Source organism: Stenotrophomonas maltophilia group sp. P373, assembly GCF_053295075.1.
Map to the genome: position 1 here is coordinate 4390001 of NZ_CM129994.1, position 57671 is coordinate 4447671.

At 67.6% G+C, this 57671-nt stretch carries 48 protein-coding genes (1 of these 48 cut by a window edge); 22 read left to right on the top strand and 26 right to left on the bottom strand.

Going from position 1 to position 57671, the window contains the following annotated elements; all coding sequences use genetic code 11:
* From ACSYHF_RS20310 to egtB, 4 genes are all read right to left on the bottom strand, one after another.
* Positions 1–770, bottom strand: partial view of a DUF2628 domain-containing protein gene (locus ACSYHF_RS20310; RefSeq protein ID WP_005421320.1) — the 5' portion only. 4 nt of this gene lie to the left of the window's left edge; 770 of the gene's 774 nt are visible here — the first part of the coding sequence; it begins with the start codon at positions 768–770; its stop codon lies off the left edge, out of view.
* A gap of 26 nt (positions 771–796) precedes the next feature.
* Positions 797–2983 carry a lytic murein transglycosylase gene (locus ACSYHF_RS20315; protein WP_262221902.1) on the bottom strand — a complete coding sequence of 729 codons (2187 nt, stop codon included), beginning with the start codon at positions 2981–2983 and terminating at the stop codon, positions 797–799.
* Positions 2984–3066: 83 nt separating this feature from the next.
* On the bottom strand, positions 3067–4041 hold the full coding sequence (gene egtD, locus ACSYHF_RS20320) for an L-histidine N(alpha)-methyltransferase (RefSeq protein ID WP_005421314.1): 975 nt from the start codon (positions 4039–4041) through the stop codon (positions 3067–3069).
* Positions 4038–5309 (bottom strand): ergothioneine biosynthesis protein EgtB, encoded by a 1272-nt coding sequence (gene egtB / locus ACSYHF_RS20325; RefSeq protein WP_262221903.1) that lies wholly within the window; start codon positions 5307–5309, stop codon positions 4038–4040. The genes egtD and egtB overlap by 4 nt, the downstream gene beginning before the upstream one ends.
* A 166-nt stretch (positions 5310–5475) precedes the next feature.
* Between egtB and ACSYHF_RS20330 the strand changes: the two genes are divergently transcribed.
* Positions 5476–6756 carry a GGDEF domain-containing protein gene (locus tag ACSYHF_RS20330; protein WP_262221906.1) on the top strand — a complete coding sequence of 427 codons (1281 nt, stop codon included), beginning with the start codon at positions 5476–5478 and terminating at the stop codon, positions 6754–6756.
* Positions 6757–6759: 3 nt separating this feature from the next.
* Here ACSYHF_RS20330 and ACSYHF_RS20335 read toward each other — a convergent pair whose 3' ends face one another.
* Positions 6760–7152: a YchJ family protein gene (locus tag ACSYHF_RS20335; RefSeq protein WP_053496751.1), complete on the bottom strand. Its 393-nt coding sequence runs from the start codon at positions 7150–7152 to the stop codon at positions 6760–6762.
* Positions 7153–7254: 102 nt separating this feature from the next.
* On the opposite strand from ACSYHF_RS20335, the gene ACSYHF_RS20340 reads away from it, so the two are divergent.
* Complete coding sequence (locus tag ACSYHF_RS20340) at positions 7255–8034, top strand: sulfite exporter TauE/SafE family protein (RefSeq protein WP_053496761.1); 780 nt, start codon at positions 7255–7257, stop codon at positions 8032–8034.
* Positions 8035–8123: 89 nt separating this feature from the next.
* Here ACSYHF_RS20340 and ACSYHF_RS20345 read toward each other — a convergent pair whose 3' ends face one another.
* From ACSYHF_RS20345 to folE, 4 genes are all read right to left on the bottom strand, one after another.
* A complete protein-coding gene (locus tag ACSYHF_RS20345) occupies positions 8124–11504 on the bottom strand; it encodes an ATP-binding protein (RefSeq protein ID WP_053496750.1) in 3381 nt (1126 codons plus the stop codon).
* 16 nt (positions 11505–11520) lie between these two features.
* On the bottom strand, positions 11521–12222 hold the full coding sequence (locus ACSYHF_RS20350) for a DUF4194 domain-containing protein (protein WP_005421303.1): 702 nt from the start codon (positions 12220–12222) through the stop codon (positions 11521–11523).
* Positions 12209–13678, bottom strand: coding sequence for a DUF3375 domain-containing protein (locus ACSYHF_RS20355; RefSeq protein ID WP_447575971.1), 1470 nt, complete (start codon positions 13676–13678; stop codon positions 12209–12211). The genes ACSYHF_RS20350 and ACSYHF_RS20355 overlap by 14 nt, the downstream gene beginning before the upstream one ends.
* 113 nt (positions 13679–13791) lie before the next feature.
* A complete protein-coding gene (gene folE / locus ACSYHF_RS20360; RefSeq protein ID WP_004141296.1) occupies positions 13792–14403 on the bottom strand; it encodes a GTP cyclohydrolase I FolE in 612 nt (203 codons plus the stop codon).
* A 586-nt stretch (positions 14404–14989) separates the two neighbouring features.
* On the opposite strand from folE, the gene ACSYHF_RS20365 reads away from it, so the two are divergent.
* The 6 genes from ACSYHF_RS20365 (at position 14990) to ACSYHF_RS20390 (ending at position 20680) form a co-directional block, all read left to right on the top strand.
* Positions 14990–15445, top strand: coding sequence for a MarR family winged helix-turn-helix transcriptional regulator (locus ACSYHF_RS20365; protein WP_005421298.1), 456 nt, complete (start codon positions 14990–14992; stop codon positions 15443–15445).
* 109 nt (positions 15446–15554) lie between these two features.
* The gene (locus tag ACSYHF_RS20370; RefSeq protein ID WP_025875651.1) at positions 15555–15764 is read left to right on the top strand and encodes a DUF1656 domain-containing protein; all 210 of its coding nucleotides are present in this window, start codon (positions 15555–15557) and stop codon (positions 15762–15764) included.
* Positions 15761–16678, top strand: coding sequence for an efflux RND transporter periplasmic adaptor subunit (locus ACSYHF_RS20375; protein WP_005421294.1), 918 nt, complete (start codon positions 15761–15763; stop codon positions 16676–16678). Before ACSYHF_RS20370 ends, ACSYHF_RS20375 begins: the two co-directional genes overlap by 4 nt.
* Entirely contained in the window at positions 16675–18144 is a 1470-nt protein-coding gene (locus ACSYHF_RS20380) for an efflux transporter outer membrane subunit (RefSeq protein WP_447575972.1), read from the top strand. The genes ACSYHF_RS20375 and ACSYHF_RS20380 overlap by 4 nt, the downstream gene beginning before the upstream one ends.
* Before the next feature lie 3 nt (positions 18145–18147).
* Positions 18148–20187: an FUSC family protein gene (locus ACSYHF_RS20385; protein ID WP_065197173.1), complete on the top strand. Its 2040-nt coding sequence runs from the start codon at positions 18148–18150 to the stop codon at positions 20185–20187.
* A gap of 94 nt (positions 20188–20281) precedes the next feature.
* Entirely contained in the window at positions 20282–20680 is a 399-nt protein-coding gene (locus tag ACSYHF_RS20390) for a hypothetical protein (RefSeq protein ID WP_134956183.1), read from the top strand.
* A 332-nt stretch (positions 20681–21012) separates the two neighbouring features.
* Here the strand turns inward: ACSYHF_RS20390 and ACSYHF_RS20395 are convergent, their stop codons facing one another.
* The 4 genes from ACSYHF_RS20395 to recC form a co-directional block, all read right to left on the bottom strand.
* Entirely contained in the window at positions 21013–21540 is a 528-nt protein-coding gene (locus ACSYHF_RS20395) for a hypothetical protein (RefSeq protein WP_111099174.1), read from the bottom strand.
* A gap of 130 nt (positions 21541–21670) precedes the next feature.
* Entirely contained in the window at positions 21671–23551 is a 1881-nt protein-coding gene (recD, locus tag ACSYHF_RS20400) for an exodeoxyribonuclease V subunit alpha (RefSeq protein WP_447575973.1), read from the bottom strand.
* Entirely contained in the window at positions 23548–27228 is a 3681-nt protein-coding gene (gene recB / locus ACSYHF_RS20405) for an exodeoxyribonuclease V subunit beta (protein ID WP_447575974.1), read from the bottom strand. Before recB ends, recD begins: the two co-directional genes overlap by 4 nt.
* Positions 27225–30572: an exodeoxyribonuclease V subunit gamma gene (gene recC, locus ACSYHF_RS20410; protein ID WP_447575975.1), complete on the bottom strand. Its 3348-nt coding sequence runs from the start codon at positions 30570–30572 to the stop codon at positions 27225–27227. The genes recB and recC overlap by 4 nt, the downstream gene beginning before the upstream one ends.
* A 189-nt stretch (positions 30573–30761) precedes the next feature.
* Here recC and ACSYHF_RS20415 point away from each other — a divergent pair, with 189 nt between their 5' ends.
* The 6 genes from ACSYHF_RS20415 to ACSYHF_RS20440 are packed head-to-tail and all read left to right on the top strand — an operon-like array spanning position 30762 to position 34858.
* Positions 30762–31550, top strand: a complete 789-nt coding sequence (locus ACSYHF_RS20415; protein WP_069138232.1) for an ABC transporter ATP-binding protein — start codon at positions 30762–30764, stop codon at positions 31548–31550.
* Complete coding sequence (locus ACSYHF_RS20420) at positions 31550–32299, top strand: MlaE family lipid ABC transporter permease subunit (protein ID WP_005414955.1); 750 nt, start codon at positions 31550–31552, stop codon at positions 32297–32299. Before ACSYHF_RS20415 ends, ACSYHF_RS20420 begins: the two co-directional genes overlap by 1 nt.
* Before the next feature lie 59 nt (positions 32300–32358).
* Positions 32359–32883, top strand: a complete 525-nt coding sequence (gene mlaD, locus ACSYHF_RS20425; RefSeq protein ID WP_425520275.1) for an outer membrane lipid asymmetry maintenance protein MlaD — start codon at positions 32359–32361, stop codon at positions 32881–32883.
* On the top strand, positions 32880–33542 hold the full coding sequence (locus ACSYHF_RS20430) for an MlaC/ttg2D family ABC transporter substrate-binding protein (RefSeq protein WP_005421255.1): 663 nt from the start codon (positions 32880–32882) through the stop codon (positions 33540–33542). The genes mlaD and ACSYHF_RS20430 overlap by 4 nt, the downstream gene beginning before the upstream one ends.
* Positions 33532–33843 (top strand): STAS domain-containing protein, encoded by a 312-nt coding sequence (locus ACSYHF_RS20435; protein ID WP_005421254.1) that lies wholly within the window; start codon positions 33532–33534, stop codon positions 33841–33843. Before ACSYHF_RS20430 ends, ACSYHF_RS20435 begins: the two co-directional genes overlap by 11 nt.
* Before the next feature lies 1 nt (position 33844).
* Complete coding sequence (locus ACSYHF_RS20440; RefSeq protein WP_005421252.1) at positions 33845–34858, top strand: MlaA family lipoprotein; 1014 nt, start codon at positions 33845–33847, stop codon at positions 34856–34858.
* Between the two features lie 85 nt (positions 34859–34943).
* On the opposite strand, the gene ACSYHF_RS20445 is transcribed toward ACSYHF_RS20440, so the two are convergent.
* The 3 genes from ACSYHF_RS20445 to rmuC form a co-directional block, all read right to left on the bottom strand.
* Entirely contained in the window at positions 34944–35489 is a 546-nt protein-coding gene (locus tag ACSYHF_RS20445) for a glutathione peroxidase (RefSeq protein ID WP_053496738.1), read from the bottom strand.
* 92 nt (positions 35490–35581) lie between these two features.
* On the bottom strand, positions 35582–35965 hold the full coding sequence (locus ACSYHF_RS20450) for a hypothetical protein (protein WP_005421248.1): 384 nt from the start codon (positions 35963–35965) through the stop codon (positions 35582–35584).
* A gap of 61 nt (positions 35966–36026) precedes the next feature.
* Positions 36027–37595 carry a DNA recombination protein RmuC gene (gene rmuC / locus ACSYHF_RS20455; protein WP_005421245.1) on the bottom strand — a complete coding sequence of 523 codons (1569 nt, stop codon included), beginning with the start codon at positions 37593–37595 and terminating at the stop codon, positions 36027–36029.
* 55 nt (positions 37596–37650) lie between these two features.
* Here rmuC and ACSYHF_RS20460 point away from each other — a divergent pair, with 55 nt between their 5' ends.
* Complete coding sequence (locus ACSYHF_RS20460; RefSeq protein WP_005421243.1) at positions 37651–38256, top strand: glutathione S-transferase family protein; 606 nt, start codon at positions 37651–37653, stop codon at positions 38254–38256.
* A 70-nt stretch (positions 38257–38326) separates the two neighbouring features.
* On the opposite strand, the gene ACSYHF_RS20465 is transcribed toward ACSYHF_RS20460, so the two are convergent.
* Positions 38327–39334 (bottom strand): zinc-binding alcohol dehydrogenase family protein, encoded by a 1008-nt coding sequence (locus ACSYHF_RS20465; protein WP_005421241.1) that lies wholly within the window; start codon positions 39332–39334, stop codon positions 38327–38329.
* A 91-nt stretch (positions 39335–39425) separates the two neighbouring features.
* Here ACSYHF_RS20465 and ACSYHF_RS20470 point away from each other — a divergent pair, with 91 nt between their 5' ends.
* The 4 genes from ACSYHF_RS20470 (at position 39426) to ACSYHF_RS20485 (ending at position 43049) form a co-directional block, all read left to right on the top strand.
* Positions 39426–40397 (top strand): LysR family transcriptional regulator, encoded by a 972-nt coding sequence (locus ACSYHF_RS20470; protein ID WP_447575976.1) that lies wholly within the window; start codon positions 39426–39428, stop codon positions 40395–40397.
* A 14-nt stretch (positions 40398–40411) separates the two neighbouring features.
* Positions 40412–41041: a leucine efflux protein LeuE gene (gene leuE, locus ACSYHF_RS20475; RefSeq protein WP_005421238.1), complete on the top strand. Its 630-nt coding sequence runs from the start codon at positions 40412–40414 to the stop codon at positions 41039–41041.
* The gene (locus ACSYHF_RS20480) at positions 41038–41457 is read left to right on the top strand and encodes a hypothetical protein (protein WP_005421236.1); all 420 of its coding nucleotides are present in this window, start codon (positions 41038–41040) and stop codon (positions 41455–41457) included. The genes leuE and ACSYHF_RS20480 overlap by 4 nt, the downstream gene beginning before the upstream one ends.
* Positions 41458–41621: 164 nt before the next feature.
* Positions 41622–43049 carry an amino acid permease gene (locus ACSYHF_RS20485; protein WP_005421234.1) on the top strand — a complete coding sequence of 476 codons (1428 nt, stop codon included), beginning with the start codon at positions 41622–41624 and terminating at the stop codon, positions 43047–43049.
* A gap of 93 nt (positions 43050–43142) precedes the next feature.
* Here ACSYHF_RS20485 and ACSYHF_RS20490 read toward each other — a convergent pair whose 3' ends face one another.
* Both ACSYHF_RS20490 and ACSYHF_RS20495 read right to left on the bottom strand, forming a co-directional pair.
* Positions 43143–44384 (bottom strand): dipeptidase, encoded by a 1242-nt coding sequence (locus ACSYHF_RS20490; RefSeq protein ID WP_005421232.1) that lies wholly within the window; start codon positions 44382–44384, stop codon positions 43143–43145.
* 138 nt (positions 44385–44522) lie between these two features.
* Positions 44523–45692: a class I SAM-dependent rRNA methyltransferase gene (locus tag ACSYHF_RS20495; RefSeq protein WP_005421231.1), complete on the bottom strand. Its 1170-nt coding sequence runs from the start codon at positions 45690–45692 to the stop codon at positions 44523–44525.
* 302 nt (positions 45693–45994) lie between these two features.
* Between ACSYHF_RS20495 and ACSYHF_RS20500 the strand changes: the two genes are divergently transcribed.
* On the top strand, positions 45995–46957 hold the full coding sequence (locus ACSYHF_RS20500; protein WP_005421228.1) for a TerC family protein: 963 nt from the start codon (positions 45995–45997) through the stop codon (positions 46955–46957).
* 106 nt (positions 46958–47063) lie between these two features.
* Positions 47064–47834, top strand: a complete 771-nt coding sequence (locus ACSYHF_RS20505; RefSeq protein WP_005421226.1) for a rhomboid family intramembrane serine protease — start codon at positions 47064–47066, stop codon at positions 47832–47834.
* Positions 47835–47987: 153 nt separating this feature from the next.
* On the opposite strand, the gene ACSYHF_RS20510 is transcribed toward ACSYHF_RS20505, so the two are convergent.
* A complete protein-coding gene (locus tag ACSYHF_RS20510) occupies positions 47988–49094 on the bottom strand; it encodes a glycerophosphodiester phosphodiesterase (protein WP_032954742.1) in 1107 nt (368 codons plus the stop codon).
* A 204-nt stretch (positions 49095–49298) separates the two neighbouring features.
* On the opposite strand from ACSYHF_RS20510, the gene ACSYHF_RS20515 reads away from it, so the two are divergent.
* Complete coding sequence (locus tag ACSYHF_RS20515) at positions 49299–50381, top strand: beta family protein (RefSeq protein ID WP_005421222.1); 1083 nt, start codon at positions 49299–49301, stop codon at positions 50379–50381.
* Here ACSYHF_RS20515 and ACSYHF_RS20520 read toward each other — a convergent pair.
* The 6 genes from ACSYHF_RS20520 to rpmH form a co-directional block, all read right to left on the bottom strand.
* Entirely contained in the window at positions 50329–50916 is a 588-nt protein-coding gene (locus ACSYHF_RS20520; protein WP_080104375.1) for a sce7726 family protein, read from the bottom strand. The two genes, ACSYHF_RS20515 and ACSYHF_RS20520, sit on opposite strands and share 53 nt — an antisense overlap.
* Positions 50917–51020: 104 nt before the next feature.
* The gene (gene mnmE, locus ACSYHF_RS20525; RefSeq protein WP_005421218.1) at positions 51021–52370 is read right to left on the bottom strand and encodes a tRNA uridine-5-carboxymethylaminomethyl(34) synthesis GTPase MnmE; all 1350 of its coding nucleotides are present in this window, start codon (positions 52368–52370) and stop codon (positions 51021–51023) included.
* A 3-nt stretch (positions 52371–52373) separates the two neighbouring features.
* Positions 52374–55043, bottom strand: coding sequence for a polysaccharide deacetylase family protein (locus ACSYHF_RS20530; protein ID WP_005421216.1), 2670 nt, complete (start codon positions 55041–55043; stop codon positions 52374–52376).
* Between the two features lie 115 nt (positions 55044–55158).
* The gene (yidC, locus tag ACSYHF_RS20535) at positions 55159–56874 is read right to left on the bottom strand and encodes a membrane protein insertase YidC (protein ID WP_005421214.1); all 1716 of its coding nucleotides are present in this window, start codon (positions 56872–56874) and stop codon (positions 55159–55161) included.
* On the bottom strand, positions 56874–57368 hold the full coding sequence (gene rnpA / locus ACSYHF_RS20540; RefSeq protein ID WP_072168770.1) for a ribonuclease P protein component: 495 nt from the start codon (positions 57366–57368) through the stop codon (positions 56874–56876). The genes yidC and rnpA overlap by 1 nt, the downstream gene beginning before the upstream one ends.
* A gap of 5 nt (positions 57369–57373) precedes the next feature.
* Positions 57374–57514: a 50S ribosomal protein L34 gene (gene rpmH / locus ACSYHF_RS20545; RefSeq protein ID WP_005411729.1), complete on the bottom strand. Its 141-nt coding sequence runs from the start codon at positions 57512–57514 to the stop codon at positions 57374–57376.
* Positions 57515–57671 lie beyond the last annotated feature (157 nt).

Genomic DNA, 57671 nt, shown 5'->3' on the forward strand with positions numbered 1-57671 from the left:
CCCGCCACTGCGGCGCCGACGGTGCTCAACACTACCGAGATGACGATGGCGACGAGTGTGGCGACCACGCTGGTGCCGCCGCGTGCGGTCAGTTCGCTGCGCAGCCGTGCGTCATCGCCGCCGCTGACGGCACGGGCCTGGGCGATCAGGCGCTGGCAGTGTGCCAGGTACCAGGTGTTGCCAAAGGTGCCGGTGGTGACGCTGAGCGCGATGGTGATGACCAGCGACACGCCTTCGGGCACATCCAGCAAGGTTTCCACCACGCTGATCAGCAGTAGCAGGCCGACCCACATTGCCGCCAGGCGGTACATCCTGCGGTACATCATCCAGATCGGGCCGAGCAGGAAGGCCGGCCAGTGCCAAGTGCCACTGGCCGTGGCAATGCCCTGATCCAGCCGCCAGCGCTGGCGATAGATCGGGAAGTTGCCGCCGACCACGCTGGCGTACAAGGCCATCTCGCCCTCCAGCCCCGCGGCGGCAGCGGTATCCGGTGCAGCGGCGGGCACTCGATACGGATCGGACGGATCGCCGACACTTGGCGCAACGACCTCAACCGGTGGGGCTGTGTCGATATCCGGAGCCGGCGCCATCTCGATGGGCGTTGAATCCTGTTCCAGCTCCGCCAAGGGGCGCCACGAGGGCATGCCTTCGCGCCACAGCAGCGTGCGTGCCGTCACCGTGCCGTCCTGCTGCAGGCGACGCAGGGCGGCCAGGTCCACCGGTCCTTCGCTCTGCCTGCTGTTGGCGTACCACCACTGTGCTTCCTGCATGAAAACGTCCTTGCTGCGTTGATTCGTTACCGGGTGACCGGTGTCCACGGTGCCGCTGACAATGTCTGAGACAGCACATGGCTGCCACCCGGCGGCAGGGTCACCACGTCGGGCCCGGCGTTGGCCGCTTCCAGGCAGACGTAGTCGCGCCAGCCCTCACCCACATCTGCCATCTTCGCTGCAGCCTCGGCACCGGGATTCCACGCCACCAGCGAGCGACTTCCTTCCGTACGGATGTCGATGCGGCGTTTCAGCACCGGATCGCGCAGGACATAGTGACCCTTGGCCTGCGTGTAGATGCGATCGCTGCGCCCGGGATCACGGGGATCGCGCAACGTCCAGGCGCCCTGCTGCCGACGCGGCGTCGCATAGTTCTCGAACTTGTCCAGATAGTCCAGCCCGTCCACGCCGTCCACCTCCACCGCGCTGGCATCACCCACGCGGAAATAGTTGTGCAGCGCCTGGGTGATGCTGGCATGGGAACTGCCGACGTTCTCGGTGATCAGTCGCTGGGTCAACTGGCGGCCTACGCGCACAGTCATCCGCAGCCGCAGGTCCAGGCTCTGCAGCACCGGGGGTGCCAGCGTGAGCTCGATGCTGCCGTCGTCCAGGCGACGGGCCTGTTGCAGTTCCCACGGCACGGTACGCACGAAACCGTGGGCGGGCACGTCGTTGCCCTGGCCCTGGCGGCCGAAGTACGGCCAGCAGACGGGGCTGCCTCCGCGGATCGGCGTGGGCAGTTCGGCGCGCCGGGGGGACAGCCACATCAGATCCGGCTGGCCCTTGGGCACGAAGGAAAGCAGCTGGCCGCCAAACACACTGACGGCCGCGCTGGCGTCGGCGGTTTCCACCAGCCAGGCATCGAGCCCTTGGTACTGCCCGCTGCGTACACCCTGGATCTGCTGCACGTGGGATCGACTCCGTATGGCCGGCGATTGCACGGCACTGTAGTTGCTGGGAAGCATGAAACGCGTGGGCACCGGCGCAGTGCGCGGCGTGTTCTGCAGAGTGCGAAGGATACGCTGTCCCGCGCGCCCATCTGCGTTGGCCCAGCCCAGGCGCTGCTGCTCGGCCTGGATCGCGCGGCGCGTGGCGGTACCGATCATGCCGTCGGCAGCACCGATGTCGTGGCCGCGGGCCAGCAGCAGGGTCTGCAGCTGGCGGCGCTCATCGCGGCCCAGGCCTGGATCGTCGGTCGGCCAGGCGGTAGCCAACCCGGTGCCGCCACGCAGCTGGTCAGCAAGCGTCGCGATCGCCAGCGCATAGCTTTCGGCAGCGTTGTAGCTGTAGATCGCGTCGTAGTTGCGGAACACCAGCAGCGCCGGGCCGTTGTTGCCGGCCGGCAGCAGCAGGGCCGCGCGCGCATCCGCCGGCAGGTTGGCCGGAGCCAACGCGCTGCCATCCAGCGCGGTCACGCCCTGCGCGCGCCAGTCGGCCAGGGCGCGACGCTGGGTGCGGCCGGCCTGGCTGGCGTTGAAGCCGGCGGGCACACGCACCTCCATGCCCCATGGTTCGCCACTGCGCCAACCGGCACGCTTGAGATAGTTGGCGGTGGAGGCCAGTGCATCGGGAATGCTGCCGACCAGATCGCGGCGGCCATCGCCATCACCGTCCACGGCGATGCGTGCATAGGTGCTGGGCATGAACTGGGTGTGCCCGAAGGCACCGGCCCAGGAGCCGGTGAGCCCCTGTGCCTGCAGGTCGCCGCGGTCGATCAGCGTGAGCAGCGCCAGCAGCTCACCGCGGAAGAAAGGTTGGCGGCGGCCGGCGCACGACAGCGTGGCCAATGACTGCAGCAGCGGGCGCTTGCCGAACACGCGGCCGTAGTCGCTCTCCACGCCCCAGACCGCGACGATGGTGGCCGGATCGACGCCATACTGGGCCGACACACGATCGAGCAGGTCGCGGTGCTGCTGCAGCAGGACGCGACCATCAGCGACGCGCTGGCGATCAACCAGCGCGGCCAGATAGTCCCAGATCGGCGTGGTGAATTCGGGCTGTGCATCGAGCAGGCCGAGCACGCTGGGGTCCGGGGTGAGCCCGGCGGTGATCTCGTTGAAGCGGTCGGCGCCGATGCCCTGGGTCGCGGCGGTGGCCTGCAGGCCCGCCAAGCAGCGGCTGAACGCCGGATCGGTGCTGGCGGCCGAAGCCGCAGGCAGCGTCGGGGTCGACGCAAGGGCGGCCGCCAGGCCGAGCGTGGTCAGAACAGGCATGGCGTCCTCCGTGTTGCCGTTGCACGGCCATCTTAGGGGTAGCGATGCCGCCGAACCTGAAGGGGCACCGGCTGGCCACCACCTCAGGCGCGGCGCAGCAAGCGCAGGCCATAGGCGGGGCTCTCGGCATCCCATCGCTGCGCCACCTGCAGGCCCGCCTGCCGCAACAGCGCGTCGAAGCTGTCATCGGTGTACTTGTGGCTGTACTCGACGCGGATGGGTTCACCGGCGGCGAAGTGGAAAATGCGGCCATCCAGGTGGACGTCCTGTGCCCGCTGGCTGACCAGATCGGTCTCGATGCGCAACCGCGCAGAGCTGTAGCGTGCACGATGACGGAAGCCATCGAGATCGAAGTCGCTGCCGATCTCGCGGTTCAGGCGGGCCAGCAGGTTGAGGGTGAATGCGGCGGTGACGCCCTGCGCATCGTTGTAGGCCGCCTCGATCAACGCCGGGTCCTTGTGCAGGTCGATGCCGACCAGGGCCAGGCCATCACGCCCCATGGTCTGGCGCATCGCGCGCAGCAGCGCGACCGCGTCCTCGCCTTCAAAGTTGCCCAGCGTGGAACCCGGGAAGAACAGCAGCCGTCGCGCGGGTTCGCGTTCGGGCATGGGTACGGCGACGGGACGGGTAAAGTCGGCACAGACCGGCAGCATCTCCACCTCGGGCAGCGCCGGGGCCAGATGGTCGATGCTGGACAGCAGCGCGGCACGCGAGATTTCAATCGGCGTGTAGGCCACCGGGTCGTGCAGGGCGGCCAGCAGCAACGCGGTCTTGCGGCCACTGCCGCTGCCCAGCTCCACCACGTGCAGGTGCGGCCCGACGCTTCGGGCGATGTCCGGCAGTACCCGTGAAAGCAGGGCCAGCTCGGTACGCGTGGGGTAGTACTCGGGAGTATGCGTGATCTGCTCGAACAGGCGCGAGCCGCGTGCATCGTAGAAGTACTTGGACGGCAGCTGGCGGGGCGTGCGCAACAGCCCGGCCACCACGTCGGCAAGGATCTGCTGGCGGCCGGGAGTGAGATCGGTCAGCGCCTGCAGCGCGTCCTGCACCGTACTCATGCGAGATCCCTGGCCAGGCGCAGCCCGGAGAACTGCCAACGCGCCGGGGGCATGAAGAAGTTGCGGTAGCTGGCACGCACGTGGCCACGCGGCGTGGCGCAGCTGCCACCGCGCAGCACCCATTGCCCGCACATGAACTTGCCGTTGTATTCACCGAGGTTGCCGGCGAAAGGGCGAAAGCCCGGATAGGCGCCATACGCGCTGTGGGTCCATTCCCATACATCGCCGAACAGCTGCCGCAGCCCACTGCCCTGCCCCGCCCGAGGGTGCAGCTGATCGTCGTCGGCAAAATGGCCACGCAGGGGCTGCGACGCAGCGGCGGCTTCCCACTCGAACTCGCTGGGCAGGCGCGCACCCGCCCAGCGGGCGCAGGCATCGGCCTCGTAATAGCTGAGGTGGCAGACCGGCGCATGCGGGTCCAGTTCTCGCCAACCGCCGAGGGTGTACTCGCGCTGCAGGGCATCGTCCCAGTACAGCGGGTGCTGCCAGCCCTCGGCTTCGCGCAACGCCCAGCCTTCGCTGAGCCACCAGCGCGGCTCGCGGTAGCCGCCAGCCTCGATGAAGGCGAGGTACTCGCCATTGCTGACGGGACGCTCTGCCAGTGCGTGTGCAGCCAGCAGCACGCGGTGCGGCGGCGATTCGTTGTCGTAGGCGAAGGCGGTGTGCTGCGGCCAGGCTGCGGCGCCAATGGTAATGATGCGTTCGGGTGATTCGATCCAGCCCTGCGCACTGGCAGCGCTGGTGGCAGGCTGCAGGTCCTCACGGTAGGCCGGCTGCAACGGATTGCACCAGAACGCATGCTTGATGTCGGTCAACAGCAGTTCCTGGTGCTGCTGTTCGTGCTGCAGGCCCAACTGCAGGTGCTGCAGCGCCTGCTCATCAAGGTCGCCTGCCGCCAGTCGCGATTGCACCTGTGCATCGACCTGCTGGCGGTAGTCGTGCACCTGCTGCAGCGAGGGCCGCGACAACAGACCGCGTTGCGGCCGCGCGTGCGCCGGACCGATGCTTTTGTAGTAGCTGTTGAAAAGATAGTCCCAGGCTGGATCATGCGCCGGCGCGCTGGCGAATCCTGCCAGCACGAAGCGTTCGAAGAACCAGGTGGTATGGGCCAGGTGCCACTTGCTGGGACTGGCGTCGGCCATGCTCTGCAGCATGGCGTCCTCTGCACTGAGCGGTGCGGCCAACTGCAGGCTGCGGGCACGCACATGTGCGAAGTGGTGGGCGAGGTCGTGCTGCGGGGCAGCGACGGCGGTGGGTACGCTGTCCATGCCTACAGCATCGGCGCAGTGCGGTGAGTGCGACGTCATGGCGGCACACTGCCCCATTCACATGGTTGCGGGCGTACCTTTTCAAAAAGCGCGTGTTCAAGAAGCGGGTGAGGACGCCGCTAACGGCAGTGTTGCGGCCGCATCGTCACCGCACTGGACTTCCTGCGTGCCCCTGCATCCACTCCGCCAGCCTGCGCATTACCTGTTCGTGCTGCCCGCCGTGCTGGTCGTCCTGGTGCTGTGGATGGCACTGGGCACCGAGGATGTGGCCAGCCCGGCCCAACGCATCCTGCCCTGGCTGCTGGCCTGCCTCGGCGCGGGCCTGGCCCTGCTCTACCACCAGATACGCACGTTGTGCCTGCTGCTGGTCGTGGCGGTGGTGTTCGCCCTGCTGCACCGGGACGTCGGGGGCTACCTGCGCAGCGGCCATGTCGACGCCTGGACTCCGTTGCGCTTCCACGCAATCTCGGCCTGGGTGCCGCTGCTGTTTGCCGGGCTGGCAGTGTGGCCGGAACGCGGACGCCGACGCCAGGACCTGCTGCTGCGCAGCGTGGTCTGCGGCGCGGCCCTGGTGATCTTCCTGCTGCTTGCGGCACAACAGCCGCAGGGCATGCACGATCTGCTGTCGAGCCGTCACTGGGCCTGGATTCCCGCCGACTGGAATGCGCTGGCGCAGCTGCCGGCGCTGCTGTTCCTGCTGGCGAGCGCAGCGCTGGGCTGGCAGGCGTGGCGGCATCCGCGGCCACTGCACACGGCGATGCTGCTGGCCCTGCTGTGCCTGTGGTGGATGCTGCCGCGGATCTTCCTGCAGCCGGTACTACTGCCGGCGCTGAGCAGCGCCGCCCTGCTGCTGATGCTGGGCGCGATGCTGCAGGAATCCTTCCACATGGCCTTCCGCGATGAGCTGACCGGCCTGCCCGGGCGACGGGCGTTCAACGAGACCCTGCAGCGGGCGCGCGGCACCTACAGCATCGCGATGGTGGACGTGGACCACTTCAAGTCATTCAACGACACCCACGGCCACGATACCGGCGATGACGTGCTGCGCCTGGTGGGGTCGCGGCTGGCGCGTGTCGGCGACGGTGGCCGAGCGTTCCGCTATGGCGGCGAGGAATTCGCGGTGGTGTTCCTGGACCGCCCGGCGACGGCCTGCATCGAGGCCGTCGAAGCACTGCGGCAGAGCATCGAGGACACCCGCATGCAGCTGCGCGACCGCAGTACCCGCAGCCGTGACGACGAAGCCGGCCGTCAGCAGCGCGGACGCGGCGGCACCGGCCAGGTGGTGCAGGTGACGGTCAGTATCGGGCTGGCCGACAGCCGCGTGGATCCGCGACCGACGGCAGTGCTCAAGGCCGCCGACCAGGCGCTGTACATGGCCAAGGACGGAGGTCGCAACCAGGTCCGCGCGCACGGCGGCCAGCGCCTGCTGGCTGCATCCAGTGCGTAGGGCTCAGACCGCGTCGAGGTAATACCAGCGGCCGTCGATGCGCCGGAATCGGCTGTGCTCGGTCATTCTCACCGCGCTGCCGCCGCCGATGCGGTAGCGCGCGGTGAAGCGCACTTCAGCACTGTCTGCGCCGGTGACCGCGTGGTCGTGCACGGTCAGGCCCAGCCAATGGGTGCGCTGGCCTGGCGCATCGTCCAGCGACAACTCGGCCGGACGCGTATCCGGATGCCAGGTGTGGCGCAGGTAGTCGGCCAGGCCCCGCACATACGCGCTGTAGCGCGAACGCATCAGGTGCTCGGCATCGGGCGCGGCTTCACCGGCATGAAAACGACCACAGCAGGCGGCATAGTCGGCGGGAAGGCCACAGGGGCAGGGCTCAGCGGGTTTTCGGCTCATGCCGGCATTGTCGCCGGGTTGCGGGGATTGATCCACGCGCGGCGGGAGTCACCTGGAGCAGGACAGGCGTATGCTGTCGCGCCCCCACCTTGATTGATCGCCGTGCTGGATCTGGTTCCCCCTGAGTTGTGGTGGCTGGTGGTGATCGCCTTCATCGCCGGTCTTGTGGATGCCGCCGTGGGTGGCGGTGGCCTGGTGCAGCTGCCCGGCCTGTTCACGGTGCTGCCGCAGCAGACGCCGGCGATGCTGTTTGGTACCAACAAGTTCAGTTCGATGTTCGGTACCGGTGCGGCTGCCTGGCGCTATGCGCGCAATGTGCGCTTCCCGTGGAAACCGGTACTGTTCGCGGCCGGCACGGCCTTCATCTTCTCCTTCGCCGGGGCCACTGCGGTAAGCCTGCTGCCCAAGGACGCGGTGCGCCCACTGGTGCTGGTGCTGCTGATCGCGATGCTGGCCTACACGCTGTGGAAGAAGGACTTCGGCGCGTTGCACCGGCCCCAGGAGATCGGCCGCCGTGAACTGGTGATCGCGCTGGCGATCGGTGCGGCGATCGGCTTCTACGACGGCTTCTTCGGGCCGGGCACCGGCAGCTTCCTGATCTTCCTGTTCGTGCGCTTCTTCGGCCTGGATTTCCTGCGCGCCTCGGCGGCGTCGAAGGTGGTGAACCTGGCGACCAACGTGGCGGCTATCTCGTTCTTCGTGCCGACCGGCAACATCCTGTGGTTGTTTGCGCTGCCGATGGCCACAGCCAACATCATCGGCTCGGTGGTGGGCACGCGCCTGGCGCTGAAGGGCGGCACGCCGTTCATCCGCAAGCTGTTCGTGGGGCTGGTGGTGGTGCTGATCGCGCGGATGGCGTGGGATACGTTCCGCGGTTCGTGAATGCGGTTGCCGGCCAGCGGCCGGCACTACCGAACCCCGCCCATGGGTAGTGCCGGCCGCTGGCCGGCATTCCCCTTCAATCGGCCGGGTCAGGCCTCGGCTTCTTCCGGTTCGTTGGCCTGCTGGCGGCTGCGCTCGGGCAGCTTCAGGCGCTTGCCCTCTTCGTCGTACTCGATCAGCAGCACGCCGGAGTCGTGGCGGCCGCTGATTTCGACGAAGCAGGCGCCGCCGATGAACGGTTCCAGCGTCATCACCGACTTCAGCGGGGTGGCAACCACCATCTGGAAGCCGAAGTTGTCGAAGATGTTCATTGCCAGTGCGGTGAACTCGTTGTCGGCCTTGTCGAAGGCCTCGTCGAGCACGACCGCGGCGTAGCTGGGCAGCTGGCTGTCGGCGCCGCCGAGCTGGTAGCGCAGCGCAGCCGCCAGGCAGGTAGTGGCCAGCTTCTGGCGCTGGCCACCGGACTTGCCGGCGCCGCTGCGGTAGATCTCGACCTGCTGGCGCGTTTCCGCATCCAGCTCGACGCCGATGAACTCCACGTGCATGCGCACGTCCAGCACCAGCTCGCGCCAGCGCTTGTCCTCGCCTTCCTGCGAGCCGAGGCGGTTGACCAGCTGGCGCAGCACGGTGAACTGCGACTCGGCCAGCTCGCGCTGCTCGGTCTGCTGCTGCGACAGCACCTCGCGCAGCTGCAGGTGGAACTCAGCGACCTCCGGCAGGCGGCGATCGCTCAGTTCGATAGTCAGCAGCGTGCCACGGTTGAACGGCACCTGCTCCAGGCTGGCGTTCACCTCGTCCAGGCGCTGGCCGATCGACTTGCGGGCCTCTGCGCTGTGGCGCTGCAGGGCCAGCAGGTTGTTCTTGCTCTGGTTCTGCAGCAGGTCGAAGAAGCGCTCTTCGTGCTGTGGCAGGCCGTCGCGTTCCAGCCGTTCGAGGCGTGCGAGGAAGTCCTCGGCCGAGGCCACCGACACGGTGAAGTCGCCCGACTCCTCCGGCCACTGCTGGATGAAGCGACGGAAGCAGCCGATCAGCTGGTTCTCGATGCGGTTGAGGTCCTGCTGCGAGGACGACAACTGCTCGTTCAGCGCGTTGCTGACCTGGCGCATGTGCGCTTCGAGCGTTTCCAGGCTGAGCGGCCCCTGTTCCTGCAGGCGCTCGGCGAGGCCGGCTTCCTGCTCCTGGGCCAGGCTCGGCAGCACCAGTGCGCGGCTCTGCTGGCGTGCGCGGTCAAGGCGATCACGTTCCTTGACCAGCTGGCCGCGCTCGACGCGGACGTCTTCATAGGTGCGGCGGGACTGCTCGATGTCGGCGCGCACGGCGTCGATCTGCTTGGCCAGCTTGGCGAGATCGGCGTTGCCTTCGCGCAGGTCGCGCAGGGTGGCTTCGATATCGCTCAGGCGCTGCTGCGGAGCGGCGATGTCGATCTCGTTCCAGCTGATGCTGACCAGCTCGTGGCAGGCCAGGCGGCGTTCGTTGTCGCGGTCACGCTGCCCGCGCAGGCGCGCGATGTCGGTCTCGCAGCTGGCGATGCGCTTGGCCAGTTCCTGTGCTTCGCGCTCGAAGGCGCCCACCTTGTCGTGGTTGTTGAAGCCGAGGATCCAGCGACGGCGGTCGCCCACCGCACTGCGGTCGTCCTTCTCGAAACGGTCGCCGGGATGCTTGACCTGGCCTTCGCGGGTGATGCCGCGGTCGACGTTGCGCAGCTGCTTGGCATCCACGCATTCGTAGTCGAAGCGCTTGCCCAGCTCGCGGCGCAGCCAGCTTTCGAATACATGCTCGCGCAGTTCAAGCTTGTGCAGCAGCGACTTCGCCGACGGCTCACGGGCGAATGCATCATCGTTGCGGCGCACGCGGTAGTAGGTGAAGCGCATGCCAAGGTGGGTACGGTTCACCCATTCGGCGACGTCGTTGTAATGCTTGTCGTCGACCAGCAGCGACAGCGCGAAGCCACCCAGCACGCGCTCGATGGCACCCTGCCAGCCCTGCTCTTCCGAGCGGACCTGGATCAGTTCGCCGACGAAGGGCAGTGCCGCCTCGGCGATGCCGGTTTCCTCGGCCAGGCGCGCGCGCAGCTTCTGCATCGGCGCCGGGATGTTGGAGGGCGTGCGCTGCATCGCTTCAAGTTCGGCACGGACCTCGCCGAAGCGGCGCTCGTCATCGCGCTTGCCGCCCAGGCGGTCACTGATCGCGTCGTCCAGTGCCGAGGAGGCACGCTGGCGGTCCTGCAGCTCGTTCTGTGCGCGCTCGACCAGTTCGGCGAAGCCATGGGCGTCGTCCGGCAGTTCGGCCCCCAGCTGCTGCGCCGCCTGGCGTGCCTGCTCGCGCTTGGCCTGACGGCGGTCGCGCTCAGCTTCGGCACGACCCTGCTCGCGTTCCAGTTCCTCGATGCGCTCACCGCCCTGCTGGCGGCGCTGCAGCTCCAGTTCGGCCAGGCGCTCGGTGTGATTGTCCAGTGCGGCACGGCGCTGGGCTTCTTCGCCAAGCAGGCCGCGGTCACGCACGTCCATCTCGCGCAGGCGCGCCTCGATCAGCGCCTGGCGCCGGCTTTCGCGGAAGCTGTCAACACCGAGCTTCAGCGCTTCGTCGTCGCCACGACGGCGGTGCATTTCCTTCAGATCGTTGTAGTAGGCGCGCGCCGGCAACAGGGTTTCCACCTGACGGCGGGCAGTGACCACCGCCTGGTGCGCGCCATCAAGCTCGGCGAAGTCGCTGACCAGGCGCTCGGCGGCGTCGAAGGTCTTCGGCGTGTCGAGCATGAAGTCGCGCAGGAAGACGTTGAGGTCGCCCAGGTTCTTCGCCGACTGCGTCTTGTGCAGCAGGCGCAGCGCCATCTCGTTGTCGATGCCGAGCAGGTCGCGGAAACGCTCGGCGTAGCCGGAGAACGTGTCGAAGTGGTGCAGGTCGGGCAGCTTCTGCTTCAGCTTGCGCAGGTCCAGGTCGAAGCCGCCGAGGTCCTTGGCGATGTCGAACGGGCGCTCGGCGATCATGTAGTGCTTGCGCACATCGCCGGCCGAGGTGCCGTTGCCGGAGATCCACAGCAGGCGCACCAGGCTGACCACGCGGCCATCGCCGGCGCGGTATTCCAGCACCAGCGCGGTCCAGGTCGCGCCCTTGCGCAGGTACTGGGTGGCGATTTCGCCGGTGCCGCTGTCCTGCTGGTCGGCCCACGCGCCGCGCACGTACGACACCAGGTTGCGGTCGCGGCCACTGCGCTCGGCTTCACGTGCAGCGGCGTTGAAGTCGACGATGGCCGGTGGCGTCAGCAGCGCGGACATGGCATCGAGCAGGGTCGACTTGCCCGAGCCGGAGCGGCCGACGAACAGGAAGCCGCGCTCGGCGATCGGTACTTCGGTCAGGCCGTTGAAGGTGCCCCAGTTGTGCACCTGCAGGCGGCGCATGCGGAACTGCTGCAGGCGCGGGTCCGGCAGGCCTTCGTTGAACAGGGCGGGAGTGTGCTTGGAGATAGCCATGCGATGGTCGGGTCTCTCAGGCCTCGGCGGCCGGGGTTTCACGCAGCTGGCGGTAGACCGCCGAAAGCTGGGACACGTCTTCGGCGGAGAACAGCAGCTTCAGCGCCGGCGAGACTTCGTGGCGGTCTTCCTGGCCGCTGAGGCGGGTCAGGATGTGGTTGTCCTTCATCTTCTGCACCGCCGATGCGACGCGACGGTTGAAGCCGGCGCGGTCGGTGGACAGGTTCTTTTCGTAGATGGCCAGCGCTTCGGCCATCTCGGCGTCGGCGACCACCGCGCGGTTGCCGCGCGCATCGGCCTCGGCCAGCTGCTGGCGCAGGTACAGCAGCAGCACCGAGTCGATGAAGGTCAGCGGCGAGGTGCGCAGCAGCACCGGCGCATCGACGTCTTCGGTATCGGCCTGGCGGGTGAACGCCACGCCACTGTCGCGGTCGAGCACCAGTTCCAGGAACAGGTCGGCCAGCGACGAGCGGATGGCCGCCTCGCTGCGGATCAGCGCCGGCCACAGCTTGGCGTGGCGCAGCTGGTCGATGCTGGGGCCGATCAGCAGCTGGCACAGCGCACGGCGCGCATCCAGCGGCAGGCGCCCGGTATCGCCGAGGTAGTACACGTCGTTGCCACGGCGGGGCTGCGCCACGGCCGCCACCGGCTCGGCCTCGTAGGCGTCTTCCGCCACGTCGGCCTGCGGTGCGTCGATGGGATCTTCATGCCAGCTCATGGCGTCTCTCCTGGGTGAACCAAACCAGCGGGATGCGGGCGCGACGGATCTGGCCGTCGCCACCACGCCATTGCGCAAGCTCCTGCTCGCCGGCGATCACGTTGCCGAAGCGCGTGCCCAGCGACAGGTAGCCGATGACGCTGCCAAGACCCTGCGGCGCTTCGCGCTGCGAAAGGGCCTGGGCGATGCTGAGCCGCGGCTGCGCATCGAGCAGATCGTGCAGGTCGCGGCGCAGGGTACGGAAGTCGATTTCGGACGAAGCGACCAGATCGCCAACGCTTTCCAGGCTGATCGCGGCTGCGTCGTTGTATTCGACGTTGCCATCGACCTGGGCGCTGCGCGGATCGTGCAGTTTCCATTGCGACCACGAGCGCAGGCGGCTGGTGGTCAGCTGCAGGTCGCGGCCGATGCCGCGTTGTGCGGGGAACTCGTCGCGCAGAGCGAGCGCTTCGGACTGCGCCTGCTTGAGCAGCTGGTTGAGGCGACGCTGTTCCAGATAGCCACGGCTCTGCACGAAGCCGCGCAGGCTGCGCGCGAAGTTCTGCAGCACATCGTGCACCTGGCCACCGCGCTCGAGCATGGTGCTGGTGAAGCCGCGCAGGAAGTTGCGTTCGTTGCGGTCCAGGCGGCGGGCGAAGCCACGCGCCAGCACCGCTTCCAGCGCGGCATCGAGCTGGGCGCTCTGCTCGGCGTCGTTGAGCAGGCGCCAGAAGGCCTGGAAGCTACGCCCGGCATCACTTTCGCCAATCACGTCCACGCCTTCGAACAGCTGCGACAGCACATCGCCGCGCTCGCCCTCGTCGTCGATGATGCGTTCGCGGAACTCGCGGTTGAGCTGCTCGAAGTCGTCGCGCACGCGGCGGAAGTCCTCGGTCAGCTCGTCGGCCAGGCCGATGATCTGGCGCGCACGTTCCAGCGCGCGCTTGCCGTCCAGCGCGATCACACGGCCGGCGCCGACACGGGCGATCTCGGCGTCGATCCGGTCGCGCTCGTCGCGCAGCGCCGACAGGCGGGCGTCCGGATCGGATTCGGTCTGCGCGGCCAGCTGCGAGAGCTGTTCGATGACCAGCGCCAGCCGGCTCTCGGTGGCGGCCACACGGGCCTGCTCGAGGCCGTCGGCAAAGCGGATCGCCTGAAGCGCCGCGGTCGACAGCTCGTACTGCTCCTGGTCGGCGCCCTCGGGCAGGCGGCGTTCCAGCCAGCCCTGGGCCAGCCAGTGTGCGATATAGGCCTGCGCGGTACGCGGCAGCTCGCGCGACAGTTCGTCGCCGTTGAGCTGATCCAGCGCACGCTGCAGGCGCTCGTTGATCACCGACGACGGCAGCGTGCGCTCGCCGTCCATCAGCAGCCCCTGCAGCAGGCCGATGATTTCCGGGGCGTGGTCGGCAGCAAGCAGCTTCCACTGGGGCTGTTCGCGCAGATGGCGGTAACGGGAGATGCGTTCGCGGTGCTTCATGCAGCGAAAGGAGTCATGAGGGCTGGCGGGGGACGAGCAGCCGCCCGCGGCGGCCGCGTGGGCAGCCGTGGGCATGCCGGCCCGCAGAGGCCGGCGGAGTGCGGTCAAGCGGCTCAGCGCTTGCCGCCCACTTCGATGAAGCGCAGGAACTCGGCGCGGGTACGCGCGTCGTCGCGGAAGCTGCCCAGCATCTTGGAGGTGACCATGCTGACGCCGCGCTTGTGGATGCCGCGCGTGGTCATGCATTCATGGGCGCCCTCGACGACCACGCCGACGCCGATCGGCTGCAGCACATCCTGGATGCACTGGGCGATCTGCGCGGTCATCTTCTCCTGTACCTGGAAACGGCGGGCGTAGGCTTCGACGACGCGGGCCAGCTTGCTGATGCCCACCACCTTGCCGGCCGGCAGGTAGCCGACATGCACGCGGCCGATGATCGGCGCCATGTGGTGTTCGCAGTGGCTTTCGTACTCGATGTCGCGCAGGACGATGAGTTCGTCATAGCCTGCCACTTCCTCGAAGGTGCGCTCCATGTAGGCGCGCGGGTCATCGCGGTAACCGCTGAACCAGTCGCCATAGGCTTCGGCGACACGGCGGGGGGTATCCAGCAGGCCTTCGCGGGACGGGTCCTCACCGGCCCAGCGCAGCAGGGTGCGCACGGCATCCTCGGCCTGGTCCTGGGTCACGTCGCCCTGCGGGGCGGCCTTTTCGTTGTTCTTGCTCATTGCGTACAGCGTCCCGAACGGGGGGCGAGCATCGTACCCGACCGGGGGGTGGGTCGTCCTGTAGGGACGGTTCATCGGGGGTGACGCGCGGCGCCGGACTGCTACCGGTTTGGAGCGGGAAGGGCGGCAGGGCAGGACACGCCGTAAACCCGTCCCTGGGGGCTCGGTCGGCGCATCCATGCGCCTCACGGTCCTGCCCTGCCGCCCTTCCCGCTCCCTGACGGTTTCCTGCGGGCGCGGCCGGACCGCCCGAAAGCGGGGTCAAAAGCGGGGGTTCATGGCTTCGGAAGCGGTGTGCCGCCCTGGTGGGTGCGGACCTTGGTCCGCACTGCTTTTGCCCTTAGAGCCAACCCACCGCGCTCGCGGGATGTGGGGTGGGTGGCGGAGGGCCGGGCGGGACAGGGCCGTGAGGCGCATGGATGCGCCGATCGAGCTTACATGGACGTACTTGCAGCGTGCCCTGCCCCGTCCGGCCCTCCGCCACCCCAACCGATAGCCAGCAGGCGCAACGCTTTCCTCAACACACCCACCCATTCAGAAAAACCTATTGATAGGAATGAAATTAGTAGTATCCTATCTATCTCTTATGGACCGACCCCTCGACGAGCGCACCGTGCTGCAGATGCAGCTCAGCTCCGGCCTGCTTTATGCAGGGCGGCAGTGGCAGCGCCTGGCCGACAGCCGGCTCGGCAGCTATGGCATCTCCACCGCCTGCACCATGCCGTTGCTGATGATCGGCCGCTCCGGCGGTGGCATCCGCCAGGTGGCGCTGGCCCAGCAGCTGGGCATGGAGGGTCCTTCCCTGGTACGCCTGCTGGACAAGCTGTGTGCCAGTGGCCTGGTCCGCCGCGAGAGCGACGCCAGCGACCGCCGCGCCAATCTGTTGTGGCTGACCGACGAGGGCCATGCGCTGGTCAGCGAACTGGAAGATCAGTTGATCGGCCTGCGCCAGGACGTGTTCGGCGAGCTTTCCATGGATGAACTGCACGCCGTGCTGAAGGCATGGCGCCTGCTGGCCGAGGCCGCCGACCGCATCACGTAAGAGCGCTGCCCCCGAACACCGCCGCTGCCGTGCACACGCCAGCGGCTTTTGCCCGTTGCTGTTGTTTCGTTGTCCCTCCCCTCCCCCACCTCGTCCCCGCCCCCTACCGATGCCCGGTGAATTCAGTCTCCACGGAGTGTTCGTCCCGACCCTGCTTGGGTTGATGGTGTTGGCCTATCTGGTCAACAGCGGCCTGCACGCGCTGCTGCAGCGTGCCGGCGCCTACCGCCATGTATGGCACCCGGCGCTGTTCAACCTGGCGCTGTACGGGATCGTGCTTGGCCTGCTGTTCCACCTCCTGCGTTGGATGCAATCGTGAACAAGATCGTGAAGAAGACCCTGCCGGTGCTGCTCACCAGCGCAGCCGTGATCGTCGCCCTGCTGGTGCTGCGCCAGCTGTGGGTCTACTACATGGATGAACCCTGGACCCGCGACGCCCACGTCGGCGCCGACGTGGTGCAGGTGGCGCCGGACGTGTCCGGGCTGGTGGAAACGGTGAACGTGGCCGACAACCAGTCGGTGAAGAAGGGCGACCTGCTGTTCGTCGTCGATCGCGCCCGCTACCGCATCGCGCTGGAGCAGGCCAAGGCCAGCCTGGCCGAGCGCCAGGCCTCGGTGGCACAGCTGCGCCGCGAGATCGGCCGCGACCGCAGCCTGCAGGACCTGGTCGCCGCCGAGGACGCCGAGGTGCGCCGCGCCAAGCTGCAGGCCGCACAGGCGGCGCTGGCCACCGCACAGGCTGCGGTCGACCTGGCCGAGCTCAACCTCGGCCGCACCGAGGTGCGCGCCTCAGCCGATGGCCGGGTCAGTGACCGCACGATGCGCGTGGGCGATTACGTGGTGGCCGGCAAGCCGGTGCTGGCGCTGCTGGATACCGGCTCGTTCCGCATCGATGGCTATTTCGAGGAGACCCGGCTGCGCGGCGTGGCGCCGGGGCAGCGCGTGGACATCCGCCTGATGGGCGAATCGGCACCGCTGCACGGCCATGTCGAGAGCATCGCCGCCGGTATCGAGGACCGCTACCGCAGCAACGGCAGCACCCTGCTGCCGAACGTGACCCCGGCCTTCGACTGGGTGCGGCTGGCGCAGCGCATCCCGGTGCGCATCGCCATCGACGAAGTGCCCAAGGGCGTGGAACTGATCGCCGGGCGCACCGCCACGGTGACCGTGGACACCGGCCACCATCCGCACAACGGCAAGGCCGGCACTTCGCCGACACAGGCGGGCCTGTGAACGCCGCCCTGCCCCGTCTCGGCCTGATCGTCGCACTGGCCAGCCTGGCCGCGTGCAAAACCGTCGGCCCGGACTATGCACTGCCGGAAGGCTCGGCGTTCAAGCGCCCGCAGGCCAATGCGGCCTTCATCGATACGCAGAACCCGCAGATTGCCGCCAACCAGGCGCTGCCCGACCGCTGGTGGTCGCTGTACAACGACCCGGTGCTGGACGGGCTGATCACCCAGGCACTGCGTGACAACGTGGAACTGAAGGCCGCCGATGCGCACCTGCGCCGCGCTGCCGCCGTGTACGAACAGGCGCTGGACGCGGGCGGCTTCGAGTACGAGGCCGAGGCCGGCGTCAGCCGCGCGCAGTTGTCGGCCGAATCGTTCCTGCAGGAGCACGAGCTGCCGGTGATCAACCTGGCCGATGGCAAGTTCGCGGTCAGCTACCAGTTCGACCTGTTCGGCAAGCTCAAGCGCGGCGCCGAAGCGGCGCGAGCCGACGAACAGTCGGTTGCCGCAGCACGTGACCTGGCCCAGGTCAGCGTGGTCGCGCAGGTGGCCGACAGCTACCTGGAGATCTGCCACGCCAACCACGAGCTGCACGTGGCCGAGCATTCGCTGCAGCTGCAGCAGCGCAGCCGCACCGTTACCGAGCGCCTGATCGCCGCCGGCCGCGGCACACCGCCGGAACTGGCCCGGGCCAATGCGCAGGTGGCGCTGCTGGAGGCGGCACTGCCGCCGCTGCGCGCTCAGCGTTCGGCCGCGGCCTATTCGCTGGCCGCACTGCTGGGCCAGACCCCGGGCCAGCTGCCGGCCGGGGTGATCGACTGCGCGCACGCGCCCGGCCTGGCGCAGCCGCTGCCGGTCGGTGATGGCCGTGCGCTGCTGCAGCGCCGCCCGGACGTGCGCCAGGCCGAACGCAAGCTGGCCTCGGCCACGGCGCGGATTGGCGTGGCCACCGCCGAGCTGTATCCGGACATCCGTCTGGGTGCCTCGCTCGGTGCCGCCGGCCTGCTGGAAGACTTCGGCACGCCGATGACCCAGCAGTGGTCGATCGGCCCGCTGATCTCGTGGACACTGCCCTCTTCGGGCACGCATGCCCGCATCCACGCCGCCGAAGCCGGTGCCGACGCGGCCCTGGCCGAGTTCGACCACACCGTGCTGCAGGCACTGCGCGAGACCCAGACCGCGCTGGACCGCTATGCGCAGGACCTGCGCCGGCTGCAATCGCTGCGCGTGGCGCAGGAGCAGGCCGCGCTGGCCGCCGAGCAGAACCGCCGGCTGTACCAGGGTGGCCGCACGCCGTACCTGTCCAGCCTGGATGCCGACCGCAGCCTGGCCAGCAGCGATGCCACCCTGGCCGCTGCCGAAGCACAGGTCTCGCGCGACCAGATCCACCTGTTCCTGGTGCTGGGTGGCGGCTGGCAGGCATCGGTTGCCCCGGCTGCACCGTCCACCGCACAGGCCACGGCGAAGTAAGCCATGAACGCGCTGACCGATCGCCAGGCCTGGCTGTTCTCGATCAAGACCTACCTGGCCGCGGTGGCCGCGCTGTACATCGCCATGGCCGGCAACCTGTCGCGCCCATACTGGGCGATGGGCACGGTGTACATCGTCAGCCAGCCGCTGCTGGGCCCGACCCGCGCCAAGGGCGTGTACCGCATTGTCGGCACCCTGGTGGCCGGGCTGGCCACGCTGCTGGTACTGCCGGCGCTGGTGGAAACCCCGCTGGTGCTGAGTGCGGCGATGTCGATCTGGCTGGCCGGTTGCCTGTTCATGGCCCTGCTCAATCGCGGCCCTCGCGGCTACGCGTTCCTGCTGGCCGGCTACACCACCGCCTTCATCGGCTTCCCGGCGGTAACTTCGCCGGAGACCATCTTCGACACCGTGGTGGCGCGCAGCGAGGAGATCATCCTCGGCACGGTGGTGGCCGTGCTGTTCGCCTCGCTGTTGTTCCCGGCCTCGGTGCGGCCGATGCTGCGCGCCCGGATCGGCAACTGGATGGAGGACGCTGCGCAGTGGTGCCGGCAGATCCTTGAGCGTGGCCGCGCGCATGCGCCGCGCAACCGGCTGGCTGCCGACCTGGTGCAGTTCGAGGCACTGATCGAGTTCCTGCGCCGCGACGATCCACGCCATGCCGGGTCTGCGGTGTCGATGGAGCGGCTGCGCGAGCGCATGCTGTTGCTGTTGCCGGTGTTGTCGTCGATCGCCGATCGCCTGAGCGCGCTGCGCAGCGATGGGCAGGCCCTGCCGGATGGGCTGCCGGCGCTGGTCGACGACATCCGCGAGTGGCTGGATGGCCCGACCAACGCCAGCGAGTACGCGCGGCTGCGCGCGCGCATCAGCGCGCTGAAGCCGCAGGTGGACCGCGACCTGCAGCACCTGCAGCTGGCCAGCCTGCTGCTGCGCCTGGAAGAACTGGTGGACCTGTGGCAGGACTGCCGCACCCTGCAGCACGCGATCGACCAGGGCACGGCGCCGTTGGATCGCGCGCACTACCGCATCCGCACCGAACGCGTGGCCGCCGACAAGCACGTCGACTACGGCATGGCGCTGTTCTCCGCGCTCAGTGCCGGCGTAGCGCTGATGAGCTACTGCGTGCTGTGGATCGCGCTGGGCTGGGAAGGCGGCGGCAACGGCGCGATGATGGCGGCGGTGACGGCCGCATTTTTCGCCGCACAGGACGATCCGGCCCCCAGCATGGTGCAGTTCCTGGTGTGGGCGATGGTCGCCTCGGTGGTGGCGGGCGTGTACCTGTTCGGCGTGTTCCCAGCCGTGCACGACTTCGGCCTGCTGGCGCTTGTGCTGGCGGTGGCCTTCCTGCCGCTGGGACTGCTGCTTCATCATCCCAAGAGTGCGCTGTTCGCGCTGCCGCTGACAGTCAATCTGGCTGCGTTGCTGAGCCTTCAGAACACCTACAGCGCCAACATCCAGACCTTCCTCAATTCGTCGATCGCGATGTTCATCGGCATTGGCTTTGCAGTGGTGATGACCCGCCTGTTCCGTTCGGTAGGTGCCGAGTGGACCGCGCGCCGGCTGGTGCGGCAGGGCTGGACCACGCTGGCCGAAGCCGCCGAAGGACGTGGCCAGCAGGATCGGCAGCGCTTTGCCGCACGCATGCTCGACCTGCTGGGCCTGCTCGCACCGCGCCTGGCAGCGACGCCGGAGGGCAGCGACATTGCCTCGGTGGACATGCTCAACGAGGCGCGCATCGGCCTGAACATCCTGCAGCTGCGTCGTGCACGGCTGGAACTGCCCGAGCGCAGCCGCGAAGCCGTCGAGCACATCCTGGAAGAGATCGCTGGGCACTACCGGCGGCAGATCGCGGCGCGCAAGCCGATTGCTGCAGACCAGGCGCTGCGCGAGCGGCTGGATACCTCGCTGGGCCGAGTTGGCAGCGTGGCGGCGTGCAAGGCCCGCGACGAGGCGCTGATGGGCCTGGTCGGCCTGCGCTTCGCGCTGTTCCCGGAGGCCAAGGCGTTGGCGCCGGGCCTGGCCATGGACACGGCGACGCAGCCGTAGCGCGCTACCCTGTGCGTCCACAGACCCCGTTGCCGGGGTCGGATCCTTCGCCGCGGGCGAAGGCTCTGACCCCTGCTCTGCACAGGAAGCTCCAATGAGTTACGACATGATGGTGTTCGAGGCCAGCACCGCCCCACGCGAGGCGGCAGCCTTCATCGCCTGGTTCGAAAAGCAGACGCAGTGGAACGAGCGCCACGAGTACGACGACCCGGCCGTCAGCAGCCCGGCGCTGCAAGCGTGGTTTACGGAGATGGCGCAGGAATTCCCGCCGTTGAACGGACCACTGAGCAACGACGATGACGACCGCGCCGAGGTGACCGAGTACAGCATCGGCCGGCAGGTGATCTACGGCGCGTTCGCCTACTCGGTGGCCGAGCGCGCGCACGGGCGGGTGCAGGATCTGGCCGAGAAGCACGGCGTGGGCTTCTTCGACGTGAGTGCGGATGAAGCGGCGATCGTGTATCCGGATGGGCTGGTGCTGATCGCGGAATGAAGGCGGCGGCGGGGCTGCGCCCTGCACCTGCCTAATCAACTTCAACGGCAACGTCAAAGGCTGGCATTCCGTGGGATGGCGGGGTAGGTCCGGTTGAGGGGGACGCCGTAAACCCATCCATGGGGGCTTGGTCGCGGCATCCATGCCGCTCACACCCCCTCAACCGGACCCACCCCGCCTTCGACAGATCTCCGCAATCTGTCTGGATGGCATGGCCTGCTCTTGGTAGGTGTCGACCTTGGTCGACACGTAGAACCACGCCATGCGTGGATGAACGCCGAAATGATCGAAGTACGCTGTTGTAGAGTCGAGCCATGCTCGACTGATATTGGCTAGCGATTCAGGAACAGATCAACCGCTTCATCAGCCTCGTAAGCAGTTATCTGCCCAAGCATCCGCGCGACCCCCGTGTTCTCATGGGCCAGGGCAAGCGCTGTCAGCAACGCTGAACTCATACTCTTGTCATGTTTATCGAGGATTACGCTTGCGGCGAAGCATGCAAGGTTCTGGAGCGCTTCTGAGTACTGAGGCTCCACGGATTCAGGAATTGAGATTCCAGCCTCCCTCCGCTCGACTTCGATCTTGACCGGCAGCCCAACAAAGTCAAACATCAAGAGCTCTGGCTGCTGCAGAAGCACGTCAACAATATGCGGCACCGCTGCAAACGAAGCGCTGTAGACATCCCCTTGATGGCACAAGCTGCTCCACAATTCCTCCCAGGTGTCTTCAATCGAATCGTCTTCCGATCTTTCACCCTTCGGAATACTCAGATTGGCGAGCAGCTCCGGAATGTCATCCGCTGCACCGTATGCGTGCTGCAGTTCGGCCCAGCGTGGGTCATCCAGGGCAATAAGCGCCATGTGCTGGTTCCTGTGTCGTGGGGTAGCAACGCAGGATAGGTAGCGCCGGCGGCGTCATCAAAGGGCAAATGCGACATCGGGGCGATGGGGTCAGAGCCCGTTCCCGATGGGAACGGGATCCGACCCCGATTCAGAACAAGGTGCCCTGCACCGTGGGCTGTTCGACACGCGTTGGTGCTTCAACCACGTCTTCCGCACCCAACCGCCAGGCCAGGCCGCCCAACCGGCTGGCGTGGCGCTTCAGTGCGGCCTGCAGCACGTCGGCGCTGCTGGCCACATGCAGTACCTGGCGGGCGCGGGTCAGGCCGGTGTAGACCAGTTCGCGTGACAGCACGCGGCTGTCCTGGCGTGGCAGCTGCAGCCACACTTCATCGAACTCCGAGCCCTGTGCCTTGTGCACGGTCATCGCAAAGGCGCTTTCGTGCGCGGGCAGTGCGGCCGGGTGGAAGGCGCGTGGCTGCTCGACGGTGTCGCCGGGGAACCAGGCCACGATCGCGCCGCTGTCGTCGCGCAGGCAGATACCGATGTCGCCGTTGAACAGGCGGTGCCGGTAGCTGTTCTCGGTGACCAGCAGAAGGCGGCCCTGGAAGTAGCCAGGGGTGTTGCCTGCCAGCAGCTGTTCGATACGGCTGTTGAGCCCGCGCGCGCCCTGCGGGCCTTCGCGCAATGCGGTCAGCACGCGCAGGCGCCCGGCCTGCTGCAGGGCACTTACCGGATCAGCGGCCTCGGCCAGCGCGCGCCAGTGGCCGAGCAGATGCTCGCGTTGGCCACGCAATGGATCGGCTTCGCCTTCGTGGAAATGCACGCCCGCCAGAGACCCGCCGCGCAGCAGCTGCAATGCAGTGCGGCTGTCACCTTCACGCACGGCATGCGCCAGCGGTGCCAGGTCCAGCGCATCACTCTGCCGGTAGCCGCGTTGCAGCTGCACGCGACGGCCGGCGAAGGCGCGTGGTGCGGCCTGCGGCTGCAAGGTGGCCGGTGCCAGCAGGCCATGCAGCGCCAGCGCATCGTCGGCGCGGGTGCCGATGCCATCGCCGCTGGCGCGCAGGATCGCGCTGAGCACATCACCGGCTTCGACCGACGGCAACTGATCGGGGTCGCCGAGCAGGATCAGGCGGGTGCCGCTGGCAACTGCATCGACCAGCTTGGCCATCATCGGCAGATCGATCATCGAGGCTTCGTCGACCACCACCACGTCCACCGCCAGCGGATTGTCGGTGTGGTGGCGGAAGCGTGGTGAGTCGGGAATCACGCCGAGCAGTCGATGCAGGGTGGTGCCGCTGCTGGGCAGTGCCGCGCACAGCGTCGGATCCAGTCCCTGTTCCTGCAGGCGTTGCACGGCCATGCGCAGGCTCTCGGCCATCCGCTCGGCGGCGCGACCGGTGGGCGCGGCCAGCGCCACCTCGGGCAGCGGCTGGCCGGCGTGCCGGGCCTGCGCGGCCAGCAGCAGCAAGAGGCGTGCGATGGTGGTGGTCTTGCCTGTGCCGGGGCCGCCGGTGACCAGCGCCAGCGGATGGCGCAGCGTCACGCCGGCTGCGCGTGCCTGGTGATCTTCGCCGTGCGATGCGTGCGGGAACAGCTGCGCGAACAATGGCGCCAACGCTGCCATGTCCGGCGCCGGCAGCGGATGCCGGCCGATGCGCTGCAGACCGGTGGCCAACTGGCGCTCGTACTCGCGGTAGCGGCGCAGGTACAGCAGCCCGTTCTCCAGCACCAAGGGGGCATCCCCGGCGATGGCGTCAGCCTGCTCCGGTGTGGCCACCCATGGCGATGCCCGCAGCTGCGCCAGCCAGGCCTGCGCGGCGGGCCACTCGGGCACGCCTTCCAGCAACCGCTGCGGTTGTGCCGGATCGAACGCGGCGTGGCCCTGGGACACCGCCAGCGAAGCCAGCGCCGCCGCCAGTGCCACACTGTCGGGCGTGTCGTCGCGCAGCCGCTGCAGGCTGGTCGCCAATGCGTGGTCGAGGGTACGCAGCAGGCCCTTCTGATGAAGTTCCTTCAGCAGGCTCATGCGCTGGCTCCACGGGCACGCGCGGCGAGCTGGGCCTGGGCCTGCTCGCCGCCGGCGAACAGCGCGTCGAGTGCATCCACCAGCGCGAACGGGAAACGATCCACGTGCACGCCGTTGCCCTTGCCATCCAGGCCGCGGCAGAACAGGTAACGGATGCCGCCCATGTCGCGCTCGTAGTCGTAGGCGGCGCCCAAGCGGAAGCGCAGCCAGCGATGCAGGGCCACGGTGTAGATCAGCGCCTGCAGATCGTATTCGCTGTGGCGCATGGCAATGGCCAGCAGGTCCGGGCTGTAGCCGGGCAGGCGGTTGGACTTGTAGTCGAGCACGTACCACCGGCCATCACGCACGTAGGTCAGGTCGATCATGCCGGTCATCAGCCCCTCCAGGCGGCGGCGCTGGCCGAAGCCGCGGCGGCCACTGGAAACACCATGCGCATGCAGCACCTGCAGCAGCGCCGGCACGGTGGTCGCCTCGATGGCGAAATGGAAGTCGATTTCGGCGCGGCGCTCGCCTTCACCGAGGCTGTGCAGCGCACCGCCTTCGGGCAGCGGTACGGTCAGCGTGTGGCCCACCAGCGGCACCAGCACCGCCACGCCATCGTCCAGATCGACGTCGGCATAGCCCTCATCGTGCAGCGCCTTGCGCAGCACCTCGGCCTGGCCCTCGGGAGCTTCCCGGCCTGGTTGCCAGTCAGCCCATGCGGCGAAGTCGACGTTTTCCATTGCCTCGTGCAGCACGTTGCCGAAGCGGCTGCCCATGAAACGCGGGTCGAGCGGCGCGCTGTCCTCGGCCTCCGCGGCGGCTTCCGGCAGTGCCGGTTCCAGCGGCAGCTCCGGGCCGGTGGGTTCGTCGGCTGCCGGCGCCGGCAGCGCGGTGGCAGCGGCTTCGATGTCACTGCCCGCGCCGGCATCGGCGTGGGCCAGCTGGGTGAAGCTGTACACCCACCAGTCGTGCGGAACGCGCCGGGTCAGTGCACGCACCGCCGGAAGATCCCCTTCCACTTCGGCCGCCAGCTGCGGCAGCGCAGCCGGTACCTCACTGTCATCGATGCGCACATCGGCATGCGCGCGCAGCGCCTGCAGGTCACCCAGCAGCGGTGCCAGCCGCGTCCTGCCGAGCCCGGCCAGATCACCCACGGCGATCCACAGCGCGTGCTCGGCGCGGGTCAGGCCGACATACAGCAAGCGCGCATCCTCGGCGCGCTGCTCGCGCTCGCGCTGCGCAGTGGCCGCTTCCCAGGCCTCGTCCTTGCCCAGCTTCCAATGCAGCTGGCGCTGGCCGCCCACATGCACCGTGCAGTGCGAGGCGGTGTTGGGCGCACAGCCGTCGATGCCCACGAAGGGCAGGAACACCAGCGGGTACTCCAGGCCCTTGCTCTTGTGCAGGGTGATGATCTGCACGCGGCGCGCATCCGATTCCAGGCGCAGCAACTGCTGCTCGTCATCCTGGTCGGCGCTGGCCATCTGGCCCTGCAGCCAGTCCAGCAGGCCGTGCATGCCCAGCGCCTGCGCCGAGGCTTCCTGCAGCAGTTCGCCCAGCTGCAGGTAGTTGGTCAGGCGGCGCTCGCCATCGATCAGCGCCAGCAGGCGTTCGCCCTGTGCGGCGCAGACGTCGGCGATCACCGCGAACGGGCCGCCGCGCTGCCAGCGCTCGCGCCAATGCAGCAGCTGCGCCTGGAACCCGCGTTGCAGGTCGCCCTCGCGCTCCATCGCCGCGATCGCACTGGCGCGCTGGCCGAGCAGTACCGTGGCCAGCGCTGCGCGCAGGCGACCTTCGTCAGCCGGCTGCAGCAGCGCCAGCAGCAGTGCACGCAGATCACGCGCTTCGCTGGTGGCGAACAGGCTCTGCTTGCCCGCTGCCACGGCAGGAATGCCGACCGCGGCCAGCGTGCGCTGCACCAGCGTGGCCTCGCGATGCGAGCGCACCAGCACCGCGATGTCACCCGGCTGTACCGGGCGCCCACGCAGAACAGCACTGCCTGCACGTGCCGCGACCAGGATCTGGTGGATCGCCGCCACACAGGCCTGGGTCGCTGCTCCGCGCGAGGCATCGGCACTCATCGCCTTGTCACCGCCACTGCGCAGCACGCGCAGGGTGAGTGCCGGGGCGGCATGGCCATCGCGCTGGTAGTCCGCATCGCTGCGCACGCCACCGGGCCGCACCGGCTCGAACTGGATGCCACGCTCGAGGAAGGCGTCTTCGCCACCGTTGTCGTACAGCGCCTGCAGCGCGCGCAGCACGGCCGGTCGCGAGCGGAAGTTCTGGTCAAGCACCGGCGCCTGTTGCGCTACCCGCTTGGCCTTCAGGTAAGTGTGGATATCACCGCCGCGGAAACCGTAGATCGCCTGCTTGGGATCGCCGATCAGGAACAGCGCCGGTGCCAGGCCGAGCTCGCGCACCTCCGGTGAATCGCCGAACACGGTGTGGAAAATGCCCCACTGACGGTCGTCGGTATCCTGGAACTCATCGACCAGCGCGATGCGGTACTGCGCGCGCAGCTGCTTGATCAGTGCCAGCCGCTGCGGGCCTTCCAGGGCCAGTGCCACGCCATCGATCAGATCGTCGTAGGTCTGCACCCGGCGGGTGCGCTTCAGCGCCTGCAGGCGCTGTCTGGCTTCGTCGCGAAGCACGTGCAGGAAGTTCAACGCGGTGGCACGCAGCCAGGCATCGCGTTCGGCCAGAAGCGCGACATAGCGGGCCAACGGCGCCTGCAATGGCGACGATGGCGTGCGCTCGGCGAATTTCTTGTTGGTCTTGGCTGCCAGCGCCTCCGGCAGCAGTGCCGGCAGGCGCTCGCTGGTCAGCAGCTCGCGCGCGTCGGCGCGCTCGGCCCAGCCCAGCAGTTGCCGGCCCAGCGGGTGCAGCCAGCCCAGCTTGTAGGACACGCCGTTGATCCATTTGTTGTCGACCGCATCGCAGAGGTCGATGAAGAACTGCTCGCCATGCTCGCGCACGCTTGCGGACAGCTCTTCGGCAACACTCTGCAGGGCGGCCTGCGGATCGGGCAGCGCCACCGCCTGTGGCAACGGGTGCAGCGGCGGCGCGGCCAGCAGCGCGCGCAGATCGGCGGCCAGCGCGTCCGGGGTGGACCACAGCCAGGTCAGCGGTTCCAGCGTGGCCGGGTCATTGGCATGTACCCGCCACAGGTCGGCCGCGAGCGCTTCCAGCAACTCACGGTCGCTGGCCAGCAGCTCCGGTGGATCGAACGTGTGGCCGCTTTCCAGCGCGTGCTCGCGCAGCACGCGGGTGCAGAAGCCGTGGATGGTGAAGATGGACGCGAGGTCGATCTCATCGGCGGCGACCTGCAGGCGGCGCTTCAGTGCGGCGGCGCGCTCGGTACCTCCCTGCAGATGCCGCAGCAGCACCTCGCGGGTCAGCCGCACGTCCGGCGCTTCGCCTTCGACCGGTTCCAGATCGACCAGTCGCGCCGCCAGCGCCAGGCGCTCGCGGATGCGCTTGCGCAGTTCCTGGGTAGCCGCATCGGTGAAGGTCACCGCCAGGATCTGTCCGATGCGCAGGCCCTGTTCCACCACCAGGCGGGTAAACAGCGTAGCCAGGGTGAAGGTCTTGCCGGTACCGGCACTGGCTTCGATCAGGCGGATGCCATCCAGCGGCAGGACCAGATAGGGATCGACCGCCATGCACTGGGCTAGCTCATCGATGAAGGCGGGGCTCATGCGCTGCCCTCCTGGCGCGTTTCGGCGCCGAGGGTGCGGCCTTCGCGCACCGCGCTGAAGACCACCTGGCTGTTGCGCAGCAGGTCGGCATAGCTGGCATCGGAGGCGAACGGGTCGGCACCCCGCAGCAGCAGCTGCCAGGCGTCGCTGCTGGATTCACCCCAGCTGCGGTCGCTGCCATGCCACTGCTTCCAGCCCTCGCTGCGCTGTTTCTCTGCCGGCGCGTTGTACAGCACCCAGCCGGTATACGGGGCAAAGCGCAGCGGCTCACGCAGGCCGCGCTGGCGCAACTGCAGCAGCGCGCGCAGCGCCGCGCGTGCAGCAGGCGCGCTCAGTGCCGGCAGTACATGCGGGCCGGGACCGGCGTCGCCGCCATCGTGGAACTGCACAAGGGGCAGTGCGTCGCCGGCGGCGTTGGCCAGCAGCCAGTCCAGGCCCTGGCGGATCACTGCATTGCCATTGAGCGTGCCGGCGCGCAGCCGCACCAGGCCTTCGGGATGCCGATCGGCCACGCGGCCGTGCAGGCGCACGCCATCGATGTCCACTTCGTAGCGACGGCTTTCCAATGGTTTGCCCTGCATCCAGCCCAGCAGCGCACTGGCATACGGACGCGTCTTCAGCTGCTCCACCTCGAACTGGCGCTGGCCCAATGGACCGGACGGCAACAGGCCACGCGCGCGCAGCCGCGGGTACAACGGCTCGGTATCACCGCTGAGCGTGGCGCGCACCACCGCCGCCTGCACGCTGCGCTTTTCCGGGCCGCGCGATGACAGCACCAGCGGTTCCAGGTCATCAACTTCCCCGGCATCGTCGGTCAGGCGCAGACCCAGCGACTGTGCGAGGAACTGCCCGGCCGGGTCGCACAGGAAGCGGCGCAGGGTGTCGAGCGCGAGCTCGTCTTCCACGGCATCGTCGGGCGGCGGCGGCAGCGGGGCATCGAACCACGGCTGCAGGCCACCACGCTGGCCGGTGAGGCGGCCGGCAGCGGGATGCCATTGCCGCCGATAGCTGAAGCGGCGTGGATCACCCTCTCCGAACGCCGCCGGTGAGAACGGCTGCAGTGCATGGCGCACGGTAAAGTCGCGGACCGCCGCAGGCGGATCGAGGTGATACGCGGCGGCGGCATCGATCAGTTCACTGACCAGCACCGACGGCTCACGCACGCTGCCATCGCGTGGATCGGCGCCGAGGTAGCTGAGGTAGAACACCTCCTGCGCGGCGGCGAACAGCTGCAGGAACAGGAAGCGGTCGTCTTCGCGGGTGGAGCGATCGCCCGGGCGGCGGCGTGGCGTGTCCAGCTCGGCGGTGAGCTGGTTGAGACCGGCAGCTGGGTCGCGACGCGGGAAATCGCCATCGTTGAGACCGAGCACGCAGATCACCCGGAACGGCAGCAGGCGCATCGGCACCATGCGGCCGAAACTGATGCCACCGGTCAGCAGCGGCGCGCGCGTATCGGCCTCGCCCAGTACACCGGCGAAGTGCGAACGCACCACCTCAGGCGGCACGCCGTCTTCGAAACCGGCCTTGGCGGCATCGTCGGCGAACTGGTTCAGCAGCTTGCGCAGCCGCTCCAGGGCGCGCTGGCTGTTGGGTGAACTGGGCGCAGTCGGCAGCAGCGCGTCCAGCAGCGACAGCAGCCGTTGCCGCCACTGCGCCGGGGTCAGCAGCTCGCCGAGGCGACGCTGGTAGACCGCCAGCACGCGCAGCAGCCGCAGCAGCCGGTCCAGTGCTTCCAGCGCGCCGCCTTCCAGTTCGATCCACGGCGCCACGCCGGCCAGGTCCGCCTCGCTGCCGGTGGCGTGACCGAGCACCAGGCGGTCCAATGCGAACTGCCAGGTGTAGGCGTCGTCGGCCGGCGCCTGGTGCTGGTTGCGGTGCTTCGCATCCAGGCCCCAGCGTGCGCCGGCCTGCTGCAGCCAGCCGTGCAGGCGATCGAAGTCCACCGCCTCCAGTCCGGCCGCTTCGGCCAGCGGCGCGCTGGCCAGCAGGTCCAGCACTTCGTTCAGGCCGAAACGCGAGACCGGCAGGCCCAGCAGGTGCACGAACACATCGGCCAGCGGCTCGCCCGCGAGCGGACTGCTGTCGGCCAGCGCGTAGGGAATGTGCTCGTCCTCCCCCCCGCGGCCGCCGAACACCGCCTCCAGGTACGGCACATAGGGATCGATGTCCGGCGCCAGCACCGCAATCTCGCGCGCCTGCAGCGGCGGGTCGAAGCGCGGGTCCTGCAGCAGGCTGCGCAGCTGGTCGTGCAGCACCTGAAGCTCGCGCAGCCGGGTGTGGCAGGCATGCACCTGCAGGCTGGGGTCGTCGCTGCGCAGCCCATCGCGCAGCTCGCCCGAGGGCAACGCGCGGCGATGGAAAAGATCGCGCTGCAGGCGATGCAGCAGGCTGTCGGACAGGCCGCCTTCGTCAAGGGTCGGCCGGGTGTCTTCTTCCGGATCCGAATACGCGGCAATCTCGCCGGCCGGGTGCACCACCTCGTAGCTGCCCAGCACCGCCATGAAGTCGCGGCCTGCCGCACCCCAGGCCTCCAGCAGGCGGTTCTCACCGGCCGCTTCACCGAAGGGATCGGGCGCGCCGCTGCGCAGGCGCTCGGCCAGCGTCTGCAGGTCACCCCAGTACGACTGCACCGGAGTGGGCATATAGAAGTGCAGCTCGCCCACCCGCGCCTGGGTGGCCATCACCCGCAGCACGTCGGGCGAGATGTTGAGCGTCGCGAACGCGGACATCCGCGGTGGCAGGCCCTGCGGCAGCGGCTGGCCGGCGCCCTCGAAGCGATCCAGGTACGCCTGGATGCGGCGCGCGCGGTAGTCGCGGCCATGGGCGATGGTGCGCCAGAGGATCGCCTGCGGGTCGGCCGGGTCGGCGCCGGCCTCCCAGCGCAGCAACCAGTCGCGGCGCCAGGCCTGGTACTTCTCGAACACCGACGCCAGCTCACCGGCCAGTGCCCACGGCTTCAGGGCGTCGCCGCCGGCAAGATAGGACTGCAGCGCGCGCATCGGTGGCTGCGCCAGCAGCGCCGGGTCGCGCAATGCCTGGTAGAGCTTCCAGTGCAGGCCCGCGGCGTCCAGGTCGTCGCGTTCGCCCGGCACATTGGCATTGAGTGCACGGGCAACGAATTCGCCCGGGGTCAGGAACTCGAGGTTGGCGGCCACGCCATATTCGGCAGCGAGTGTCGCTTGCAGCCAACGCCGCATCGCCACCTGCGGGATCAGCACCACCTCCGGCGCGAGCAACGGCTGGCCCGGAACCGGCACACGCACGTTGCGCGCCAGCAGCGCAGCCAGCACGTCCAGGGAGTTGGAATGGTAGAGGCGGAAATCGCTGCCCGGGTCACTCATCATGCACAGTGTGCAGCACGGCAGGCAGTATTCAATGGCCCGCCCATCGCCGGTACGGATTGTTCCGCGCTGCCGGCCGATTGTCCCGGCCTGGCAAGGGTCATGCCGTGCCACAATACTGGACCGTCCAGTCTGCTTATGTTCAGCCGATGGGCCCGATCCTTCGATGTCTAAAAAACGTTAATGGTGCCCATGTCGGCCTCCACCTCCAGTCTGGTGCAGTTATCCAACGTCCGCATCGACCGGAGCGGGCGCACGATCCTGCGTGACGTGTCGCTGCAGGTGCCCAAGGGCAGCATCACGGCCGTGCTGGGCCCGTCCGGCAGTGGCAAGTCGACCCTGCTGGCGGCACTGACCGGCGAACTGCGTCCGGTCGCCGGCGAGGTCACCCTGTTCGGCAGGCCGATTCCGCATGACAGCGGCGCGCTGCTGGAGATGCGCAAGAGCGTGGGTGTGCTGCTGCAGGGCAACGGCCTGCTGACCGATCTGACCGTCGCCGAAAACGTCGCGCTGCCACTGCGCACGCATACCCGCCTGCCGACCGCCGTGCTGCGCCGCCTGGTGGAAATGAAGCTGCATGCCGTGGGTCTGCTGGCCGCTGCCGATGCCTGGCCGCGCGAACTGTCAGGTGGCATGGCGCGCCGGGTCGCGCTGGCCCGCGCGCTGGCACTGGATCCGCCACTGATGATCTACGACGAGCCGCTGACCGGGTTGGACCCGATCGCCTCCGGCGTGATCATGAGCCTGATCCAGCGCCTCAACCACAGCCTGGGCCTGACCAGCATCATTGTCAGCCACCACGTGCACGAGACCCTGCCGATCTGCGACCAGGTGATCGCCATCGCCAATGGCGGCATCGTGTTCCAGGGCACGCCCGAGGCGCTGCAGTCCAGTCAGGACCCGCTGCTTCGGCAGTTCCTGCACGGCCAGCCCGATGGCCCCATTCCGTTCGATGCCGCGCCGCGCGCGAGGGTCGCCTGATGCCGTTCGTCCAAGCCACCCGCTCGCTGGGTCGCGCCGGCCTGTTCTCGCTGACCGTGCTGCGTGGTTCGCTGCCGACCCGTGATTTCCTGGCCGAGCTGACCCGCGAGATCTACAAGATCGGCGCACGCTCGCTGCCGATCATCGCCGTCGGTGGTGCCTTCGTCGGCCTGGTGCTGACCCTGCAGGGCTACCGCACGCTGACCACCTTCGGTGCGGCCGACGCGCTGTCGACCCTGCTCGGCCTGTCGCTGTACCGGGAACTGGCGCCGGTGCTGACCGCGCTGTTGTTCATCGGCCGCGCCGGCAGCTCGATCGCCGCCGAACTGGGCCTGATGCGCGCCACCGACCAGATCAAGGCACTGGAGCTGATGGCGATCGACCCGGTGGCCAAGGCCGTCGCGCCGCGCTTCTGGGCGGCGGTGCTGACCGTGCCGCTGCTGACCGGCATCTTCTGCTCGCTGGCGATCAGCGCCAGCTACTTCGAAGCGGTGCATGTGCTGGGCCTGGACAATGGCGTGTTCTGGTCGGCACTGCGCAACAGCGTCGATTTCTGGGACGACTTCGGCGTGGCGATGCTGAAGTCGGCGATCTTCGGCGGCACCGCAGCGCTGGTCGCCGCCTATGTTGGTTTCCACGCCGAGCCGACCATCGAGGGCACCTCGGTGGCGACCACCCGTGCGGTGGTCAATGCCTCGCTGCTGGTGCTGATGTTCAACTTCGTGCTGTCGGCAATGTTGTTCACCTAACCCCTCCACCGGCGGTGCGCATGCGCGCGCGGCCACCACGACTCGATCAGGTAATCCACATGGCCATCCGCGGTCCCAGACTCGAATTCTCTGTCGGCGCATTCCTGCTGCTGGCCCTGGCCTCGCTGATGGTGCTGGCCGTGGCCTCGACCAACCAGCGCTGGAGCTGGGGCAGCCAGGGCTACGAGCTGAAGGCGCGCTTCTCCCAGGTCGGCCAGCTGCGCAGGCAGGCGCCGGTGAAGATCGGCGGCGTCACCGTCGGCCAGGTCGCCTCCATCGACCTGGATCCGGTGAAGTTCGAATCCATCGTGACCCTGCGCATGGACAGCAAGGTCAAGGACCTGCCGGCGGACACCTCGGCGGGCATCTTCACCAGTGGTTTGCTCGGCGAGAGCTATATCGGTCTGCAGCCGGGCGGTGACCCGGACGTGCTGAAGGCCGGTGACGAGATCGTCTTCACCCAGCCGGCGGTGGACCTGATCCAGCTGGTCGGCAAGTACATGTTCAGTGGCGGCGCCGGTGGCGGCGCTGCCCAGAAGCCCAACGATGGCGCGCAGGCGCCTGCAACGGAACCGCAACCATGAAAATGAAACTGATTCCCGCCCTGCTCGCCTCGGCGCTGCTGATGGCCACCCCGTTCCTCGCCCAGGCCCAGGCGGCCGCCCCCGCCGCTGCCGCAGCGCAGGGCCAGGCCGGCAAGGTGGTGATCGATGCCAGCACGCGCATTCTCACCACGCTGCAGCAGCGCCGCAGCGAGTTCAGCAGCAACCCGGCCAGCCTGCGCAGCTACATCGACAGCGAACTGAACCGCACCTTTGACCGCGACTATGCGGCACGCCTGGTGCTGGGCCCGCACGCCCGCGGCGCCTCCGACGCCGACATCAAGCTGTTCGCCGATGCGATGGCCGACAGCCTGATGCAGCGCTACGGTTCGACCCTGCTCAACATCCAGGGCAAACCGAGCTTCCGCCTGAAGGGTGAAAGCCCGCTGCCGGGCAACCGTGGCGTGCGCGTCAGCACCGAACTGGTGCGCGCCGGCAACGAACCGACCCCGGTCGAGTACTGGATGCGCAACGTGAACGGCCAGTGGAAGATCTTCGACGTCAACATCGAAGGCATTTCCTACGTGCAGACCTTCCGCAACCAGTTCGATACGCCCTTGCGCCAGAAGGGCATCAAGCAGGTGGCCAGCGAGCTGCACAGCGGCAGCCTGCAGGCCGGGCCGGCGGGCAATGGCAAGTAACGCACTGGCGCTGCTGGAAGGCGACACCCTGCGCCTGCGCGGGGTGCTCGACCGTGCCGCGGTGATTGCACTGTGGCCGCAACTGCAGGCCCTGCCAGCCCAGCTGGCGCGGCTGGAGCTGGGCGAGGTCGAGCGCGTGGACAGCGCCGGCCTGGCCCTGCTGGCCGAACTGGCCGCCCGGGCACGCAAGGCGGGCCATGCGCTGGCCATTTCCGGCGCGCCGGCCGGCTTCAACGAGCTGAGCGCAGCCTACCGGCTGTCGCCCGACCTGGACTTCAACGCTACTTCTGCTGCGAGCTGACATGAACGTCGTACGCACTTTCCCCCTGATCCTCCTGGCCACCGCCCTGACCGCCTGTGCCGGCAAGCCCGCGCGCAGCGACGCACCGGTCGCCAGCACCGTGGTCGCGCCCGGCCCTGCTGCCGAAGCGACGGCCGCAACGGCCGATACCGGGGTGGTCGGTACTGCTCCGGTCGCTCCCGTGGCCAACCCGGCAACGCCTGCCGCTGCGGTGCCGACAACTGCGCCGCAGGGCGCAGAGGCCAGCCCACCAAAGACCGCAGCATCCACCGCCGCCAGCGACGATGATTTCGACGCCCTGTATGGTGGCACCGGCAACACCGGCAATGCCGCGGCTTACGATCCGTGGGAACCGTTCAACCGCAAGGTCCACAAGTTCAACAATGCGGTCGACCGCGGTGTGGCCCGCCCGCTGGCCACCGCCTATACCCACGTGGTGCCACGTTTCGCGCGTACCGGCGTCAGCAACTTCTTCAGCAACCTGCGTGCGCCGGTGACCATCACCAACCAGCTGCTGCAGGGCCGCGGTGCCGATGCGTGGGACAGCCTCGGCCGCTTCCTGATGAACAGCACGCTGGGCATCGGTGGCCTGTTCGATCCGGCCAGCAAGGCGATGGTGCCGCGTCGCAATGAAGATTTCGGCCAGACCCTGGGAGCCTGGGGCTGGCGTCGTTCGCGCTACGTGGAACTGCCGTTCTTCGGCCCGCGTACCGTGCGCGATGTGTTCGGCCTGGCCGGTGACATCCCGTTGTCGCCGATCCGCCGCATCGAGGAAGACAAGGTCCGCATCGGCCTGCAGGGCCTGCAGCTGGTCGACACCCGCGCACAGCTGCTGGCGATCGATGATCTGCGCGACACCGCCGTGGACGAGTACTCGCTGGTGCGCGATGCGTGGATGCAGCGCCGCAACTACCAGATCGAGAACGACCTGCGCAGCAAGCGCGACCGCGGCCATGATGATGCCAATTCGCCGATCCCGGTCGATGCCATGCCGATGCCGAACTGGAGCAACTGATCGCTGCAGCCCGTGCATGAAAAAACCCCGCCTCGGCGGGGTTTTTCTTTTCCGGTAGGTGCCAACCTCGGTTGGCACGCTTTCCTCAGGCCGCCAGCGCGGCCTCGATGGCATCACGCAGGCGCACGTCATCGGCCGCCACGTCCGGGGCAAAGCGTGCAACCACCTTGCCATCACGGCCGACCAGGAACTTCTCGAAGTTCCACAGCACCGCCGGTGCCGGATGGATCGGGATCTCCTTGCTGGCCAGGCGCTCGCGCAGCGGGCCTTCGCCGATCGACTGCGGCTGCGCGGCGGTCAGCTGCCGGTACAGCGGGTGGGTGTCCTCGCCAGCCACGCTGATCTTGGAGAACATCGGGAAACTGACGTCGTAGGTAAGCTGGCAGAACTGCTGGATCTCGGCCTCGCTGCCCGGCTCCTGGCCGAGGAAGTTGTTGGCGGGGAAGCCCAGCACTTCCAGGCCCTGCGCGTGCTTTTCCGCATACAGCGCCTGCAGGCCTTCGTACTGCGGGGTCAGGCCGCACTTGGAGGCGACGTTGACCAGCAGCAGCACCTTGCCCTGGTAGTCGGCAAGCGAGGACGGCTGGCCGTCGATGGTGGTGAGGGGAATGTCCTGGATCGGGGTGCTCACGCGGGGCTCCGGCTACGGCGGGAATGGCCCACCAGCATAGCGCCGCGCGCGCTGTTGTAGAGCCGAGCATGGGCTCGGCTCTACAGGCATCCTCAATCCACGCAGATCGTACCCTGCGCCTTGCCGTCATCGATGCGCTGGCGGCAACCGAAGTTCTGGCTGGCATCACGCTGGCAGGTACCGGACGCCACATCACCGGCCATTGCCTCGCCTGCGGCCAGGCACTGGCCCGTGCAGTCGCTTTTGCGGCTGCAGGCCTTGCCGGCGTCGGCATAGGGAATCACGCATTGCTCGCGCTGCAGCCGGCCGAGCCGCAGCAGGGTGCCACCGGCGGCCTGGCAGTCGACGTCGCGTGCTTCGCGGTAGGCCTCGACGGCTTCGGGCGTGGGGGCGGCCGCATCAGCGATCGGCGGCGCGCTGCTGCATGCGGCCAGCAACGCAGCCAGGACAAGAACGGCACAGGAGCGCAAGCGCATGTCGATACCCGCCACGGACACAGGGCGCCCAGCATAGCCAGGCACAGGTGCACGGGACGTGTCAGCCCGCATTGGCATCCTCGTCGTCCTCCGATGCGCCCAGCTGCTGCATCGGGTCGGGCGTCAACTCCGGCGGCAGCGCGCGCTTGGCCTTGCTGCCCAGCTCCGCAAGCCGGCGGGCGCGGCTGATGGCCGACTGCGGCGAGTCGATCAGGCGATTGCGCGCATCGGCGTAGACCTTGGCGGCGTCGTCCAGCTTGCTGCCCACAGCGTTGAAGTCCTTCAGGAACCCGGTCAATGCGTCCAGCACCAGACCGCCGGCCTCACTGATCTTCAGCGCCTGCTTCTGCACCTTGTCGCGGGTCCACAGGCGCTCGGCGACGCGCAGCAGCGCCATCAGGGTGTTGGGCGAGGCGAACACCACGCGGTTGTCGAACGCGAATGCCTGCAGGCTGCCATCGGCGCCCAGAGCGGCCGACAAGGCACCCTCGATGGGAACAAAGGCAATGGTGATGTCCAGCGTCTCGCTGCCCAGTGCCTTGGGATAGTTCTTCTCGCCCAGGTCCTTCACGTGCTGGCGCAGCGCAACCGCGTGCCGGCGCAGCGCATCCTCTGACTGCTCCGGGGTGGCGGCATTCATCGCCTCCTGCCAGGCGATCAGGTTCACCTTGCTGTCGATCACCACGCTGCGTTCGTCGGGGAACCGCACCACTACGTCCGGTCGCAGGCGCGCACCTTCGTCATCCACGGCATGCTTCTGCCGCTGGTAGTGCACGCCCTCTTCCAGGCCCGATCCGCGCAGTACGTTGTCGAGCATCAGCTCGCCCCAGTCACCGCGGACCTTGGCATTGCCCTTCAGCGCATTGGTCAGCGCCGATGCCTGCGCGGCCATGTCCTGGTTGAGCGTCTTCAATTCACCCACCGCACCCAGCAGGCTGGCGCGCTGGCGCGCCTCCTCACCGTACAGGGTATCGACGCGGGTACGGAAATCACCCAGCTTGTCGGCGAACGGCTTGAGCAGCCCCTCGATATCCGCGCGCGACTGCACCGTCGCCTGTCGCACGTTCTTCTCGAACTGCTGTCCGCGTTCGTCGAACACCTTGCCCGCCAGTTCGGCGAAGGCACCGGACAGCTTTTCCTTGGCGGTATCGAGATAGCTGCGCAGTTCGGCGCTGGCCCGTTCGGAGTGCTGCAGATTGGCCACCGCGCGGGCATGTTCGCCGTGCAACTGCTGGTAGCGCTGGTGCGCCTGCTGCAGCTCGCTGCTGATATCGGCAAGGGCAGCGCGTGCCTGCGCCAAGGCCGCTTCGCGTTCGGCCAGTTGTGCTTCGCGACTGGCCGACAGCGCCGCTTCGCGCTCCACCCGGGCGGTCAGGGTGGTGACCGCCTGTGCGTGCTGCTGGCTGCGGGCCCGCTCGTTTTCCAGTTCCGCGCCCAGCGCGTCGAGGCGGCCGCGCAGCTGGCCGGCATCGACCAGCGCGAGGCGATGCTGTTCGCGTTCGCTGTCCAGCTGCCGCTGCAGATCATCGGACGCTGCGTTGCCAGGGGTGCGACGCCACAGCAGCAACAGCGCGACCAGCGTCGCCAGCAGCAGGACCACCGCGAGGATCATGAGGACTTCGATATTCATGCGATCAGTTTAGCCCCGCTGCGCTAGGCTGGGTCGGTCTACCCCGGAGGCCCCCATGCTCGCTCTGTACGGAAAGCCCACCTCCATCAACGTGCGCAAGGTGCTGTGGCTGTGCGCCGGCCTCGACCTGCCACTCCAACACGAGCCAGAACCACCGGCGGACCTGCTGGCCACGTTGAATCCCAACCGGCAGGTGCCGGTCCTGCGCGATGGCGACTTCGTGCTGTGGGAATCCAACAGCATCTGCCGCTACCTGGCCGTACGTGCTGGCCGTGATGACCTGCTGCCCGGTACGGCGCAGGGCCGCGCCCGGGTCGAGCAGTGGATGGACTGGCAGGCCAGCGACCTCAACAGCGCCTGGCGGCACGTGTTCATGGCGCGCGTGCGCCGGCATCCGGACTACCCGGACGATGCCCGCGCCGAGGCCAGCCTGGCGCAGTGGAACCACTTGATGGGCGTACTCGACACACAGTTGGCCGGTGGCCACTGCCACGTGACGGGCAACGCCTTCACTCTGGCCGACATCGTGCTCGGGCTGTCGGCCCAGCGCTGGCGCAGCACACCTGGCAACAAGCCCGTGCTGCCACACCTCTCGGCGTGGTTCGAACGGCTGCGCGAGCAGCCCGGTTTCGCCACCCACGTCGACAACGGCGTGGCCTGAGGCAGGGGTCAGATCCCTTTCCCTGGGGGGAAAGGGATCTGACCCCAAGGGCGCGCGGGAACCACCGGTGTTACCAGCCTTCCAGCACGATCTTGCCCTTGGCACGCTGGCTTTCCAGCAGCGCGTGGGCGCGCCGCAGGTTGGCCGCGTCGATGCGCCCGAAGTGCTCGCCCAGGGTGGTGTGCAGCACGCCCGTGTCGATCAGCTCGGCCACACGGTTCAACAGGTCATGCTGGCGCTGCATGTCCGCAGTGCGGTACAGCGGCCGGGTGAACATCGACTCCCAGTGCAGTGACAACGCCTTGCGCTTGAGCGCCATCACGTCCACCTGGCCAGGATCATCGATCAGCCCCAGTTGGCCCTGCGGTGCCAGCAGTTCCACGATCTGCGCGTAGTACTGGTCGGAGTGGGTCAGGCTGGCGACATGCTGCACCTCGCTGATGCCGAGCCGCGCCAGTCCCTCGGCCAGCGGCAGGCTGTGGTCGATCACGTGGTGTGCCCCCATTGCGTACGCCCAGTCCTGGGTATCCGGGCGCGAGGCGGTGCCGATCACGGTCAGCTTGGTCAGCTTCCGTGCCAGCTGCACCAGGATCGAACCGACACCACCGGCAGCACCGATCACCAGCAGGGTCTGGCCTTCGCCACCACCCTCCGGGATGCGCAGGCGGTCGAACAGCAGCTCCCAGGCGGTGATTGCAGTCAGTGGCAGCGCCGCGGCGGCGGCATCGTCGAGACTGGCCGGCTTGCGGCCTACGCTGCGCTCATCCACCAGCTGGTACTGCGCATTGCTGCCCGGGCGGTCGATGACGCCGGCGTAGTAGACCGCGTCGCCGGGCTGGAACAGAGTCACCTCGCTGCCCACCGCGTCGACGATGCCGACCGCATCCCAGCCCAGCACGCGCGGGCCATCGGTGGCCACGCCGCGGCGGACCTTGGTGTCGACCGGGTTCACCGCCACCGCGCGTACCGCCACGCGCAGGTCACGCGGGCCGGGCTGCGGCAGTTCCAGTTCAATGTCGATCAGGGCCTGGGCATCATCGATCGGCAGGCCGGCTTGGGTGTAGGCAATGGCGCGCATGGCAGCGGTCCAGTGGGGAAGGAGGCGACAGGTTGCGCCGCGCGCGGTCCCTCGGAAAGGCGCAGAATCGGGCAGCACTTTCACTCTGGCGATGAAGATGATCCGCTTCGACGATCTGCAGCTGTTCGTCCGTACTGCCGCACTGGGCAGCTTCTCGCAGGCGGCCCGCGAAGCCGACCTGCTGCCGGGGCAGGTTGCTGCGGCGGTGGCGCGGCTGGAACGCGAGCTGGACCTGCGACTGTTCGTGCGCACCACGCGCAGCCTGCGCCTGACCGGCGAGGGGGCGCTGTACCTGCCGTATGCGCAGGAGGTGCTGGCCACCCTGCGCGAGGGCCAGGCGCGCGTGCAGGGCGAAGACGCCGAACTGCACGGCACCCTGCAGCTGTCGGCGCCGTCGGACTTCGGTCGAAATCTGCTGCTGCCCTGGCTGAGCGCTTTTCGCGCCGCGCACCCCCGGCTGCGCCTGCACCTGCGCCTGTCCGACGAAGTGGCCGACGTGTTCCGCGACCCGGTCGACGTGGCCATCCGCATCGGCCACTTCGACGACGCCAACTACGTGGCCCTGCCCCTGCTGGAAGGCAATCGGCGCGTACTCGCGGCGTCGCCGGACTATCTGCAGCGGCGCGGCACGCCCACGCGCCTGGAAGATCTGCGCGAGCATGATTGCCTGGTCTACGAGCTCAGTGGCCGCGCCTATGATCGCTGGTCGTTCGTGGTCGACGGGCGCCGCAGCGTGATTCCGGTGCGCGGCCCGCTGGTCTGCGATGACGCCGATGTGGTGCGGCGCTGGGCGGTGGCCGGCGAAGGCATCACCTACAAATCCTGGCTGGACCTGCGCGAGGATGTGCTCGCAGGGCGCCTGCAGCTGCTGCTCGACGGCATCGGCAGCCACATACCGTTGCAGCTGGTCTGCCCGCACCGCAAGCAGTTCTCGCCGGCGGTGCGGCAGCTGCATGCGCAGCTGCGCCAGCACCTGCAACCTCTGCTGTCTGGCATGCCCGAAGATCCTGCCGGCCCCCTGTCGCCAGTCCCGGCGCTGGCCGAAAATGGCGGCCCCCCGTAAGAGAGAACACCGCCATGCCGTGGATGGGCATCCAGGACCTGTGGACGTTTCTGGTCGCCGTGCTGGTGTTTCTCGCCCTGCCCGGTCCCGGTACCTTCACCCTGCTGACCGCCACCGGCCGTGGCGGTGTGCGCGGCGGCTACACCGCACTGGCCGGCCTGCTGGTCGGCGACCAGATCCTGATGTGGCTGGCGCTGGCCGGCGTGGCCGCGTTGCTCAAGGCCAACCCGCTGGTGTTCCACGCCGTGCAGTACCTGGGTGCGGGCTACCTGGTGTGGGTCGGCATCGGCCTGCTGCGCACACCGAAGCACGAGGGCGGTGATGCCGGCCCGATCCGCATGCAGCCGGGCCGCTACTTCCAGCAGGCGATCCTGGTCAGCCTGCTCAACCCGAAGGCGATCCTGTTCTACATGGCCTTCCTGCCGTTGTTCATCGATCCCAAGGCACACCAGGGCATCGCCACCTTCGCGGCGCTGGCCGGCATCATCCTGGTGGTCAGCATCGCCTACTGCTCGATGCTGATCGGCGCGGGCAACCTGGCCCGTCGCCGGCTGATCCAGCACCCGCGGATCAGCGACGCGCTGCGCCGCGTGGCCGGCCTGTTCCTGGTGGGGTTTGGCATCCGGTTGGGGCTGAACGGATGAACGGGCGGCTGCCGCTGCTCGGCCTGGCCCTGCTGTTCGCCGGCACCGCCTCTGGCGCCACCGTGCAGGACCATCGCTGCCTGACCGGCGGTCGCAACGGCAGCATCCACCTGGAATGGCGCTGGCTGGAGGACGGACAGTCCGACGTGCGCTACGCCGGCCAGCGCAAGTGCCTGCCCCTGCGCCGGATCTCGATGCAAAGCACGGTGCTGGCCGAAGATCGCCCGTACCAGTTCGACAGCGTCTGGGAAGAGCGCATCGATGGCCGCCTCAACGGCCGCTACCTGTTGAGTACCCAGGGCGCGCTGGTGCTGGACCTGCGCTATGAGCGTGCCCGTGACGGGCGCAGGAGCTCTTTTCACGACGACGTCGAGGCCTGGCAGGAAGACGGCTGCCACTGGCCCGCCATGCCCTGACGTCGCCCGGCGCGGGGGTCCGGCCTGCTTTATGCCGATTCCGGCAGCCTGATCGCGGTGCAGCGCGCGGCGCGTCGGGTATGACCCGCGTCAGTGGTAATGCTGCGCTGCGTTCGGTCACACTCGGGAACTTGTCGTTCTTAGTCACCCCTTCCGAGGCCTGCATGTCCCTGTTCCGGCGCAAGTCCCTAGATTCCGTCACCGTCCACGAAGCCGGCAGGCGTCTGATCCCGACGCTCAGCTGGCCGCACCTGATCGCGCTGGGCATCGGTGCCATCGTCGGTACCGGCATCTACACGCTGATCGGCGTGGGTGCCAACCTGGCCGGCCCGGCCGTGCTGATCTCCTTCGCCATCGCCGGTGCGGTCTGCGCCTGTGCGGCGCTGTCCTACGCTGAGCTGTCGACGATGATGCCGGCCGCCGGCAGTGCCTACACCTACAGCTACAGCGCGCTGGGCGAGGTGTTTGCCTGGGTGGTGGGCTGGAGCCTGATCCTGGAGTACTCGCTGGTGGTGAGTACGGTGGCGGTGGGCTGGTCCGGCTACTTCGTCGGCTTCCTCGAATGGGTCCACACCCAGTTCGGCTGGAACGTACACCTGCCGGCCTGGCTGGCAGCCGGCCCGCATGTGGAAGGCGGCATGATCAACCTGCCGGCGATCATCATCACCTGGCTGGTGGCCGGCATGCTGATGGCCGGCACCAAGGAAAGCGCCACGCTCAATGCGATCCTGGTGGTGTTCAAGCTGATCGCGCTGGCGATCTTCGTCGCCGTGGCCCTGCCCGCCTTCGACAGCGCCAACCTGCAGCCGTTCATGCCGTACGGCTTTGCCAAGTCGATGGGCCCCGATGGCGTCGAGCACGGCGTGATGGCGGCGGCAGCCATCATCTTCTTCGCCTTCTACGGCTTCGATGCGATCTCCACCGCCGCCGAGGAGACCAAGAACCCGGGCCGCGACCTGTCGATCGGCATCATCGGTTCGATGATCGGCTGCACCATCGTCTACGTGCTGGTGGCGCTGGCGGCCGTCGGTGCGATGAGCTACGCGGTGTTCGGCCACAGCGCCGAGCCGCTGGCGCTGATCATGCGCCAGCTGGGCCATCCGACCGCGGCAATGGTGATCGGCGTGATCGCGATCATCGCCCTGCCGACGGTGCTGCTGGCCTTCCTGTACGGCCAGAGCCGCATCTTCTTTGTGATGAGCCGCGATGGCCTGCTGCCGCGTGGCCTGTCCAAGGTCAACGCACGCACCGGCACGCCGGTGGCGACCACGTTGTTCACTGCGGTGGTGGTGTCGGCGCTGGCTGGTGTGGCGCGCCTGGACGAGATCGCGGCGCTGGCCAATGCCGGTACCCTGGCCGCGTTCACTGCGGTGGGCATCTGTCTGGTGGTGCTGCGCCTGCGCGAGCCGAACCGCGAGCGCACCTTCCGCACGCCGGTGGCTTTCGTGGTCGGCCCGCTGGCCGCACTGGGCTGCATCTACCTGTTCATCAGCCTGCCGCACACCACTCAGCTGTACTTCCTGCTGTGGAACGTGGTCGGCCTGGTGTTGTACTTCCTGTACAGCCGCCGCCACGCACTGATCGCGAAGTAACCGGCTCGCCGGTAGTGTCGGCCGCTGGCCGGCGACCCGCATCCTCTTGATAGGGGCAATGCCGGCCAGCGGCCGGCACTACCGCAGGGCGTTTCAACCGCCCTGCTTTGCGGCGTAATCCTGCGCCTGGCGCATCACCCGCAGCAGGTTGCCGCCCCAGATGCCGGCAATCTGCTTCTCGGTATAGCCCTTGCGCAGCAGCCACGCGGTGATCTTCGGCAGCTGGCTGACATCGGGCAGGTCACTCAGTCCGCCACCACCATCCCAGTCCAGGCCGATGCCCACATGTTCCGGGCCGACCACCGTGAGGATGTGGTCGAAGTGGGCGAAGAAGTCGTCCAGGCTGGCGTGGCGCACCGGATGCTCATGGTCCAGCGCCTGTTCGGCCTTCAGCAGGGCAACGCCCTGTTCGATGCCCATGCCTTCCCAGCCGCCCAGCTGCTTGCTCAGCGCTTCCTCGGCCTGCTTGCGCTCGGGCGTCTTCGCCGTATCGATCAGGTAGCCGCCATAGGCGTTCACCTGGATCACGCCACCGGCCTTGGCCAGTTTGCGCAGGCGCGCATCGTCGAGATTGCGCGGATGGTCATAGACCGCCTTGGCCGAGCTGTGCGACAGCACGAACGGCACCGGCATCATCGCCAGCAGGTCGTCGAACACCGCGTCCGAGGCGTGCGACTGGTCGATCACGATGCCCAGCTTCACCGCCTCCCGTACCAGTTCCTTGCCGGCCGGGCTCAGGCCCTTCCACTCGGCCCCCTTGGGATCGGTGGCCGAATCGGCGAACTCATTGTTGGCGAAGTGCACCGTGCTGAGCAGGCGCAGGCCGGCGCGGTGGTAGAACGACAGCAGGCTGGGGTCAGCCACCAGCGGGCTGGCATTTTCCATGCTGATGTAGACCACGCGCTTGCCGGCAGCCTTGATCCGCGCTGCGTCATCGGCGGTCAGTGCCAGCGCGAAGCGCTCGGGATTGGCCGCCAGCATCTCACGGATTTCCATCAGTCGCTGCAGGCCGTGGTCACGCTCGGCCAGATGGGCGGTAGCGGTGCGGTCGCCCTGGTCGGTGTAGATCGCCCAGAAACCGCCGTCCAGCGCGCCTTCGACCATGCGCGGGTAGTCGACCTGCGAAAGGGCGTTGCGGTCGTGGCGTTGCTCGATGTCGAAACCGCTGCGACCAAAGTTGGCCGGCGTATCCAGGTGGCTGTCGAGCGTGACCAGGCGTTGCTGCAGGGATTTGGCGCGGGCCAGTTCCTGCGCACTGAACTCGATGGCATGGGCCGACAGCGGCGCGCTCAGCGCCAGGGCAAGCACAACGGACAGACGACGCAACGATGGCATGGGCTCTCACCGGCATTGGGAAGAGCCCGACCATAGCGCCGTGGCCGCGCATTGGGTAGCGCCGGGCCACGCCCGGCGGATCTTGAGGCTGTCAGGCAGATCAGCCGAGCATGGGCTCGGCTCTACAGCGTCCTGCGGTCAGTCCACCACGCGGCAGAACACGGCCTTGAGGTAACGCGATTCCTGCACGTGGGCCATGAACGGATGGTCCGGACCGGCGCCGGCCACCTTCAGGATCTGGATCGTGCGGCCGGAGAAATAGGCCGCGCGGCGCAGCATGTCGAGGAACTGGTCCTCGGCCACCAGGCCGGTGCAGGAGAACGTGGCGAACAGGCCGCCCGGCTTGACCACGCCCAGCGCCAGCTTGTTCATGTCCAGGTACTTCTTCAGCGCGGTGATGACCTGGTCGCGGTCGCGGGTCATCTTCGCCGGGTCCAGGATCACCACGTCGTACTGCTCGCCACGGTTGGCGGCGTCGCGCAGCCACGGGAAGATGTCGGACTGGATGAACTTCGGGCGCACGTTGTTCAGGCGCGAATTGCCCTTGGCGATCTGGATCACGTCCTCGTCGATGTCGATGCCGATCACTTCCGAAGCACCACGCGCCGCCGCGTACACGGCAAAACCGCCGGTGTTGCAGCACAGGTCGAGCACGCTCTTGCCTTCCACCTGCTGGCTCAGCCACTCACGGTTCTCGCGCTGGTCGGCGAAGAAACCGGTCTTGTGCGCACCGGCCGGGTCGGCGCGGAACTTGATGCCGTACTCGGTGATCACCGACGCTTCGGTGGTGGTGTTGCCGTGGAAGTCGAAGCTTTCCTGCTTCTGCACGTGCTCGTCGGCGAAGCTGTGGAAGCGGCAGCCGGGGAACTGCTCGCGCAGCGCATCGTAGATCCATTCGCGGTGGCGGAACATGCCGGCGGCGAAGAACTCGACCACCACCAGGTCGCCGTAGCGGTCCACCACCAGGCCGGACAGGCCGTCACCTTCGCTGTGCACGACACGCCAGGCGTCGGACACCGCGTCGAGCTTGAGCACCTCACGGCGCAGCGACACTGCCTGGGCGATCTTGCGCGAGAACCAGCCGGCATCCACCGGTACGTTCTGGTCGGTTTCAAGGATGCGCACGGCAATGCGCGAGTGCCCGTTGTAGAACCCGCGGCCAATGAACTCGCCATCGATGCCGACCACGTCGACGATGGAACCGGGCTTGGGCCGGACGGTCGGCTTCTCGACCAGTTTCTGGAAGATCCACGGGTGGCTGGAGCGCCACGCATTCTTGAGGCGGACAACGGGAAGGGGGGTATTCATCCACCCATTGTAAACCGGGCGCCGGGGTCAGATCCCCGCAGGGGCTCCGACCCCAGTGCAGGGGCATTTGACGGCGGCCCGGCCAGGCGGCAGAATCGGCCCCAGAAGGGGAGTAGCTCCCAGACGTTGTCGCCGTCATTTCGAGCCCGCAGGCTCCGGTGCAACGGCAGTTCCAGCCGACTGGAACTGCGAGCGAGACCTTCGCCGTACTGGCGAAGCTCTGTCCCTGGATCCCCTCCCGATCCTCCGTTGCAGATCCTCGCCGTCCGGCCTGGCATTCATCTTTCCAACGGACATTCCCAATGCAGACGATCGGTAACGTGTGGTTGTGGGGCGGCTTCGCAGCGGTGGTGGTCATCGCCCTGCTGGTCGACCTCGTGTTGATGCGCCATGGTGGACCGCACAAGGTCACCTTCAAGGAGGCCCTGTGGTGGTCCATCGGCTGGGTCGCGCTGGCCCTGTTGTTCAACGCCGGCCTCTGGTACTACCTGAATGAGACCGCCGGCCAGGTGGTGGCCAACAAGGTCGGCCTCGAATTCCTGACCGGCTACCTGGTCGAGAAGGCGCTGGCGGTCGACAACATCTTTGTGTTCCTGATGATCATGAGCTACTTCGCAGTACCGGAGGAGCAGCGCCAGAAGGTGCTGATCATCGGCATCCTGGGTGCGATCGTGCTGCGTACGATCATGATCTTCGCCGGCAGCGTGCTGATCAGCCAGTTCCATTGGCTGCTCTACGTGTTCGGTGCCTTCCTGCTGTTCACCGGCTGGAAGATGTGGTTCGCCGCCGGCCAGGAACCGGATCTGGAAACCAACCCCGCCCTGCGCTGGATGCGCAAGCACCTGCGCCTGCTGCCGGACTACGCCGGCAATGCGCTGAGCGTGAAGCGCGATGGCGTGCGCTGGTTCACCCCGCTGTTCGCGGTGCTGATCCTGATTGCGGTCACCGACGTGATCTTCGCCGTGGACAGCATCCCGGCGATCTTCGCGATCACCACCGACCCGTTCATCGTGCTCACCTCCAACGTGTTCGCGGTGCTGGGCCTGCGTGCGATGTTCTTCCTGCTGGCCGGCATGGCCGACCGCTTCCACCTGCTGCCGTACGGCCTGGCGCTGGTGTTGGCCTTCATCGGCATCAAGATGATGATCATCGACCTGTTCAAGATCCCGACCCCGGTGTCGCTGGGCGTGGTCGCGGTGATCATCGCCGCCACCGTGGTGCTGAGCCTGAAGTACCCGCCGAAGGAAGGCGAAGGCCAGGCCTGAGCCTGATCCATTGAACGGCGCGGCCGGTGGGATTGTCCCGCCGGCCGCCTCCACTCTCCCGTTACGGTGGCCTTGGTTTCGCGCCAGTCACCGCCATTGCTGAGGTATGGATAACAACGCGCCCCTGCCCGCCGGCGACGTGCCGCCCCCCCGCAATGATCGCTCGCGCATCCTGCGGGCGTTCAATGTCAGCCTGGCCGCCGTGCTGGTGCTGGTGGCCGTGTTCGCCCTGCAGGGCACGTTCGACTGGCGACCGTGGGCGGTCGCACCGCTGGAAGCCAAGGGCCTGCTCGGCCTGATCGGCGGCCCGATGCTGCATGCCTCGGTCGAGCATATCGCCGCCAACAGCATCGCCATCCTGATCCTCGGCACGCTGGCCGGCAGCGTGTATCCGAAGGCCACCGTACGCGCGCTGCCCCTGCTGTGGCTGGGTTCGGGCCTCGGCGCGTGGATGCTGGGCAATCCGGGCAGCGTGCACCTGGGCGCCAGTGGCGTGACCCACGGCCTGATGTTCCTGCTGGCCAGCCTCGGCCTGCTGCGCCGCGACCGTGCGGCGATCGCCACCGGTCTGATCGGCATGCTGTTCTACGGCGGCATGCTGATGACCATCCTGCCGCACGCCGATGGTGTGTCCTGGCAGTCGCACATGGGCGGCGCCTTCGCCGGCATCATCGCCGCGCTGCTGTTCCGCAACGCCGACCCACTGCCACCGCGCCAGCGCTACAGCTGGGAAGACGAAGAAGACGAGGCCGAGCCGCTGTCCGACGACGAGCTGGAGCCGCCGTCACCGCAGCGCGTGCCGGTACTGTGGCAGCCGCGCGAGGGCCAGGACTACGTGGTGATCCCGTTCCGCCGCCCGGACGAACCGCGCGGTTGAGGTGAGGGTGGTGCCGGCCGCTGGCCGGCAACCTCATGAATCGGTAGTGGCCGACCTTGGTCGGCGCGGTTGTTGTGTGCCAACCAAGGTTGGCACCGACCAAAGCACACCGGCCCCCGGGTAGCGCCGGGCCATGCCCGGCGCGTTGATCGCTCAGTTCCCCGCCACGCCCATGCCATCCACCGCTTGCCGGCCGAGCGCCGGGTCATCGGTGAAGAACGCATCGATGCCCGTCGCCAGGTAAGCCCGCATCTCGGCGATCGATCCCTCGGCATTGCGCGCGCTGTCGGCACCCTTCCGCAGGTTGCTGGGCTGGAAGTGGTTCTCCGGGCGGAAGGTGTACGGAATCACCATCAGGCCGGCCGCGTGCGCGTCATGCACCAACGAGGTCGGCGTACCCAGCGCGCCCTTGGCATCCAGCGGAATGATCGAGCGCAGCTCGGGGCCGATGCCATCGGCGTAGCCGGCGATGTCCTTCAGGCCGGCCGGGGTCATCATCTGTGCGTAGGTCAGCGTGCCGCCGGCCTTGGCGATGTCGGCCGGCTGGGTATCGCCCTTCCACAGCAGCTGCAGCAGGCGGATGTTGCTGCCCCGGCCGATCCTGCCGCGCAGGTAGCGCAGGTTGGCGGTCTCGAACGACTGGATGGTGACCGGCCCGACGTTGGTGTACGCGTTGCCACGCAGCGCGGTCAGCAGCTTGTCCTCCATCGGCAGGCCGATGGACTGGAAGTAGGTCGGGTGCTTGATCTCCGGCACCAGGCCGATGCCGCGGTTGGCGCGCCCGGCCTGCTGCACCAGGAAGGCCAGGATCTCGTCCAGGCTGGCGATGCGGAACTGGCCGTCGTAGGCGGTGCTGCGCAGTTCCGGCAGGCGCTCACGTGCGTACAGGGTCTTCAGCTCGGCCAGGGTGAAGTCTTCGGTGAACCAGCCGTCGACCTTCTGCCCGTCGATCACCTTGCTGGTGCGGCGGCTGGCGAACTCCGGATGCGAGGCGACGTCGGTGGTGCCACCGATCTCGTTCTCGTGGCGGGCCACCATCACCCCGTCCCTGGTCATCACCAGGTCCGGTTCGATGTAGTCGGCGCCATCGGCGATCGCCTGCGCGTACGACGCCAGGGTGTGCTCGGGCAGCAGTGCGCTTGCCCCGCGATGGCCGTAGACCGACACCTTGGGTGCGGCCGGGGTGGAGGATTCAGCACTCATGGCTACCGATGGTGCCACGGCCAGCGACAACAGCAACGCACAACCCCACGACTTCACTGCGACTTCCTCAAGCGGTATGTGATGGCTGTCAGTATGCGGCGGCAATGTGACAGGTGGGGGAAGGGGGGGAGCGGATGCCGGCAGGGGCTCCGATCTGACCGCCGCCACTCTTCAAACAATTCTGATTGAAGCGCTGTAAGGCCCGCGACTAGCCTCGAATGACCAAAAGCGGGTTGTCAGGGGCAGATCATGGAACAACCGATGTACATGCCGATCCTCAAATGGCGACAGGGTGAGTATCTCGCGGTGGGTCGTACCAACGAAGGAATCAAGGATGGGATCTATCCTCTGTTCGAGATCCCTATCGAGCAGTGGGACTTCGAGAACGATGCGCCGGCCAAGTCACTCGATGACCACCTGAAGAATGTGGGCAGACGTCTGAGCAGTAACTGGAAGTCGCGCCGCTGCCTGTTTGATTCGCCGTATCTTGCTGGGGACGACACCATGGCGGACGGCCAGCATCATCTGGAGCGGATCTTCGACCTCATTCGCACCGCGGGATGCGAGGCCATTCCCGTTACCGGCATTGACCGGCACGTCGACTACCAACAGGCGGTGGCACGCATTGTCGCACGCGATGATCGTGGCTGCGGATTGCGGCTCGTACCGGATGATCTTGAAGGAGGACGCCTTGCTCGGATCTCCGGGCTGCTGAGACTGTTGGGAGTGGTATCTGGTCAGGTGGATCTGATCCTCGACAGCTCGGCCGACGTCGCCGACTCACCCACGCTGCAGGCATCGACTTGGCAGGCATGGATTGCGGCGGTTCCGGATCTGGCCGACTGGAGATCAATCACCATCGTAGGAGGCAGTTTTCCTGCCAGTCTGAGTCCCTCTTCGAGCTATCGCCCACATGGCGATGTGAATCGCCGGGAATGGCGCGCGTACACGCGGCTAGCCGGCATGCATTCTGGACGGATGCCGTGGTTTGGTGACTATGGCTGCGCTTCCCCGCAGACGGAACTGATGGATCCGCGCCTGTTCGACCCCAACGCCAAGATCAAGTACACGATCGATGATCAGTGGCGGATTGTTGTGGGTACCCAGATCAAGCGCAATGGCCGCGACCAGTACCGTGATCTGTGCAGGCACCTGGTCTCCGATCTGCCGGTGGTCTTCATGGGGCGCGGCTACAGCTGGGGCGATGCGTACATCGAAGACTGCGCAAACAGTGTCACCAGTACCGGGGGAAGCTCGACCTGGCCAACGGTGGCGACCAACCACCATATGACTAAGGTTGTTCGCGACCTCGCCAGTCTGACCGGCGCTTCAACTGTTCCCTGACCAGCGCACGGATTTCCGCAAGACTGTAGAGCTCCGACAGTCGTTCGCATAGCGTTGCGCGGTTGCCGCGCAGCGCTGATCTTTCCGGCGTCCGCCCACCGATCAGAGCAGAAAGTTCATCGCGCCATAGGAGTGCTGCGACGGCCGTCGCGCTCACTGATGGATTGAGTTTTGCAGGCCGCACTAGTTCTAGCCTCACTGCGTTGCGCGCTCCACGTGATGCCAGCCTGACCCCCCACCAAGCAGGCAACGTCTCCAATGCATGGTCCAGGTGGCGCTGACCCACCACGATCGTCGCCTTGTCGAGGACATCGGAGTAGAACTGCTGCTGCAACGGGAGTCTCCGCAGCGTGTCGACATCACTCTTGATCTCGTAGCCGTGCAGGTGGCCATTGATGACACATACATCGACACGGCAGGCGCCGCGCGCAAGCCCCATTTCCTCCACCACAAGCGTGTTTGGATTTGCGACATGCTCAGCAATGACCTTGCCCAGCAGAGCTGATCGCACGTCACTGTCGGTAATCGGGTTCATGGCGGGATGATATCAAGGAGGTGTCGCGCACAGGTTTGAAACCCATTGCCGCCAGTCATGGGTAAGCTAGACGATCAGAGCGTCTTCGGGGATGTGACCCCGTGTTACTTGCCGATGCAGAAACTGGAGAAGATCCTCCCCAGCAGATCATCGGCACTCATCTGCCCGGTGATCTCGCCCAGTGCGTCATGGGCCAGCCGCAGTTCCTCGGCGGCCAGTTCCAGGTGCTCATTCGCCAGCTCGCCATCGGCGCGCTGCGCGTGTTCCTGCGCTCGCTCGATGGCATGCACATGGCGCGTGCGCGCGGAGAACTCGCCGTCCACCTGCTCCCCTGCCCCGGCCGAGGCAATCGAACGCAGGCGCGCATGCAGGTCGTCCAGCCCGGCGCCGGTGGCTGCCGAAACGAACACGCGGTCCGGGTCGTCCAGCGCCGGCAGCACACCGAGCAGGTCCGACTTGTTGTGGATGTAGATCTTGTGCGGCACCGCTGCCACGGCCTCGCCCAGCGCGGCTTCACCCGCCGCCGGATCGCGCGCGTCGAGCACGATCAGCGCCAGGTCGGTGCGCTCGATTTCCACGTGCGCGCGGCGCATGCCTTCGCGTTCGATGGCATCGCCACCGTCGCGCAGGCCGGCGGTGTCGACCAGGGTCAGCTCCAGGCCATCCAGGCGGATGGTCTCGCGCAGCGTGTCGCGGGTGGTGCCGGCGATGTCGGTAACGATGGCGCGCTCGCTGCCGGCCAGCGCATTGAGCAGTGAACTCTTGCCGGCGTTCGGCGGACCGATCAGCACCGCGTGCAGGCCATCGCGCAGGCGACGGCCGCGTTCGGCGTCGCGGCGCAGCAGGGCCAGATCACTGCGCGCCTGCTCCAGCCCACGCCGCACCTGCGCACCGCCGAGGGTATCCAGCGGTTCGTCGGCGAAGTCGATGGCTGCTTCCACGTGGATGCGCAACAGCACCAACTGCTCGACCACGGCGTCGATGCGCCGCGAGAACACACCATCCAGCGAACGTCGCGCGGCGCGTGCGGCGCGGTTGTCGCCGGCCGCGATCAGGTCGGCGATGGCCTCGGCCTGGGCCAGATCGAGCTTGCCGTTGAGGAACGCGCGTTCGCTGAACTCACCCGGCCGCGCCTGGCGCGCACCGAGCGCAATGCAGCGCGCGACCAGTTGCTGCAGCAGTACCGGGCTGCCGTGCCCCTGCAGTTCCACCACCTCTTCGCCTGTGAAGCTGTTCGGCGCCGGGAACCACAGCACGATGCCATCGTCGATGACGTCGCCATCGGCGTCGCGCAGGCGCGCATAGTGTGCATGGCGCGGGCGCAGTGCAGGCGCACCCAGCGCGCGGGCGATCGCCGCAGCGCGCGAACCGGACAGGCGCAGAAGGCCGACACCGCCAGCGCCCGGAGCGCTGGCGATGGCCACGATGGTGTCGGTACGGACCGCGTCGTTCATGGTTCAGAGTTTCTCCAGCTGCGCGCGTGCCTGCGCGGCACCACTGCCCTGCGGCTGCAGCGCCAGGTAGGTCGTGTAGGCCTGCTTCGCTTTGGCCTTGTCGCCGGCGTTGAAGTAGGCATCGCCCAGGTTGAGATAGGCCACCGCACGCGACGGATCGATCTTCAGCGTGTTCTCCAGCCAGCGTGCGGCTTCAGCGTAGCGCTGCTGACGGTAGTAGACGAAGCCGAGGTTGTTGGCGGCCTGGGCAAAGTCCGGACGCAGCTTCAGCGCTTCGGTGAACTGCGCGGCTGCCTCGTCGTACTGCTTCTCGCGGTACAGCTGCAGGCCACGGTCGTTGGCCTGCTGCGCGCGCTGGCGGTCGGACGCCGGTCCGGCGGAGGGCACTACCAGCTTGGCCTTGCCGCCCTGCAGGTCAGCCACCGTCACCGGTGCCTGGCTGCCCTTGGCCTCGCTGGCGGCCTCCACCTTGTTGTTCAGCGCGATCGCATCGGCGGTCAGCTGGCGCGTATCGGCATTGAGGAATTCCTGGCTGTCCGGCACCTGGAACACGAACTCGCCGCCCTGCGAACCGGGCAGGCTGCCGAAGGCCGGGGTCTGGTGCGAGACCGCCGATACGGCCGGCGCCACGTAGGCGGCCAGCTCGGTACCGGTGATCAGGCCGTCGCCGTTGAGGTCACCCTTGCCGGCCAGCGCCTGCAGCAGCACCCAGGTGAACACCGAGTGGCCGTTGGGGCCGGCATCGGCCACCTGCTGGTCGGCACCACCGGCGGTCAGCATCTGCCGCGCGCTGCGACGCGCGTTCTCGCGCAGGAACGACGACGACGACGGGCCGCCACGGGTCAGGCCCAGGCCGCTGTAGCAGGCATCCATCACGAACATCACATGCTTGGCCTGCATGCTTTCGGCGATGTTCTGGATGTCGGTCATCGCAATCGCGTCGGTGGCGAATTCCTTCGGATCCGAATCGACCGGGATGATGTAGCCGAGGTCGCGCCCGGAGGCGAGCTGGCGGGTCGCGCCGTGGCCAGCGAAGAATACGAACACGCGGTCGTTCTTCCCGGTGCGATCGTCAGCCAGGCGGTCGTGGAAGGCCGCGAGGATGTTGTTGCGCGTGGCCTGCTCGTTCTTCAGCACGATCACCTGCGAGGACGGGAAGCCGAACTGCCCGGTCAGGGTATCGGCCACCGCCTGCGCATCATGGCTGGCGTATTCCAGCTTCGGCCACTTGGCGTAGTTGTCGATGCCGACCACGATCGCCCACGACTTCTCGTAGCCGGTGGTGACGGTGGCGGCAGCGGCATCACCCTTGCGCGCACGGGCCACGGTGAAGTCGCGGCCGTTCCAGCCGGCAAACTGGTAACCCTCGGCGATCAGCCGGTCGAGGATCTGCGGCAGCGCCTTCACTGCGCGATCGTGGATGTCATGGAACAGGATGATGCCGCGCTGCTCCTTGTTCACCTGGTCGAGTACGCGCTGCACGATCGATTCCGGCACCGGGTCGGCCCAGTCCATCGAGTCGATGTTCCACATGATCGACTTCAGCCCGGCTTCGTTGAGCAGCTGCAGGCCTTCGGCATTGCGCGCGCCGTACGGGAAGCGGAACAGCGGCGCGCGCTTGCTGTCGACATCCTTCAGCAGCGTGTCGGTGTCCAGCACCTGCTGGCGCAGGGCGTCGCCGGTGGTGCGCGACAGCTGGGCGTGGGTCAGGCTGTGGTTGCCGACCGCATAGCCCTGTTCCATCAGGTTGCGGCTGATCTTCGCCATCGGGCCGAGGCTGACCTTGCCATCGGCCTCGACCTTGCCCAGGTTGCGGCCCACTTCGAAGAACACGCCCGGCACGTCGTAACGCTTGAGGATGGCCACCACTTCATCGGTGTAGGCCTTGTGCGGACCGTCGTCGAAGGTCAGCACCACGGTCTTGGCCGGCAGGTCTCGGCCGAAGATCTCGCGGTCACTGTCCTTCATCGACATCGGATACGGCTCGATCACCCCGTAGTCGCGCAGGATCGCTTCACGGCTGTAGTCCTTGTGCAGGTGGGCGATGTAGTCGTCCCACTTCTCGCGCTTCAGTTCGATGGCGCGGGTGCGCTCGAAGCGGCTGAAGATGCGGGTCAGTTCCTGGTTGTAGTTGCGCTCGATCTCATCGAGCGCTTCCAGATCCTCACCGATGCGCTGGTGCAGCTTCACCGCCGGCAGCGAGGAATCGGTGCCGACCCGCTCATGCAGGTCACGCAGCACTTCACGGAAGGCCAGGCGATCGGCGTCGAACAGTTCCGGCGCAGACTCGATGTAGTCCAGCACCGTGCCGAGAGTGGCAAAGCGCTGCGGGCTGGAACCGCGCAGCAGGGTGTCGAACTGCGCGGCGATGGTCGTGCGCTGTTCCAGGCCATCGTGGAACAGCTGCTGTCCCACACGCGTGGAGGTGCCGCGGTCGGCGGTCGACTGCTGCTCCTCGTCGGCCAGCAGCACGATGATCCGGCGGTAGCCATCGAGCTGCTTCTGCAGCGCCGCCAGCAACGGCGCAGCGGCAGGATCGGCGGCGGCCGCAGCCTGCGCGCTCGCCTGGGTGACGGTGGTCGCCGGCACCTTCGCGTCCTTGTCGCCGCAGCCGGCAACAACCAGGGTCAACAACAGCGAAGGCAGGAACAGTCGGAACGACGACGCACGCATGGCGGACTCGAAGATGGGAGGAACGGTGTGCAGGCGATTCTAACGCCGCATGCGAAAAGCCCGCCTTGCGGCGGGCTTCTGCTGGGGTCAGCCGGCCAGCGGCCGGCTCTACCGATTACTTCTTTTTGACCGGGGCCGGAGCGGTGGTGGCCGGGACCGGCTCGCCGCCATGGCGCTTGGTCATCCACCACTGCTGCAGCAGGCCCAGGCCGCCGTTGACCACCCAGTACAGGACCAGGCCGGACGGCATGAAGGCCATCATGACGCCGAACACCAGCGGCATGAACTGCATCATCTTCTGCTGCATCGGGTCCATGCCCGGTGCCGGGGTCAGCTTCTGGGTGAACCACATCACCGCCACGTTGATCACCGGCAGGATGAAGTACGGGTCGCGTGCAGTGAGGTCCTGGATCCAGCCGAACCAGGGCGCCTGGCGCAGTTCGACCGATTCCACCAGCACCCAGTACAGGGCGAAGAAGATCGGCATCTGGATGAGGATCGGCAGGCAGCCGCCCATCGGATTGATCTTTTCCTTCTTGTACAGCTCCATCATCGCGGTCTGGAACTTCTGGCGGTCATCGCCATAGCGTTCCTTCAGCTGCGCGATGCGCGGCTGGAAGCGACGCATCTTGGCACCGCTCTTGTACTGGGTCGCCGACAGCGGGTACAGCACCAGCTTCAGCAGCACCACCAGGCCGACGATCGCCCAGCCCCAGTTGCCGACCAGCTTGTGTACCTGGTTCAGCACCCAGAACAGGCCCTGGCCGATCACCGCCATCATCGAGAAGCGGCTGTAGTCGACCACGCGGTCCAGGCCCGGCACGTCTTCCTTGGCAATCAGGTTGACCAGCTTCGGGCCGACCCACAGGCGGGCTTCGGTGCTGGTGGACTGGCCCGGGGCCACGGTGAAGGCCGGGCCACGCGCTTCGATCAGGTCACGACCGGCCACCTGCGACAGTACGTAGTGTGCGGTCTGGTCCTTCTGCGGGATCCAGGCGGTGAAGAAGTGGTGCTGCAGCATCGCCAGCCAGCCGCCGGTGATGTTCTGGTTGAGCGTGCCGTCTTCCAGGTAGTCCTTGAACGCACGACGCTGGTACTTCTTGTCGTTGTCGTACCAGGTGGCACCGTTGAAGCTGAAGGAGTCCGGGTTGGTCATGCTCCGCGACAGGATGGTCGGGGTGCGGTCCAGGGTGCGGTAGACGTAGCCGTTCCACGGCGCGGCGCCGGCATTGCTGACTTCGTCCTTGAAGCGCACGGCGTACTCGTTGCGCGAGACAGTCAGGGTGCGCTTGATGGTCACGCCGTTGTCGGCAGTCCACACGAACGGGATCTGCAGCTCGTTCTGGCCCTTGGCCAGCACGAAGTCCTTGGTGTCACCGACCAGCTTGAAGCCGTCGGCGCCGGGAACCGGGGTGTTCTTGTCTTCGCTGGCCCAGCCACTGATCGCGCTGTACGGATGCGCGGGGTCTTCGGTCAGCAGGCGAACCGGCGGGCTGCCTTCGTCCTTGGTCTGCGGGAACTGCAGCAGCTCGGCGTCGAGCACGCGGCCACCATCAAGCACCAGGCGCAGCACGTCGGTGGTGACGGTCACGCGCTGGCTGGCCGGGGTGGCACTGGCCTGCGCCTGCACAGCGGCCTGGCCCGGGGCGCCCGGGACCTGTGCACTGGGAATGCTGCCCGAGGCAGCGCCCGGAACACTCTGTACGGCAGCCGGGGCCGACGTGGTCGTCGGTGGCGGGGTCGGAGCAGCCTTTTCACGGCTCCACTCCATCCACAGCAGCACGGCCACCATCAGCCAGGCAAAAATGAGGAATACGCGGGTCTGGTTCATCAGCGGACAGGCTCGGCGGGGCCGGGACGCGATGCCGGCTCGGTCAAAGAAGGAGTTGCGATGCCATCAGGCGGCGGCATTGTGCCGTCCACGCCCGGCGCGGGCAATGCACGCAGGCGACGCAGCAGGCGCAGGAAGGCCTGGCGGATCTCGTCGTTGCTGGCGGAACGCGCAGCACTACGGGCCACGACGACGAAGTCGCCTGGCTGGATATCGGTACGTGTCTGACGCAGGATGTCGCGCAGGACGCGCTTGATCCGGTTACGCCCAACGGCGTTCGGATCGACCTTGCGGGAAACCGCCAGACCCAGCCTGGCCGGCCGGTCAGCCGGCAGCCAGTGCAGGGTCATCAGCGGATCGGACACACGGCGGGCGCCGTTGAAGACCGTTGAGTATTCGGCACGCGTGCGAACCCGCGCAGAGCGAGGGAATCGCTTGCGCGGGTCTGCAGTATTCACTGTCGAAGGGATTGCGTCTGCCGCAGGGTGCGGCATGGCAATCAGGCGCTCAGGACTTTGCGGCCCTTGGCGCGGCGACGCGACAGGATCTTGCGGCCGTCAGCGGTCTTCATACGGGCACGGAAGCCGTGGTCGCGCTTACGCTTGAGGTTGCTGGGCTGGTAGGTGCGCTTCGTGGCCATTGGGGGCCTCTCGTATGAATGGGACGGAAAGAACCGGAAATTCTAGAGAGGTCTCCCCCCTCACGTCAACCCCTGGGGACTACGCGAATTCACCGGGCTGTGCAATAGCTGTGGATGTTTTTGTGAATAAGTAGGGGACAAGCATTCCGAAGGCGGG

Coding starts and splice junctions, on each gene's coding strand:
- ACSYHF_RS20315 (WP_262221902.1), bottom strand. CDS start 2,983: ATGCCTGTTCTGACCACGCTCGGCCTGGCGGCCGCCCTTGCGTCGACC.
- egtD (WP_005421314.1), bottom strand. CDS start 4,041: ATGAGTACGGTGCAGGACGCGCTGCAGGCGCTGACCGATCTCACTCCC.
- egtB (WP_262221903.1), bottom strand. CDS start 5,309: ATGGACAGCGTACCCACCGCCGTCGCTGCCCCGCAGCACGACCTCGCC.
- ACSYHF_RS20335 (WP_053496751.1), bottom strand. CDS start 7,152: ATGAGCCGAAAACCCGCTGAGCCCTGCCCCTGTGGCCTTCCCGCCGAC.
- ACSYHF_RS20345 (WP_053496750.1), bottom strand. CDS start 11,504: ATGGCTATCTCCAAGCACACTCCCGCCCTGTTCAACGAAGGCCTGCCG.
- ACSYHF_RS20350 (WP_005421303.1), bottom strand. CDS start 12,222: ATGAGCTGGCATGAAGATCCCATCGACGCACCGCAGGCCGACGTGGCG.
- ACSYHF_RS20355 (WP_447575971.1), bottom strand. CDS start 13,678: ATGAAGCACCGCGAACGCATCTCCCGTTACCGCCATCTGCGCGAACAG.
- folE (WP_004141296.1), bottom strand. CDS start 14,403: ATGAGCAAGAACAACGAAAAGGCCGCCCCGCAGGGCGACGTGACCCAG.
- ACSYHF_RS20365 (WP_005421298.1), top strand. CDS start 14,990: ATGGACCGACCCCTCGACGAGCGCACCGTGCTGCAGATGCAGCTCAGC.
- ACSYHF_RS20370 (WP_025875651.1), top strand. CDS start 15,555: ATGCCCGGTGAATTCAGTCTCCACGGAGTGTTCGTCCCGACCCTGCTT.
- ACSYHF_RS20385 (WP_065197173.1), top strand. CDS start 18,148: ATGAACGCGCTGACCGATCGCCAGGCCTGGCTGTTCTCGATCAAGACC.
- ACSYHF_RS20390 (WP_134956183.1), top strand. CDS start 20,282: ATGAGTTACGACATGATGGTGTTCGAGGCCAGCACCGCCCCACGCGAG.
- ACSYHF_RS20395 (WP_111099174.1), bottom strand. CDS start 21,540: ATGGCGCTTATTGCCCTGGATGACCCACGCTGGGCCGAACTGCAGCAC.
- recD (WP_447575973.1), bottom strand. CDS start 23,551: ATGAGCCTGCTGAAGGAACTTCATCAGAAGGGCCTGCTGCGTACCCTC.
- recB (WP_447575974.1), bottom strand. CDS start 27,228: ATGAGCCCCGCCTTCATCGATGAGCTAGCCCAGTGCATGGCGGTCGAT.
- recC (WP_447575975.1), bottom strand. CDS start 30,572: ATGATGAGTGACCCGGGCAGCGATTTCCGCCTCTACCATTCCAACTCC.
- ACSYHF_RS20415 (WP_069138232.1), top strand. CDS start 30,762: ATGTCGGCCTCCACCTCCAGTCTGGTGCAGTTATCCAACGTCCGCATC.
- ACSYHF_RS20420 (WP_005414955.1), top strand. CDS start 31,550: ATGCCGTTCGTCCAAGCCACCCGCTCGCTGGGTCGCGCCGGCCTGTTC.
- mlaD (WP_425520275.1), top strand. CDS start 32,359: ATGGCCATCCGCGGTCCCAGACTCGAATTCTCTGTCGGCGCATTCCTG.
- ACSYHF_RS20430 (WP_005421255.1), top strand. CDS start 32,880: ATGAAAATGAAACTGATTCCCGCCCTGCTCGCCTCGGCGCTGCTGATG.
- ACSYHF_RS20435 (WP_005421254.1), top strand. CDS start 33,532: ATGGCAAGTAACGCACTGGCGCTGCTGGAAGGCGACACCCTGCGCCTG.
- ACSYHF_RS20440 (WP_005421252.1), top strand. CDS start 33,845: ATGAACGTCGTACGCACTTTCCCCCTGATCCTCCTGGCCACCGCCCTG.
- ACSYHF_RS20450 (WP_005421248.1), bottom strand. CDS start 35,965: ATGCGCTTGCGCTCCTGTGCCGTTCTTGTCCTGGCTGCGTTGCTGGCC.
- rmuC (WP_005421245.1), bottom strand. CDS start 37,595: ATGAATATCGAAGTCCTCATGATCCTCGCGGTGGTCCTGCTGCTGGCG.
- ACSYHF_RS20460 (WP_005421243.1), top strand. CDS start 37,651: ATGCTCGCTCTGTACGGAAAGCCCACCTCCATCAACGTGCGCAAGGTG.
- ACSYHF_RS20465 (WP_005421241.1), bottom strand. CDS start 39,334: ATGCGCGCCATTGCCTACACCCAAGCCGGCCTGCCGATCGATGATGCC.
- ACSYHF_RS20470 (WP_447575976.1), top strand. CDS start 39,426: ATGAAGATGATCCGCTTCGACGATCTGCAGCTGTTCGTCCGTACTGCC.
- leuE (WP_005421238.1), top strand. CDS start 40,412: ATGCCGTGGATGGGCATCCAGGACCTGTGGACGTTTCTGGTCGCCGTG.
- ACSYHF_RS20480 (WP_005421236.1), top strand. CDS start 41,038: ATGAACGGGCGGCTGCCGCTGCTCGGCCTGGCCCTGCTGTTCGCCGGC.
- ACSYHF_RS20485 (WP_005421234.1), top strand. CDS start 41,622: ATGTCCCTGTTCCGGCGCAAGTCCCTAGATTCCGTCACCGTCCACGAA.
- ACSYHF_RS20490 (WP_005421232.1), bottom strand. CDS start 44,384: ATGCCATCGTTGCGTCGTCTGTCCGTTGTGCTTGCCCTGGCGCTGAGC.
- ACSYHF_RS20495 (WP_005421231.1), bottom strand. CDS start 45,692: ATGAATACCCCCCTTCCCGTTGTCCGCCTCAAGAATGCGTGGCGCTCC.
- ACSYHF_RS20500 (WP_005421228.1), top strand. CDS start 45,995: ATGCAGACGATCGGTAACGTGTGGTTGTGGGGCGGCTTCGCAGCGGTG.
- ACSYHF_RS20505 (WP_005421226.1), top strand. CDS start 47,064: ATGGATAACAACGCGCCCCTGCCCGCCGGCGACGTGCCGCCCCCCCGC.
- ACSYHF_RS20515 (WP_005421222.1), top strand. CDS start 49,299: ATGTACATGCCGATCCTCAAATGGCGACAGGGTGAGTATCTCGCGGTG.
- ACSYHF_RS20520 (WP_080104375.1), bottom strand. CDS start 50,916: ATGAACCCGATTACCGACAGTGACGTGCGATCAGCTCTGCTGGGCAAG.
- mnmE (WP_005421218.1), bottom strand. CDS start 52,370: ATGAACGACGCGGTCCGTACCGACACCATCGTGGCCATCGCCAGCGCT.
- ACSYHF_RS20530 (WP_005421216.1), bottom strand. CDS start 55,043: ATGCGTGCGTCGTCGTTCCGACTGTTCCTGCCTTCGCTGTTGTTGACC.
- yidC (WP_005421214.1), bottom strand. CDS start 56,874: ATGAACCAGACCCGCGTATTCCTCATTTTTGCCTGGCTGATGGTGGCC.
- rnpA (WP_072168770.1), bottom strand. CDS start 57,368: ATGCCGCACCCTGCGGCAGACGCAATCCCTTCGACAGTGAATACTGCA.
- rpmH (WP_005411729.1), bottom strand. CDS start 57,514: ATGGCCACGAAGCGCACCTACCAGCCCAGCAACCTCAAGCGTAAGCGC.